General features: G+C 37.7%; 53 protein-coding genes and 1 tRNA gene (1 of these 54 only partly in view). 29 read left to right on the forward strand and 25 right to left on the reverse strand.

Going from position 1 to position 57671, the window contains the following annotated elements:
- Positions 1-17: 17 nt before the first annotated feature.
- Together DK857_RS09470 and DK857_RS09475 are read right to left on the reverse strand one after the other, a co-directional pair.
- The gene (locus tag DK857_RS09470; RefSeq protein ID WP_109402048.1) at positions 18-1340 is read right to left on the reverse strand and encodes a 6-phospho-alpha-glucosidase; all 1323 of its coding nucleotides are present in this window, start codon (positions 1338-1340) and stop codon (positions 18-20) included.
- Complete coding sequence (locus DK857_RS09475; protein ID WP_109394106.1) at positions 1340-2968, reverse strand: alpha-glucoside-specific PTS transporter subunit IIBC; 1629 nt, start codon at positions 2966-2968, stop codon at positions 1340-1342. The genes DK857_RS09470 and DK857_RS09475 overlap by 1 nt, the downstream gene beginning before the upstream one ends.
- Positions 2969-3269: 301 nt before the next feature.
- Here DK857_RS09475 and DK857_RS09480 point away from each other — a divergent pair, with 301 nt between their 5' ends.
- Positions 3270-3974 (forward strand): GntR family transcriptional regulator, encoded by a 705-nt coding sequence (locus tag DK857_RS09480; protein WP_109394107.1) that lies wholly within the window; start codon positions 3270-3272, stop codon positions 3972-3974.
- A 95-nt stretch (positions 3975-4069) separates the two neighbouring features.
- On the opposite strand, the gene hldE is transcribed toward DK857_RS09480, so the two are convergent.
- From hldE to DK857_RS09495, 3 genes are all read right to left on the reverse strand, one after another.
- Positions 4070-5494: a bifunctional D-glycero-beta-D-manno-heptose-7-phosphate kinase/D-glycero-beta-D-manno-heptose 1-phosphate adenylyltransferase HldE gene (gene hldE, locus DK857_RS09485; RefSeq protein WP_109402049.1), complete on the reverse strand. Its 1425-nt coding sequence runs from the start codon at positions 5492-5494 to the stop codon at positions 4070-4072.
- 95 nt (positions 5495-5589) lie between these two features.
- Positions 5590-8430, reverse strand: a complete 2841-nt coding sequence (gene glnE / locus DK857_RS09490; protein WP_109402050.1) for a bifunctional [glutamate--ammonia ligase]-adenylyl-L-tyrosine phosphorylase/[glutamate--ammonia-ligase] adenylyltransferase — start codon at positions 8428-8430, stop codon at positions 5590-5592.
- A gap of 26 nt (positions 8431-8456) precedes the next feature.
- Entirely contained in the window at positions 8457-9380 is a 924-nt protein-coding gene (locus DK857_RS09495; protein WP_109394110.1) for a CYTH domain-containing protein, read from the reverse strand.
- A gap of 219 nt (positions 9381-9599) precedes the next feature.
- Between DK857_RS09495 and DK857_RS09500 the strand changes: the two genes are divergently transcribed.
- Positions 9600-10220 carry a TIGR04211 family SH3 domain-containing protein gene (locus DK857_RS09500; protein WP_109394111.1) on the forward strand — a complete coding sequence of 207 codons (621 nt, stop codon included), beginning with the start codon at positions 9600-9602 and terminating at the stop codon, positions 10218-10220.
- Positions 10221-10246: 26 nt separating this feature from the next.
- Entirely contained in the window at positions 10247-11485 is a 1239-nt protein-coding gene (locus DK857_RS09505) for a multifunctional CCA addition/repair protein (RefSeq protein ID WP_109394112.1), read from the forward strand.
- Here DK857_RS09505 and folB read toward each other — a convergent pair whose 3' ends face one another.
- Positions 11486-11836 carry a bifunctional dihydroneopterin aldolase/7,8-dihydroneopterin epimerase gene (gene folB / locus DK857_RS09510; protein ID WP_075672896.1) on the reverse strand — a complete coding sequence of 117 codons (351 nt, stop codon included), beginning with the start codon at positions 11834-11836 and terminating at the stop codon, positions 11486-11488.
- Positions 11837-11940: 104 nt separating this feature from the next.
- On the opposite strand from folB, the gene plsY reads away from it, so the two are divergent.
- Complete coding sequence (gene plsY / locus DK857_RS09515; RefSeq protein ID WP_075672895.1) at positions 11941-12597, forward strand: glycerol-3-phosphate 1-O-acyltransferase PlsY; 657 nt, start codon at positions 11941-11943, stop codon at positions 12595-12597.
- A gap of 106 nt (positions 12598-12703) precedes the next feature.
- Here plsY and tsaD read toward each other — a convergent pair whose 3' ends face one another.
- Positions 12704-13726, reverse strand: coding sequence for a tRNA (adenosine(37)-N6)-threonylcarbamoyltransferase complex transferase subunit TsaD (gene tsaD, locus DK857_RS09520; protein ID WP_109394113.1), 1023 nt, complete (start codon positions 13724-13726; stop codon positions 12704-12706).
- Between the two features lie 341 nt (positions 13727-14067).
- On the opposite strand from tsaD, the gene rpsU reads away from it, so the two are divergent.
- The 4 genes from rpsU to DK857_RS09540 all read left to right on the forward strand — a co-directional run bounded on the left by rpsU (position 14068) and on the right by DK857_RS09540 (position 18577).
- Positions 14068-14283 (forward strand): 30S ribosomal protein S21, encoded by a 216-nt coding sequence (rpsU, locus tag DK857_RS09525; protein ID WP_001144069.1) that lies wholly within the window; start codon positions 14068-14070, stop codon positions 14281-14283.
- Between the two features lie 112 nt (positions 14284-14395).
- Positions 14396-16144 carry a DNA primase gene (dnaG, locus tag DK857_RS09530; RefSeq protein ID WP_109394194.1) on the forward strand — a complete coding sequence of 583 codons (1749 nt, stop codon included), beginning with the start codon at positions 14396-14398 and terminating at the stop codon, positions 16142-16144.
- A gap of 186 nt (positions 16145-16330) precedes the next feature.
- On the forward strand, positions 16331-18187 hold the full coding sequence (gene rpoD / locus DK857_RS09535; protein WP_109394114.1) for an RNA polymerase sigma factor RpoD: 1857 nt from the start codon (positions 16331-16333) through the stop codon (positions 18185-18187).
- A 313-nt stretch (positions 18188-18500) separates the two neighbouring features.
- Positions 18501-18577 (forward strand) — tRNA-Ile (locus tag DK857_RS09540).
- 62 nt (positions 18578-18639) lie between these two features.
- Here DK857_RS09540 and DK857_RS09545 read toward each other — a convergent pair.
- The 9 genes from DK857_RS09545 to DK857_RS09585 form a co-directional block, all read right to left on the reverse strand.
- Positions 18640-19488, reverse strand: a complete 849-nt coding sequence (locus DK857_RS09545; RefSeq protein ID WP_109394115.1) for an MrpH family fimbial adhesin — start codon at positions 19486-19488, stop codon at positions 18640-18642.
- A 28-nt stretch (positions 19489-19516) separates the two neighbouring features.
- A complete protein-coding gene (locus DK857_RS09550; RefSeq protein ID WP_109402051.1) occupies positions 19517-19846 on the reverse strand; it encodes a fimbrial protein in 330 nt (109 codons plus the stop codon).
- Positions 19847-19858: 12 nt separating this feature from the next.
- Positions 19859-20053, reverse strand: a complete 195-nt coding sequence (locus DK857_RS09555; protein WP_109402052.1) for a type 1 fimbrial protein — start codon at positions 20051-20053, stop codon at positions 19859-19861.
- Positions 20054-20059: 6 nt separating this feature from the next.
- Positions 20060-20584, reverse strand: a complete 525-nt coding sequence (locus tag DK857_RS09560) for a fimbrial protein (RefSeq protein ID WP_157957602.1) — start codon at positions 20582-20584, stop codon at positions 20060-20062.
- A gap of 9 nt (positions 20585-20593) precedes the next feature.
- A complete protein-coding gene (locus DK857_RS09565) occupies positions 20594-21091 on the reverse strand; it encodes a fimbrial protein (RefSeq protein ID WP_109394118.1) in 498 nt (165 codons plus the stop codon).
- Between the two features lie 26 nt (positions 21092-21117).
- Positions 21118-21873: a fimbrial biogenesis chaperone gene (locus DK857_RS09570; protein WP_109394119.1), complete on the reverse strand. Its 756-nt coding sequence runs from the start codon at positions 21871-21873 to the stop codon at positions 21118-21120.
- A 31-nt stretch (positions 21874-21904) separates the two neighbouring features.
- Positions 21905-24403, reverse strand: a complete 2499-nt coding sequence (locus DK857_RS09575; RefSeq protein ID WP_109402053.1) for a fimbria/pilus outer membrane usher protein — start codon at positions 24401-24403, stop codon at positions 21905-21907.
- Positions 24404-24490: 87 nt separating this feature from the next.
- On the reverse strand, positions 24491-25036 hold the full coding sequence (locus tag DK857_RS09580; RefSeq protein ID WP_109394121.1) for a fimbrial protein: 546 nt from the start codon (positions 25034-25036) through the stop codon (positions 24491-24493).
- 835 nt (positions 25037-25871) lie between these two features.
- Complete coding sequence (locus DK857_RS09585) at positions 25872-27401, reverse strand: methyl-accepting chemotaxis protein (protein ID WP_109394122.1); 1530 nt, start codon at positions 27399-27401, stop codon at positions 25872-25874.
- A 1130-nt stretch (positions 27402-28531) separates the two neighbouring features.
- Here DK857_RS09585 and DK857_RS09590 point away from each other — a divergent pair.
- The 6 genes from DK857_RS09590 to DK857_RS09615 all read left to right on the forward strand — a co-directional run bounded on the left by DK857_RS09590 (position 28532) and on the right by DK857_RS09615 (position 35244).
- Positions 28532-28831: a helix-turn-helix domain-containing protein gene (locus DK857_RS09590; RefSeq protein WP_109394123.1), complete on the forward strand. Its 300-nt coding sequence runs from the start codon at positions 28532-28534 to the stop codon at positions 28829-28831.
- 321 nt (positions 28832-29152) lie between these two features.
- Positions 29153-29716 carry a fimbrial protein gene (locus tag DK857_RS09595; protein ID WP_109394124.1) on the forward strand — a complete coding sequence of 188 codons (564 nt, stop codon included), beginning with the start codon at positions 29153-29155 and terminating at the stop codon, positions 29714-29716.
- A 64-nt stretch (positions 29717-29780) separates the two neighbouring features.
- Positions 29781-30500, forward strand: coding sequence for a fimbrial biogenesis chaperone (locus DK857_RS09600; protein WP_109402054.1), 720 nt, complete (start codon positions 29781-29783; stop codon positions 30498-30500).
- A 38-nt stretch (positions 30501-30538) separates the two neighbouring features.
- Entirely contained in the window at positions 30539-33184 is a 2646-nt protein-coding gene (locus DK857_RS09605) for a fimbria/pilus outer membrane usher protein (protein WP_109402055.1), read from the forward strand.
- A 3-nt stretch (positions 33185-33187) separates the two neighbouring features.
- Complete coding sequence (locus DK857_RS09610) at positions 33188-34348, forward strand: fimbrial protein (protein WP_109402056.1); 1161 nt, start codon at positions 33188-33190, stop codon at positions 34346-34348.
- A gap of 215 nt (positions 34349-34563) precedes the next feature.
- Positions 34564-35244, forward strand: a complete 681-nt coding sequence (locus DK857_RS09615) for an HAD family hydrolase (RefSeq protein WP_109394127.1) — start codon at positions 34564-34566, stop codon at positions 35242-35244.
- A gap of 65 nt (positions 35245-35309) precedes the next feature.
- On the opposite strand, the gene DK857_RS09620 is transcribed toward DK857_RS09615, so the two are convergent.
- From DK857_RS09620 to DK857_RS09645, 6 genes are all read right to left on the reverse strand, one after another.
- Positions 35310-35885: a TerD family protein gene (locus DK857_RS09620; protein WP_109394128.1), complete on the reverse strand. Its 576-nt coding sequence runs from the start codon at positions 35883-35885 to the stop codon at positions 35310-35312.
- A 79-nt stretch (positions 35886-35964) separates the two neighbouring features.
- The gene (locus DK857_RS09625; protein ID WP_072070083.1) at positions 35965-36543 is read right to left on the reverse strand and encodes a TerD family protein; all 579 of its coding nucleotides are present in this window, start codon (positions 36541-36543) and stop codon (positions 35965-35967) included.
- A 53-nt stretch (positions 36544-36596) separates the two neighbouring features.
- Positions 36597-37637, reverse strand: a complete 1041-nt coding sequence (locus DK857_RS09630; RefSeq protein ID WP_098941941.1) for a TerC/Alx family metal homeostasis membrane protein — start codon at positions 37635-37637, stop codon at positions 36597-36599.
- 31 nt (positions 37638-37668) lie between these two features.
- A complete protein-coding gene (locus DK857_RS09635) occupies positions 37669-38124 on the reverse strand; it encodes a tellurite resistance TerB family protein (RefSeq protein ID WP_075672880.1) in 456 nt (151 codons plus the stop codon).
- Positions 38125-38149: 25 nt separating this feature from the next.
- Positions 38150-39316 (reverse strand): TerD family protein, encoded by a 1167-nt coding sequence (locus DK857_RS09640; protein ID WP_109402057.1) that lies wholly within the window; start codon positions 39314-39316, stop codon positions 38150-38152.
- Positions 39317-39901: a TerD family protein gene (locus tag DK857_RS09645; RefSeq protein WP_072064329.1), complete on the reverse strand. Its 585-nt coding sequence runs from the start codon at positions 39899-39901 to the stop codon at positions 39317-39319.
- A 324-nt stretch (positions 39902-40225) separates the two neighbouring features.
- On the opposite strand from DK857_RS09645, the gene DK857_RS09650 reads away from it, so the two are divergent.
- From DK857_RS09650 to DK857_RS09705, 12 genes are all read left to right on the forward strand, one after another.
- Positions 40226-41293 carry an ATP-grasp domain-containing protein gene (locus DK857_RS09650; protein ID WP_109402058.1) on the forward strand — a complete coding sequence of 356 codons (1068 nt, stop codon included), beginning with the start codon at positions 40226-40228 and terminating at the stop codon, positions 41291-41293.
- A gap of 14 nt (positions 41294-41307) precedes the next feature.
- Positions 41308-42444, forward strand: coding sequence for a phosphoribosyltransferase domain-containing protein (locus DK857_RS09655; protein ID WP_193528594.1), 1137 nt, complete (start codon positions 41308-41310; stop codon positions 42442-42444).
- Positions 42437-43207, forward strand: a complete 771-nt coding sequence (locus DK857_RS09660; RefSeq protein ID WP_109402060.1) for an HAD family hydrolase — start codon at positions 42437-42439, stop codon at positions 43205-43207. The genes DK857_RS09655 and DK857_RS09660 overlap by 8 nt, the downstream gene beginning before the upstream one ends.
- A gap of 2 nt (positions 43208-43209) precedes the next feature.
- Positions 43210-44286, forward strand: coding sequence for a cysteine protease StiP family protein (locus DK857_RS09665; RefSeq protein ID WP_109402061.1), 1077 nt, complete (start codon positions 43210-43212; stop codon positions 44284-44286).
- Positions 44286-45230, forward strand: a complete 945-nt coding sequence (locus tag DK857_RS09670) for an HpcH/HpaI aldolase/citrate lyase family protein (protein WP_109402062.1) — start codon at positions 44286-44288, stop codon at positions 45228-45230. The genes DK857_RS09665 and DK857_RS09670 overlap by 1 nt, the downstream gene beginning before the upstream one ends.
- A 283-nt stretch (positions 45231-45513) precedes the next feature.
- Positions 45514-46005, forward strand: a complete 492-nt coding sequence (locus DK857_RS09675) for a hypothetical protein (RefSeq protein ID WP_023582799.1) — start codon at positions 45514-45516, stop codon at positions 46003-46005.
- A gap of 523 nt (positions 46006-46528) precedes the next feature.
- Positions 46529-47167: a vWA domain-containing protein gene (locus DK857_RS09680; RefSeq protein ID WP_100271047.1), complete on the forward strand. Its 639-nt coding sequence runs from the start codon at positions 46529-46531 to the stop codon at positions 47165-47167.
- Positions 47168-47184: 17 nt separating this feature from the next.
- Positions 47185-47826 carry a TerD family protein gene (locus DK857_RS09685; protein WP_100271048.1) on the forward strand — a complete coding sequence of 214 codons (642 nt, stop codon included), beginning with the start codon at positions 47185-47187 and terminating at the stop codon, positions 47824-47826.
- Positions 47826-48464: a vWA domain-containing protein gene (locus DK857_RS09690; RefSeq protein WP_075672662.1), complete on the forward strand. Its 639-nt coding sequence runs from the start codon at positions 47826-47828 to the stop codon at positions 48462-48464. Before DK857_RS09685 ends, DK857_RS09690 begins: the two co-directional genes overlap by 1 nt.
- Positions 48465-48569: 105 nt before the next feature.
- Positions 48570-49610: a TerY-C metal binding domain-containing protein gene (locus DK857_RS09695; protein WP_100271049.1), complete on the forward strand. Its 1041-nt coding sequence runs from the start codon at positions 48570-48572 to the stop codon at positions 49608-49610.
- Positions 49610-51106, forward strand: a complete 1497-nt coding sequence (locus DK857_RS09700) for a PP2C family serine/threonine-protein phosphatase (protein WP_100271050.1) — start codon at positions 49610-49612, stop codon at positions 51104-51106. The genes DK857_RS09695 and DK857_RS09700 overlap by 1 nt, the downstream gene beginning before the upstream one ends.
- 27 nt (positions 51107-51133) lie before the next feature.
- Positions 51134-52633: a helix-hairpin-helix domain-containing protein gene (locus DK857_RS09705; protein WP_100271051.1), complete on the forward strand. Its 1500-nt coding sequence runs from the start codon at positions 51134-51136 to the stop codon at positions 52631-52633.
- A 63-nt stretch (positions 52634-52696) separates the two neighbouring features.
- Here the strand turns inward: DK857_RS09705 and DK857_RS09710 are convergent, their stop codons facing one another.
- The gene (locus DK857_RS09710) at positions 52697-53134 is read right to left on the reverse strand and encodes a TonB family protein (protein ID WP_100271052.1); all 438 of its coding nucleotides are present in this window, start codon (positions 53132-53134) and stop codon (positions 52697-52699) included.
- 258 nt (positions 53135-53392) lie between these two features.
- On the opposite strand from DK857_RS09710, the gene aes reads away from it, so the two are divergent.
- Positions 53393-54361, forward strand: a complete 969-nt coding sequence (gene aes, locus DK857_RS09715) for an acetyl esterase (protein ID WP_032056455.1) — start codon at positions 53393-53395, stop codon at positions 54359-54361.
- 12 nt (positions 54362-54373) lie between these two features.
- Here aes and DK857_RS09720 read toward each other — a convergent pair whose 3' ends face one another.
- Positions 54374-55087: an NUDIX hydrolase gene (locus tag DK857_RS09720; RefSeq protein WP_100271053.1), complete on the reverse strand. Its 714-nt coding sequence runs from the start codon at positions 55085-55087 to the stop codon at positions 54374-54376.
- A 153-nt stretch (positions 55088-55240) separates the two neighbouring features.
- On the opposite strand from DK857_RS09720, the gene DK857_RS09725 reads away from it, so the two are divergent.
- Together DK857_RS09725 and DK857_RS09730 are read left to right on the forward strand one after the other, a co-directional pair.
- A complete protein-coding gene (locus DK857_RS09725; protein WP_109402063.1) occupies positions 55241-56260 on the forward strand; it encodes an SPFH domain-containing protein in 1020 nt (339 codons plus the stop codon).
- Positions 56260-57204, forward strand: a complete 945-nt coding sequence (locus tag DK857_RS09730; protein ID WP_109402064.1) for a diacylglycerol kinase catalytic domain-containing protein — start codon at positions 56260-56262, stop codon at positions 57202-57204. The genes DK857_RS09725 and DK857_RS09730 overlap by 1 nt, the downstream gene beginning before the upstream one ends.
- Positions 57205-57206: 2 nt before the next feature.
- On the opposite strand, the gene tetR(H) is transcribed toward DK857_RS09730, so the two are convergent.
- Positions 57207-57671, reverse strand: partial view of a tetracycline resistance transcriptional repressor TetR(H) gene (tetR(H), locus tag DK857_RS09735; RefSeq protein WP_109402065.1) — the 3' portion only. Its footprint extends 159 nt past the window's final position; the window shows 465 of its 624 coding nt (coding positions 160-624); the start codon falls outside the window, past its right edge — the gene reads right to left on this strand; it ends in the stop codon at positions 57207-57209.

A 57671-nucleotide genomic window follows, 5' to 3' on the forward strand; every position in this document is an offset into this window, starting at 1 on the left:
AAAATATCTATCAATAGCTATTTTAACGCTGGCCAATAGTCTTTATTTGCTTCAATTAAATCATCTAAAATTGCTTTTGCAACAGTCGCACTTGGCACTGTTTTAGACATCGTAATCGCCTGCCAAAGTTTCAAATATGATTTTTCAATCCAGGCTTCTACCACTAATTTTTCAACTGCAACTTGTTGGCTCATCATCCCTTTTTGGAATAATGGAATTTTACCCATAACTAAAGGCTCTGGCCCATGACTTCCAACAATGCAAGGGATCTCAACCATTGCCTCTGGATCAAAATTAATAATTGAGCCGTTATTAGGAACAATCAGTAGCATTCTTTCTTGAGTATTAAACGCAATAGCTGTTGCTAGATCGACGATGTAAGAAGCATGTTCATCAATCTCAAGATGCCCTGCTGATGATTTACCTGCACTCGTAATGGCACGACAAGCGCTAAATACATTCTTCTCTCTGTGCTCCATCACTTCATTTGCACGAGTATGATGAGGATCAGAATGCGCAACAACATAATCTGGAAATAAATAATATTTCAAGTAAGTATTCGGCATAGTTGTCGGATCTAGTGCCCACACATCTTTTGCTTTCCCGAATGTATCATTCCAACTAGCTTCAACTGGCTCACCTGCCACTTTGGGAATATACCCATGTTCCGCAACATGTTTACGAATAACTGGCAGTAAATCATTACCTTGTAAATCTTCAACCTGAGTCCACCAGCCAAAGTGATTTAAACCGTAATAACGGACACGCATCTCTTTGCGTGATTTTAATCCTGCAATTTGTGCCATACGTGATTCAATGCCAATTGGCATATCGCAGATATTTAAGATCTTCGCATTCGGTTTTAAACGACGAGTAGCTTCAGCGACAATGGCAGCTGGGTTAGAATAATTTAGCATCCAGGCATTTGGCGAATATTTTTCCATATATTCAACCAACTCTAAGACGCCACCGATAGAACGCATACCATAAGCGATACCACCAGGACCACAAGTTTCTTGTCCTAATACACCATGGCGCAAAGGAATTTTTTCATCTTTTTCGCGCATTGGATATTTACCAACACGGATATGTGCCATCACAAAATCAACATCTGTAAAGGCCGTTTTGGGATCCGTGGTATAGCAAAACTCAATTTCAGGTGCTTTTTCAGTAAGAATGATTTCACAAGCTTTAGCAATGATTTCTTGCCGCTCAGCATCATTGTCATAAAACTTGATGGCTCTTAATGGAAAACGTTTTAAGTTTTCCAGTAGCATCAAAATAATACCGGGTGTAAATGTACTACCGCCACCTGCAATTACGACTGAGAACTTCTTCATTATATAGCCTCCGACAAGGTGTTATTTTGCCTATCTTCTTTCATAAGTTGTTCAATTTTGTCTCTCACTTGAGAAACGTGTAGCCCGATAATAATTTGCAATGCATGACCTTTACGCACTACACCATGTACACCGAGCCCTTTAAAATAGGCATCTGTTTCAATTATCTCGTTATCTATCACTTCGATACGTAAACGTGTTGCACAGTTATTTAAGGATTTGATATTTCCACTTCCCCCTAAGCCTTCAAGGATGCCTTTAGGAAGTGCGAGTTTGCGATCTTCTTTTGCTGTTTTTGAACTATCCGAATCTTGTGACTTTTTATTTTTATAATCTTGTTTGCTATAGAGCTTGATCTCTTCATCATCCTCTTCACGACCGGGTGTTTTTAAATTAAGTTTGATAATTAATGTTCTAAACACCACAAACCAAATCATTGTAAAAATAAGGCCTATGACTATTTGCGTAATAATCATCCCGTAATGGTTATGAAACATTGGGATCCAATTCATAGGTAGGAAATTATCGATGATCCCTCCGCCCATATTTCCGACAACCCCAAAGTGATAAAGTGTTGTCGCTAATGTGGCAGCTAATACGGCATGAATGGCAAACAATAACGGAGAGATAAATAAGAATGTGAACTCTAAAGGTTCTGTTATTCCCACGAATACAGCGGTCAATGCAGAGGGTATAAGCAAACCTGCAATTTTGGCTCTATTTTTAGGTGCAGCAGTAAAATAAAGAGCAAGTGCGATACCAATAGAACCAAAGACTTTGCTATTACCATGCAATGCAAAGCCACCTTCTGGAAATAACGCTTTTAAAGATTCAGTACTTTGACTGAAATATTGCATATTTTGAGCCCAATCAACTTGAATTCCATGTTCAGTGACTGCAGGGCCAAAAATAAATGGACCATAAATAAAGTGATGTAGGCCTGTAGGAATTAAAATACGTTCAAGAAAGGTATATATCCAAACACCTAAAGAGCCGGATTCAACCATAAATACTTGCAAAGATTGAATACCAATTTGCACTTTTGGCCAGAAAAATAATGTTATCCACGCTAACGGTAACATAACAAAGAAACTAATTAATACAACATACGAAGTTCCTTGAAATATACCTAAAAAGACAGGAAGCTGTTTATCAAAATAACGATTATGAATACCTGTAACTATACCCGCAATAATAATCGCCCCAATAATACTGGTATCTAATGTTTTAATTCCAGCTATCATTGTTAAGCCACTATTTCCGCCGATTTCATTTGTAAAATCTACGCCGAAATAACTTCCCCAAACGATTCCCATTGCATTAATAAAATAATTCCAAGTGAGAAAACTCACCATTACAGCAAGGCAAGCTCTTGCTTGTGCAGTTTTAGCTAAACCGATTGGTAAGCCAATTGCAAAAATAAGAGGCATATTACGAAAAACCGTCCATCCCCCCTCTTCAATAATATGAACAATTTGGGCAAATAAACTATCGGGTCTTAATAAATCTTCACTAATAAATAATGGATTCTGTAATAAAATGGCAATGCCTACAACAATACCTGCAAAAGGAAATAGCAGGACAGGGGTAAACATGGCTCCACCAAATCGTTGTATTTGACTGAGCATAAAAATATCCTCTTATTTACTGCTACTGAAACGGTATGCTATTTAATTCATTTTTTTTCTGTAAATTCAGATTAGATTCTTTTCTCTTTATTCTCTCATCTAAAATGAATTATTCGTGATCTGATTCATACTAATCTTTCAGGCAAAGTGATCTCATTTTTAGTCAAAAAGCAGATCACTTTTTATTTTTTGATAACGTTCACATTTTAGAGGTATAAATAATTATCCTATATATCAAAAGATTATATTCATATAAATTAAATAAAGAGAGCTGGTTTTAAGAATAAAAAGAGGTATAAAAGTGATCTATAAAGACATTGCAAAAAGCCTAAGAATTCAAATAAATTCGGCTGGATACCAAATTGGTGACCCTTTGCCAGCAGAAAAATCATTAGCACAACAATACAATGTATCGAGAATGACAATACGTAAAGCGGTGGATTTATTAGTGACCGCAGGATTATTAGAACGAAAACATGGTTCAGGAACTTATATTAAAGAAAAAGATGTTCATCATGAAAATGCAAGCTTAAAAGGCTTTGTCGAATTAATGGCAAATACAGGTCACAATGTAAGAAGTGAAGTTATAGAATTTCGTGTTATTCCTTGTCCTTTATCTATCGCCAGTAAATTACGTATCAACTCAAATGAACGTATTTTTTATTCAAGGCGAATACGTTACGTCGATAATAAACCTCTTATTGTTGAAGACAGTTACATGCCTGTTAAATATTTTCGTAATTTAACCTTAACGCATTTAGAAGGCTCTAAATTTGATTTTATTGAAAATATTTGTCAAATAAAAATATCAGGGAGTTATGAAACTTTTCACCCTATTATGCCTGATAACAATATTTGTCAATTATTAAAAATAGAAACTAACATTCCAATATTAAGACTTAGTACATTATCATATAGTACTCAGGGTGATTATATTAATTATTCAATTATGTATAGAAACACTCAAGATTATATTGTTGAGTATCATTTAAAAAGAGAACAATAACCATTAATAAAAATATCATTAAAAATGATAATAGCTAGATCCTTTATTATAAAAAAAGCACTCCAAAGAGTGCCTTTCGTCGTTAATTTATGCCATTATTTCTTTTTAATCGCATTAATAATGTTCGTTGTAGAAATGCCATCTTCAAAATTCAGCACTTTTACTTCACCGCCAGCAGCCCAAACTTCTTTGCTACCTGCGATATCTTCAGGCTTATAATCACCACCTTTAACTAAGATATCTGGTAATACAGAGGCAATTAAGCGCTGTGGTGTATCTTCTTCAAATGCAACAACCCAATCGACTGCACCTAAAGCGCCTAGCACTGTCATACGCTGCTCTAATGGATTAACAGGACGACTTTCACCTTTTAAGCGCTTAGTAGACGCATCACTATTTACAGCAACAATAAGGCGATCACCGAGTTTGCGTGCATTTGCTAAATAGCTAACATGCCCTGCATGAAGAATATCAAAACAACCATTCGTCATAACAATACGCTCACCGCGTTGACGCGCTAATTCGACAGCTTGTTTTAATTGCTCTTCTTCCATCATGCCGAAGCCGTTGTCAGCACGACCGCGAATAGCATTTTCAAGTTCAATAGGTGATACAGTGGATGTTCCTAGTTTACCCACAACAACACCCGCTGCTGCGTTAGCAAGGAAACAGGCTTCGCCTAAAGGTTTGCCAGCAGCTAAAGAGGTCGCCAATACACCAATTACCGTATCACCAGCCCCCGTCACATCATAAACTTCTTGTGCTTGAGTTGGTAAATGCAGTGGAGCTTCATTAGCACGGAGCAAGCTCATTCCGCGCTCTGAGCGAGTGATAAGCAGCGCTTCAAGTTCTAAATCTCTAACTAATTTTGTGCCTTTCTCCACCAGCTCATCATCCGTTTTACAAACACCAACGACTTGTTCAAATTCAGACATATTTGGTGTTAGTAGTGTCGCACCGCGATAACGTTCAAAATCAGATCCCTTAGGATCAATTAATACCGGGACACCCGCTTTTTTCGCCAGTTGGATCATCTCTTGAACATGAGAAAGCGCCCCTTTGGCATAGTCTGATAAAACCAATGCGCCAATAGAAGGTAATGCTTGCTGAATACGCTCATAAATAGGTTGAGGATCAACATTGTTAAATCCTTCTTCAAAATCAAGACGGATTAATTGCTGATTACGAGAAAGAACACGTAATTTTGTGATCGTTGGATGTGTCGCAACAGAGACAAAATCACAACGCACATTGACCTGATTTAATGTATTGCTCAATGCTTTTGCGGCTTCATCAATACCGGTTAAACCCACTAAACGCGAATTAGCACCAAGAGACGCAATATTCATTGCAACGTTTGCAGCACCGCCTGGTCGCTCTTCTGTGGTATCTACTTTGACCACTGGCACTGGGGCTTCTGGTGAAATTCGACTTGTTGGGCCATACCAATAGCGGTCTAACATGACGTCACCGACAACCAACACATTGGCCTTATTAAAATCCGGCAGCGTTACTTTCATCCCATACTCCACATTTATTTTCAAAATAAGCCGAAATAATACCATAACTTGTTAGGCAAAAAGAGATACACATAAGACTTCATGCCAACAAATCATTACTCTTGTTCACCGAGCCACTTCAGTTTGCTTTTTAATACGCACTCGCGCTCTGCGATAAAACAATGATTATCCACAATAGCAGGTAATGCTTGTAGCGCCAGATGATGCAATTCATTGCGTAAGGTGACATAAGCATGTGTTAAAGCGAGAGCTTCATCTTCATCCATCACTTGATGTTTTGCCATTAACTCAAAAATACGCACATTATCCGACCAACGAGTTAAAGCCGGGTATTGGTGAGAAAAACGCAATACTAAATATTGCGCGATAAATTCAATATCGGTAATACCGCCAGATGAAGTTTTTAAATCAAATTTGTCTGCTTGTGTTGGTGCAAGATGTTGCACCATTTTTTTACGCATATCGCGCACTTCATTTTGTAACACATCAGCATCACGAGAAAGACATAACGTTTCATGACGAATACGTGAAAACATCTGTTGTAATTCATCATCACCATAAATCATTCTGGCACGAATTAGCGCCTGATGTTCCCAAGTCCAAGCCTCATTTTTCTGATATTCATCAAAAGCTTGAATAGTACTAACCAACATACCGGATTCACCTGAAGGGCGTAAGCGTGCATCAACTTCATACAACACGCCAGAAGATGTTCTGGTACTAAATAAATGGATAATGCGCTGTGCTAAACGCAGATAAAATTGGCGAGCATCAATCTGTTTTGCTCCCGTTGTCGCCGTATTTATTGGACAATCTAATAAAAAGACCAAATCTAAATCTGAGCTATATCCTAGTTCCCATCCTCCTAATTTGCCGTACCCAATCACCGCAAAACCCAGTCCATCACGATGAGCTAAATGTTCAGGCTCACCATAACGTTTCACCATATATGACCAAGCTTGATGAACAACTGCATGAATAATAGCTTCCGCTAAATAGGTTAAGTGATCGCTAACCTTCATGACTGGTAATACACCTGTAATATCTTCAGCGGCGATACGTAGTAATTGAGCTTGCTTAAACTGACGTAATGCTTCTAATCGTTGCTCTTCGTCTTCTTCTGGCACTCGTAATAAATATTGTCGTAATTCATCACGATACGCATCTAAAGGCAGGGGTTGATAAAGAGAGTTGGGATCAAGTAATTCATCTAGCAATAAAGGGTGAATCGCTAATTGTTCAGCGATCATCGGAGATGCCGCACAGAGCCGTATAACATGCGTTAAAACCTCATCCGATTCTTGCATCAACTCTAAATACGTTGTGCGACTCACAATGCTTAATAACAAAGGCGTCACGCGTTGTAGTGTCACTAAAGTTTGAGGTTGTTGGCAAATTTTAGCTAATAGTTTTGGCATTAAGGCATCAAGAACATCACGTCCTCTCGGGCCAATCGTTCGCTTGCCAATATCTTGTCGAAAATTCTGCAACGTCTGATTTATCGCATCAAGAGCTTCGATGGTTAATGTTTCATGAAATAATGACGATGTTTCAGGCAAACGCCCCAGTAACCAAAGGCGTTTAAATTCAGAGATATCATCTTCATCATCATTCTCGTCTTCTTCGCCAATTAATTGCGTAAAAATTACGGAAACAGCCTGCATCTTGTGGCTAATTTCTTGATAAAGCGTTTCCCAATCATCAAATCCCATTGCAAAAGTTAACCGTGCTTTATCTTCTTCACTTTCTGGTAAGGTTTGGGTTTGTTGATCACCAATAGATTGCAGTAAATTTTCTAATCGACGAAGGAAAAGATAACTTTCAGTTAGTTGCGCGGTTTCTTGTGATGTTAACAGCTCAAGTTTAGTGATGACATTAAGCACTGTTAATAATGAATTGCTTTGTAACTCCGGCTCTCTTCCCCCTCGAATTAGCTGGAAAACCTGAGTAATAAATTCAATTTCACGGATCCCTCCAGAGCCCAATTTTATGTTATCAATCATGCCACGACGACGAACTTCACGACTAATCATGGATTTCATATTTCTAAGTGATTGAATCACACTAAAATCAATATAACGACGATAAACAAAAGGACGTAACATTTGCCGTAAAACTTGGCAATATTCTTTCTTTTCAGCACCTAAAACACGCGCTTTGATCATCGCATAGCGTTCCCAATCCCGCCCTTGTTCTTGATAATAATCTTCCAGTGCTGCAAAACTCATTACCAAAGGACCACTTTCACCAAAAGGACGTAATCGCATATCAACACGATAGACAAAGCCATCAATGGTATGTTGATCCAAAGCCTTAATAAGCTTTTGACCTAAGCGAGTAAAAAACTGTGCATTATCTAATTCTCTGCGTCCACCTTGCGTAAATCCATTTTCAGGATAGGCAAAAATTAAGTCGATATCAGAAGAAAAATTAAGTTCAAACCCACCTAGTTTTCCCATTCCTAAAATCAGTAATGGCTGAGGTTTTCCCTCATGATCACAAGGTGTTCCCCATTGTTGACAACATTGCTGATAAAGCGTATCTCTCGCAACACAAATTAAAGTTTCAGCCAATACGCTCAAATGTTTTAGTGCACAAGGAATATCGCCTAATTGAAAAAATTGTAGCCATGCAATACGCACTAATTGTTGATGACGAAATTGGCGTAAGATCCGCATCACATCATCTTCATTATCAACATTGACTAATTTTTCTGTTAATTGAGACTCATAACTCAGCCATTCCACACTAGTTGGTGGATTTTGCCTGATATCAGTCAACCATTGAGGATTAACGCGTAAATGCTCTGTTGCAAAAGGGCTAAAAGCAAAAAACTGTTGTTCGAGCTCACTAAAAGGTGCTAACGCGTTTAATTGAGAAGAGAACCCACACTGTGCTTTATTCCACAATTGTTGAAATACACCGATAACAGACATAAATAGACTCTCAAGTTGTCAGAAAATTAAGCAATAGATAGTAACCACGCCATAGAAGATAACTTAAAGTTCAACCATAAAACATGATAATAGTCGGTTGCGGTTGTAAATGTTAACGGTGAAATACCATTGAGCGACTGTTGCATAGATTCAGGCAGATCAGACCGTTTTTTACACCAATCTGAAAATAACGCCAACATTGCTGGCATAGTAATTGTCGGTGGTGTTGGGTTAGCAAAAATGGCTTCTTCTAATGCTTGTATTGCACTTAACCATTTTGTAAGTTGCTGAGCGGTTGTATCACTAGGAGAAAGGTTCACCACACTCAACGATAAGGCTGGTTTATCTTTCGCTAAATAATAACCTCGAGCCGCTTTACTGCGAGAAGCTAGGCGCAATCCACCCTTTTCACCTAAATAAGTTGCTAATGCGATAACATCTGACACATCACCTTTTTTAAGCTCTAACTCGAACTCTTCAATCGGCAACTCATATTGATGAGTACGAATAGCACCTTTATCTAATACCACTTCAATTTGGCTATTTTGAAAATCCACCAGCCAGATTTCGCGATAAAAATCGGTATTAAACAGCACATTGAGTTGTGTTTCTAATAGGGTTAAATCTGTATTTTCAGGCCAGATTTCTGCTGGAAAGCGAGCTAAATCTAATTTAGGTTGCTCTAATTTCACGTTATATTCTGGACGTTGATGCAAACCTGCAACCACTTTACCAGCTGTTTTAATTGTCATTTCATAACTTTCATCAACACCACGAATACGCAACCCCATATCCCAACGACGAATTTGATTATCTGTCGTCTCAAAGTAAAGATTAGTCAGCTTTTTGGGATCAGAGTGCTGATGAGGTAGAGTCAGAATGCGCTGAATAATGTGAGGAATAGCGGCAGGTATGGCACTCATTTTGAGTTCAGTTTCTAATTGGCTCATTCTATTTCCCTTAAGTAAATCAATTAATTAGTAAAATATTTGACGCATTTTCATTTTGCAAGTGATAGCCTAATAACAATAATGAATAAAAGGCAGATTATCCCTATATTCTACCAGTTAAGAGTGTTCTCATTCTGGTTTACTATTTGCTTACGCAAACTTTACTCTTTAGTATCAGTAAAAATATTCTCTTGTATAGATAAAAAAGTTGAAAACATAATGCGAAAATTACCCTTACTTTTTCTTTCATTACTTAGCTTAGGCGTTTCTCTGAGCTCACACGCAGAAACTCGTTATGTTTCCGATGAACTATCCACTTATGTACACAGTGGACCAGGGAATCAGTATCGAATTGTTGGCTCTTTAAATTCGGGCTCAACCGTTACTGTCATTTCTCGTAACGCAGCAACGGGTTATGTACAGGTTAAAGACGATAAAGATCGTACCGTTTGGCTACCAGAAAACCAACTCAGTACTCAACCAAGTATGCGTACTCGTATTCCTGCTATGGAAAAAGAGATCCAAACACTGCGTGATAAACTGGCGAATATCGATCAAAGCTGGAAACAACGTACCACTGATATGCAAAATAAAGTTTCAAACAGCGATGACATCATCAATGGCTTGAAAAAAGAAAATGAACAAATGAGAACAAAGCTCGCTGTCGCAGAGAAAAAACTCGATTTTGCTAATCAACAATTAGATGACAGACAACGCGATATCATCTTACAGTGGTTTATGTATGGTGGTGGTGTTGCAGGCGCAGGTCTTGTTTTTGGTCTGATCCTTCCACATATTATCCCGCGCCGTCGTAAACGTAATGATCGTTGGATGAACTAACATCCAGCCAAAGGAACAGTGATCCCGTGAATATATACCTTGTTGGTGGCGCTGTGCGCGACCAACTATTACAGATGCCAGTAAAAGACAGAGATTGGGTTGTTGTTGGTGCAACACCTCAAATGCTATTACAACAAGGCTATCAACAAGTAGGCAAAGATTTTCCTGTCTTTCTTCATCCAGATACTCATGAAGAGTATGCCCTTGCGCGTACAGAACGAAAATCAGGCTCAGGTTACACGGGTTTCACTTGTTATGCAGCGCCGGATGTCACATTAGAAGACGATCTCGCTCGTCGTGATCTCACCATTAATGCCATTGCTTATTCTGCTGATGGTGAATATGTCGATCCTTACCATGGCATAAATGATATCCATGCGAGGCAACTTCGCCATGTCTCTGAGGCATTTTCAGAAGATCCTTTAAGAGTTTTGCGAGTTGCACGTTTTGCTGCACGATTTGCGCCTTTAGGATTTAGTGTTGCACCTGAAACACTGCAATTAATGAAAACAATGGCACAAAGTGGCGAGCTAAACGCGCTGACTGCTGAACGTGTTTGGAAAGAAACAGAAAAAGCCCTTGAGAGCCCCGCGCCTCAAGTCTATTTTGAAGTTCTACGTCAATGTGGTGCTTTAAGTGTTCTTTTTCCTGAAATTGATGCTTTGTTTGGTGTTCCTGCGCCTGAAAAATGGCACCCAGAAATCGATACAGGCATTCATGCCATGATGGTACTCAATATCGCTAGCCAATTAACCGATGATATTGCGGTACGCTTTAGCGCCTTATGCCATGATTTGGGAAAAGGATTAACACCTCCAGAAAATTGGCCTCATCACCATGGACATGGCCCTGCTGGTGTTCCTTTAGTTGAAGCCTTATGCCAACGTTATCGTATTCCTAATCATATTCGTGATTTGGCACGCTTAACGGCAAGATTTCATGATCATATCCATCGTATTGATAGAATGCGCCCTTCAAAAATAATCCGCTTATTTGATGCTATTGATGCATGGCGAAAACCTGAACGTGTTGAGCAATTAGCAATGGTGAGTGAAGCCGACGCCAGAGGACGCAAAGGATTAGAAAATCTTGTTTATCCACAACGCGCGTTTCTTTGCCAAGCTTTCGCAATTGCAAATAATGTGGATATTAAGCCAATTATTGAAAGTGGATTAAAAGGTAGTGCAATACGAGATGCGCTAACCAAGCAACGAGAAGTCGCGATTATAAAATGGAAATCGCGACTTAATCAGGATCAGTTTTAATTAAGCTTTACGCTCAATAATTACACCCACATTTTTGGCTTGTGCAACAGCCCCGGGTTTCGCTAATTTAATTTTTACTCTAGGTACAGCAAATTGAGTTATCAACAACTGTGCCACTTCTTCTGCTACGCGTTCAACTAATTCAAAACGTCGAGTCTCAACATAATCAATGATTGCGTTACTCACACTGGCATAATCTAAACAATGAACCACATCATCGGTTTGGGATGCGCGTTTGTTATCCCATTCCATTTCGATATCGAACACTAATTTTTGTTTTATGGTTTTTTCCCAATCATAAACACCGATTGTGGTTATTACTGATAATTGCTCAATAAATACGATATCCATCACGTCATCTCTTATTTTTTCTGCTCATCGGATACCACTTCCGATGAAATATGCGTATTATCCATACATGCCTAACGAACTTACATAAACATTGGAGAATACAAATGAGTGCTAACGCACTTGGAATGATCATCTTCGCCTACTTGTGCGGCTCAATCTCCAGCGCGATATTGATTTGCCGACTGGCAAGACTACCTGATCCAAGAAAATTTGGCTCTGGCAATCCCGGAGCGACCAACGTCCTACGTATTGGTGGAAAAGCGGCCGCAGCGGCGGTACTTATCTGTGACGTCCTAAAAGGGATGCTCCCTGTTTGGCTCGCCTACTACTTAAATGTGCCTCCTTTTTACCTCGGCATTGTGGCAATCGCAGCTTGCCTTGGGCATATCTACCCTGTTTTCTTCCACTTTAAAGGCGGAAAAGGCGTCGCCACTGCATTTGGTGCTATCGCTGCCATTGGTTGGGATTTAAGTGGTCTTATCGCAGGAACATGGTTACTCACCGTCTTATTGAGTGGCTATTCATCACTTGGCGCGATCATCAGCGCACTACTTGCCCCTTTTTACGTTTGGTGGTTTAAACCAGAATTCACTTATCCCGTCGCGTTATTATCATGTCTTGTACTTTACCGTCATCATGACAATATTCAACGTTTATGGCGTGGCCAAGAGAGCCGGATCTGGCACAAATTGAAAAAGAAAACCGAAAAAACGGAAAAAGAGATCATTCAAGAAGCGAAAGAGCAAGAAAAAGAAGATTAATTAACGTCCGTTTAAAATTTGAATTTAAAACAGAAAAGCCACTTATAAAGTGGCTTTCTTCTGCAGATATCGAGTGTCAAATTAGAAATAGACACTTTACAATACATTATTTATTTTCAAGGGCAGGCAACTCAGCTAAAGGCCAGCGTGGTCTTACAGTCACACTTAATGGGCCTTCTGTACCGCCTTTAAAGCGGATCATCCCCGCTAATGCAATCATTGCACCATTATCAGTACACAGCTCAGGACGCGCATAAAAAACTTCGCCGCCTAATTGCTTCATCACGGTTTCCATTTTTGCACGTAATGTCCGGTTAGCACTTACACCACCCGCCATCACTAAACGTTTAAAGCCCGTTTGTTCTAAAGCTCTACGACATTTTATCGCTAGTGTATCAACAACAGCATCTTCAAACGCCCGTGCAATATCAGCGCGAGTTTGGTCTGAATCGTCATTTTGGCGAATAGTATTAGCTGCAAAGGTTTTTAAACCAGAGAAACTAAAATCAAGCCCCGGTCTGTCTGTCATTGGACGAGGAAAAACAAATCGACCTTCTGTGCCTTGTTGCGCCATTTTCGATAATACAGGACCGCCAGGATAATCTAATCCTAACAATTTTGCTGTTTTATCAAAAGCTTCACCGGCAGCATCATCGATAGATTCACCTAATAAGGTGTATTCACCAATTCCTGTCACACTGATTAATTGTGTATGACCACCAGAAACCAAAAGTGCCACAAACGGAAACTCAGGTGTTTTCTCTTCAAGCATTGGTGCCAATAAATGGCCTTCCATATGATGAACAGGAATAGCTGGAACATTCCATGCAAAAGCTAATGAGCGCCCAATTGTTGCTCCTACAAGCAAAGCACCAACAAGACCGGGGCCCGCAGTATAAGCAACAGCATCAATATCTTTTGCCATAAGATTAGCTTCTTTCAGTGCCGCTTGAATAAGAGGTACTGTTTTACGGATATGATCCCGTGAAGCAAGTTCAGGAACTACACCACCATAATCGGCGTGCAGTTTAATTTGGCTATAAAGTTGATTCGCTAATAGACCGGCTTTATCATCGTAAATTGCGATACCGGTTTCATCGCAAGATGTTTCAATACCTAAAACTCGCATGACGCTTCCAAATTCTTCTTCGCGGACTCGCGTAATAAATCGATTGTACCATTATTTCGGTGATTTTATACGCCTTCGGCACATCTTTTACATACCAGCATGTGACAAATTCCTTTTTCTGTTCTATAATTACCCACCTATTTTAAGTGATTTAAATGTGTGGTTAGCGACTTTCGCTTTTCGTGTTATCCAAAAAAGACACAAAAGTGAGAGTTTGCGTTTCAATTTTGTGCATCTCTTTACAAAGTGCCCTGCTTTGAAGTAAAATTCCGCACCATTTTAAATGTCGGCTGGCTTAAATAATGCCAGCGCAAACCGATTTCTATTGAGGTGAGAGGCACATGCCGGTAATCAAAGTACGTGAAAACGAGCCATTTGACGTTGCTCTTCGTCGTTTCAAACGCTCTTGTGAAAAAGCAGGCGTATTAGCAGAAGTTCGTCGTCGTGAGTTTTATGAAAAACCAACGACTGAGCGTAAACGCGCTAAAGCATCAGCAGTAAAACGTCACGCTAAAAAATTAGCTCGCGAAAACGCACGTCGTACTCGTCTGTACTAATATTTTGCGGCTTATACCGCAACATATGCAGACACTGTAGTCGCAGTTAAAGGCCGTGCTTTCTTCTGAGAGCGCGGCTTATTCTCGTTCAACAACAGGCGTAAAAGGGCTTATGGCTGGACGAATTCCACGTTCATTTATCAATGATTTGCTAGCTCGAACCGATATCATCGATCTTATCGACGCTCGCGTGCCGTTAAAAAAACAAGGCAAAAATCATTCAGCGTGTTGTCCGTTTCATAATGAAAAAACGCCCTCTTTCACAGTAAATAGCGACAAACAGTTTTACCACTGTTTTGGTTGCGGCGCGCATGGCAATGCTATTGATTTTTTAATGAATTATGACAGGCTCGATTTTGTCGAAACCATTGAAGAGTTAGCAGCAATGCATGGGTTAGAAGTTCCTTATGAAACAGGAACAGGCAGTAGCCCTATTGAACGACATATAAGACAAAACCTCTATCAAGTGATGGAGAAGTTGAATCAGTATTATAGTAGTGCTCTCAATAAACCTGATGCACAGGAAGCAAGAAACTATCTCGCGCATCGAGGTCTTAGTGAAGATATTATTACCCGTTTTTCTATTGGATTTGTACCAACAGGTTGGGATAACGCCCTAAAACGTTTTGGTCAAAGTGCCGATAATAAAGCCTTACTTCTTGAAGCGGGTATGGTAATAACTAACGATAATGGTCGCACTTATGATCGTTTTCGCCAACGAGTCATGTTTCCTATCCGAGATAGACGTGGTCGTGTTATTGCCTTCGGTGGGCGAGTGTTAGGTGATGATTTACCTAAATACTTGAACTCACCAGAAACAGAGATATTCCATAAAGGTCGCCAACTTTACGGACTTTATGAAGCGCAACAATCTAATAATAACGTCACAAAGCTATTAGTTGTTGAAGGTTATATGGATGTTGTGGCATTAGCGCAGTTTGGTATTGATTATGCCGTTGCCTCATTAGGAACCTCCACTACAGCAGAACATATCCAGTTGCTCTTTCGGACAACGGATAACATTATTTGCTGCTATGATGGAGATAGAGCTGGTCGTGATGCCGCATGGCGAGCATTAGAAACCGCCCTTCCTTTTTTAAATGATGGTCGCTCTTTACGTTTTATGTTTTTACCCGAAGGTGATGATCCTGATTCATTGGTTCGTCGTGAAGGTAAAGAAGCTTTTGAAAAACGTATGGAACAAGCACATTCATTATCAGAATTTTTATTTGATTCACTCGTTCCTCAAGTGGATCTGAGTACTCAAGAAGGCAATGGTAAGCTATATAGTTTAGCCAGACCATTAATAGATAAGATCCCAAGTGAAACTTTACGTCTATATTTATTAAGAGAGCTTGGAAGCTTAACGGGAAATCCCGATATTGAGCAAATGGATCGTTTATTTGGTAGAACGCCGGTTAATCACGAGTTGTCGTATCAACCGACAAAATTACGTACTACACCAATGCGTATATTGATTGCCTTATTGATACAAAACCCAGAATTCTCTAAATTAGTGCCCCCTCTCGAGGGATTAAGTACAGAAAAAATTGCAGGTCTATCGCTTTTTATTGAGTTAGTTTCCGTTTGCCAAGCACAACCGGGCCTAAATACAGGACAAATTATCGAACTCTATAGAGAGAATAAATTCGGTAAACAGCTTGAAAAATTGGCAATGTGGAACGATATAGATATAGATGAGATTGCAGAAAAAACCTTTACAGACACGTTAGATCATCTTTTTTTAACGGCAATGGACGAACGTTTAAACACGCTTATTGCGAAAGAGAGAACAGAAGGCCTAACGCAAAATGAACGCGAAGAAGTCCAATTGATAATACAGGCACGCGTTAAAAAGTAAACACAGAATTAAGATTAAAAACACGGCTTAATTGCCGCTATCGGTAGGTACTAAAAACCTACATTTGCTACGCTGAGGGGACCGTAGCAATCGACAATGAAAATGCCCCTCCGTAGTTATTGTTGGCTGAACAGTTATCGCCGACCGACACCAACCCAAATTACTTTGAAGTGTGGATACCGTCTTATGGAGCAAAACCCGCAGTCACAGCTGAAGCTACTTGTTACTAAAGGTAAGGAGCAAGGCTACCTGACCTATGCTGAGGTCAATGACCATCTGCCGGAAGATATCGTCGATTCAGATCAAATCGAAGACATCATCCAGATGATTAACGACATGGGCATTCAGGTTATGGAAGAAGCACCTGACGCCGATGATCTGATGCTGGCAGAAAATTCAAATGATACTGATGATGATGCTGCAGAAGCCGCAGCTCAGGTACTTTCTAGTGTAGAATCTGAGATTGGCCGTACAACCGACCCTGTCCGTATGTATATGCGCGAAATGGGTACAGTTGAACTGCTCACCCGGGAAGGTGAAATTGATATCGCAAAACGCATTGAAGATGGTATTAACCAAGTTCAATGTTCCGTTGCAGAATATCCTGAAGCAATTACTTATCTTCTTGAACAGTATGATCGCGTTGAAGCTGGCGAAGCACGTCTTTCAGACTTAATTACTGCGTTTATTGACCCTAATGCCGAAGAAATGGCAGAAAGTGAAGATGTCAATTTAGGCAAAGATGATGATGAAGTTGACAACAGCGCTGAAGACGAAGATGAAGACGAAGATGAAGATGGCGACAATGACAGCGATAGCGATGATGATAACAGCATCGATCCTGAATTAGCGCGTCAGAAATTTACTGAGCTTCGTGAGCAATACGAAAAAACTCGCCAAACTATCAAGGCGAAAGGTCGTAACCACAAAGATACAGAGCTTGAAATCTTATTGTTATCTGAAATTTTCAAACAGTTCCGTTTAGTACCAAAACAGTTTGATTATCTGGTTAACAATATGCGTGAAATGATGGACAGAGTTCGTGCTCAAGAACGTCACATCATGCGTCTTTGTGTTGATCAAGTTAAGATGCCAAAGAAAAACTTCATTACTTTGTTTACAGGTAACGAAACCAATGACACATGGTTCACTGCAGCTCGAGCAATGAATAAGCCTTGGTCTGAAAAACTGGCAGGTATTGAAGAAGAAGTACAACGCAGTTTACAAAAACTGCAACAAATTGAAGTTGAAACTGGACTGACAATCGAACAGGTTAAAGATATTAACCGTCGTATGTCTATCGGTGAAGCCAAAGCACGTCGTGCGAAAAAAGAGATGGTCGAAGCGAACTTACGTCTTGTTATCTCTATCGCGAAAAAATATACCAACCGTGGGCTACAGTTCCTTGACCTGATCCAGGAAGGGAATATTGGTCTGATGAAAGCGGTTGATAAATTTGAATACCGTCGTGGTTATAAGTTCTCAACTTATGCAACATGGTGGATCCGTCAGGCAATTACTCGTTCAATCGCTGATCAGGCGCGTACAATCCGTATTCCTGTTCACATGATCGAAACGATTAATAAACTGAACCGTATCTCTCGTCAAATGTTGCAAGAGATGGGACGTGAGCCTTCACCAGAAGAGCTTGCAGAACGCATGCTGATGCCTGAAGACAAGATCCGTAAGGTACTGAAAATCGCTAAAGAACCAATCTCCATGGAAACCCCAATCGGTGACGATGAAGATTCACATTTAGGCGATTTTATCGAGGATACAACCCTCGAATTACCACTGGATTCTGCAACATCAGAAAGCTTACGTTCAGCAACTCACGAAGTGTTAGCTGGCTTAACATTACGTGAAGCGAAAGTCCTACGTATGCGTTTCGGTATCGATATGAATACCGACCATACCTTGGAAGAAGTGGGTAAACAGTTTGATGTTACCCGTGAACGTATTCGTCAGATTGAAGCGAAGGCACTGCGTAAATTACGCCACCCAAGCCGTTCTGAAGTACTACGTAGCTTCCTTGACGAGTAATCAACTTACTTAATAAAAGTTATAATAAACGCCTGTGATATCACAGGCGTTTTTTTATGGAATTGTGAAACAGTATCTACACACGATTTAAGCTGCGATAGACTTCATCTACATATATTTATAAAAAATAGCCTTATTATTTATATTATTGTACCTATATGTAAGCTCACCCGTTAATTATTACACTATGTTATTGATATCACAGTTATTCTCTGTTTTATTTTTTTATTGTTTAGATTGAACAGAAATTGCGCATACAGTCATTCAAAGGCTAGACCTAGTGCCAAATGGCACGTATAATCTCACTTCATTAGGCCCCTTAGCTCAGTTGGTTAGAGCAGGCGACTCATAATCGCTTGGTCACTGGTTCAAGTCCAGTAGGGGCCACCAAATTTTAAAGCCCCAGATAAGCAATTATCTGGGGCTTTTTTTGTAGCTTAATATTATAAAAATCAAAGAACAACAATAACAATCACCGCAGAACCACGAAAAGGCCCTGATTTAGGTTTTCCTACACTTTTAATTTCTGAACTTAATGTAAATGAGTTGGTATAACGGGAGGCTGTTTCTTTATTTGCAATAGGTAATTCAAACAATTCATTAGCAGGTTTATTATTTATTTTTAAAAAAGACTGTAATGTATTTTCTTGATTAAGCCAAATTGCCCCCTCATCATTAGTTGTAGCAGAAATAATAACTTTGGAATTATAGTTACATTGAATTTTTACACTTTTTGTTTGCTTAGTAACATCCGTATTATTATTTAGCACATCATTATATGCCAATTGATTATAGTTAAAGTCAATATTTTCGACATTAAAATCACAAACCAAATCTGCTGATGGCGCAGCACCACAAATAGAACCCGGCAATAAAGGATCTGATGCACTCCTTCTTTGACCATAAAATATTCCTACACATTCAGATGTAACAATCGTTCCTGAATGAACAACCCTAAAAGTGTAAGGTAATGGTGTTATTTTAAGAAATGCCTCTCTTAATTCATCCATTGTTTTATATTTAGAAGCATCGGCTATTTTTGGATCCCGGCTTGAATAGGTTCCAGCTGTACCATTAGAATAATGACGATGAGCGACATAGACCTCACAGCCTGCCACATTATAACAAGGATTGGCTACACCAGGCATCAGAGTCCAGCGTTCAATCTGTCCTATATAAGCTAACCCAGGGATACCTCCGCTTATATTTTCAACTTTAGAAATATAAGAAAAAATATTCGCCTGAGCAGGAAATGAAGATATCATAGATAATATCAATAATGCTTTAAAGTAACCTTTCACTTTAACTCCATTTTGTCGTATTCATAAATTATGGATATGTGATATGAAATGTGGCAATACTACTAAATTTTCCTAATTCGATTTTTTTACTCATAACCACACTGGGTTCTGCTTTCAAAAAGGCATAAAATAGAAATTGATTTTCATTTTTATTTAATGAAAATTGGCTATTATCTTTATTAATTGCGATAAACTTCTTATTTTTATCTTCTATACCTATGCCAATTCCTGAAGGTTTGCCGTTAATATTAATGCCCAAATATCCTTTATGTGAATCCGATTCAAATCCTTTAAACAAAAAATTAATATTTTTAGCGACACTGTTATCACAATTTGAAACGGTAATAATAAAAGGGATATCTTCTGTTTTTTACCCATCACGTAATGCTTTTACATCAACCGTATTAAACCTCACCGTTAATGTTTTATTATCAGATAAAACAGTACAAGGCTCTTTCACTAAGTTGCCTTCAAAAAAGAGATTATCTGCTGCCTTTACACTCATTAGTGATAAGGTAAGAAAAGAGAAAATGAGTGAATTAAAATATAACTTTTTAAGTTTCATTAGCCTCTACTCATATTCAAATATAACAGATGCTGATGAACGAAATTTACCTTCAGCCAAATTAGCCCCCTGTTTTTTAACAAGTAATGCACTAAATTCCGGTAATTTACTACGTTCCACTTTTACTTTTTTATTTACAGGTAATAATTCTGTGTTATTCAATACTATTTTTATAGCTAAGTCAGTAACGCTAGTTGCTAATAATTGATTATCAAATACAGCAGGATCACCTTTAACTGAAACTTTAAAAGAGAACTCTTTACTATCCCCTGTACACGATAAATCATAATTAAACTTTTGCTGATAGTTATCTTGTTCTATTTTAGAGATAACCACATTATTTCCAAAATTCACATAAATAGGATCATTATTATTAAATGTACAGATTGGAGGAGGGTTTAATATTTTACCTTTTAGCTCTATATTTGCAGTTGCTAAAGAGGTTTTAGCCTCTGCTGAATAAACAGAAACACTAGGCAACAAGCCGATTATCAATAATAAAAAAGAGAACAAAAATATATTTCTATTCATCATTTCCTCCTAAAGATAATCGACATTTAGAAATGCGGTTGCTGTAAAATCACCAGAAATGAGCTTTTCATTTGGATTTTTAAGCAGAAGTGCCTCAATTTTAATTGTATTTGTATATGTAAAATTGTATTCCGATTTAAGCGTAACTTCTTTATCTAGATAAAAAAACTTAACACCAATATCACTGCGTCCGGCTGTAACTGCATTATTATCAAAAGAAGAAGGAGATCCAGTGATAAAAAACTTCATATTATTCGTTGGTCGTTCATTACAAGATAAAGGAATAATTAGCTCAATTTTATTTTTTTTACCATCAAAATCAGCAGGATACAACTCCCCAAAATCACCTTTAATCGTGTTTTTATTATTAATAATACAAGCGACTGGAGGTAATATTTCTCCATATACATTCACTTGCAAGTTTTTTTGAGCAACACTTTCTCTTACGATAAAAAATGACGTAATAAAAAATAAAAAAATAAAGAGAACGCCCCTTCTTCTTGTCATATCAGCAACCTAATCATTTATATTTATTAGCTTTGGTTTAATTTACTTACCGTACATTGAGTACTTTTACAGTCAAATTCAATATCTATTTGAGCACCATAATCATTAATGTAGGTTAGTATTGGTTTTTTATTAAACTGGCTCACACCGATATTAATTTTTTCTTTTCCATTGGGTTCAATCATAAAAGATTTAAATTCTTCAATGGTATTATCTGAAAAATCTTTTTTAGCACTTACAAAGGTAATATTGTAAGGAGTTGGATTATTCATCACATAGTTATTACCTTGTTTTTCTAAGGTTAATTTATTCTGTGGTGCAAGTTCCAACTTATCAGAGGCAAGTATTAATGAAGCTGGTCTATAAAAAATTTTTACTCGTGTTTGCAATGCAATTTGTAAAACATTATCTGAATCACTTCTAGGAGGGATCTCTCTTAAATTAAAATAGAATACACTTTCTCTATCTTGAGGAAGAGAAGTAACAACATCAAGAGGTTGAACCTTTATTTGGCTTTGTTCATTTTTTTCTAATCGTTGTATCGGTGGAAGTGCAAGAATAGGCTCTTCTATTTTCTTACCTGCAAGATCTTCTATCCATGCTTGCGCTAAATAAGGCTGATCAGGACTATTATTTGTAATATTTAAGCTGACCGAGCCTTTCCCTTCATTTAAAATGATCCGTGTTCTATCTAAAGAAACCGCAGCATTTGCTGTTTCAATAAAAAATAAAGAAAATAATGGAAAAGCTAACATTGATATTTTTTTTACTGATAGACGCATATCTTAAACCTTAATTTTTAATTTTTAAAATTCAATTACATACTAATAAAACTGATGTGTAGTTTTCATTAGACGATAAATCTGGCAACTCTATTTTACATACGTTATTTTCAGATAACTGGATGAATAATATTTCATGAGACTTAACACCACCTAAATATGCTGAGCCATTATCACTCACCATACCCATATCCTGATTTGATTCATTTAATATCGTTGAACCAAATGGTGCAAAAGAGCCATCTTTTAGCATAATTTTTGCAATAATTTTAGCGCCTTCAGACACATTAAACTTGCGATAACCTATTGCCCCTTCGGTTAACGTAAATTGCTGTATTGAGCCTTTTGCTTCAATATTACTAGGTAAATCATCAATATTTACGGATACACGGCTACGCATATAATCACTGCCTAATGGTAAAATTGCTTTACCAAAATAGTTAGTGGTTGTATTCGGGCCATTCCCACTAATTGGAACGTTTTGAACCCCATTAGTATCCAATAATATACGTGAACTTCCTGGAATATTAATACGATGAAGCGCCCCACCTTTAGGTGTTAATGTCGCACCACCGTCAATAGATAATGTAGCAACACTGCTAACAGAATCAGTATATGAAGCACTACCAGAAACAACTGCAGAGTCAGCATAATGGCGATAATAACCACTTACGTTTGCTCGACCTCTCGCTGTCGTACCACCTGTAATATTATAGTTATTTCTATCATCAACTGTTTTGTTATAGCTAACCGTATTGGCGATATCTCCACTGTTAATATAACTATTCATGCTGATTGTTGTTTTTGTATCTAACGGAACGCTTAAGTTAATAAAAAAGCCATTATCGCTTCTTCCGTAACTATTATTTCTGTAAGCATTGATATTGATAGAATTATTTTTAAAGTTTGCTACATTAAAATATTTCGATAATGAAAAACTAAAGTAATCGCTCTTTTCACTATTCCAATAAGTACGATGGCTATAAGAAAGGTAAGCATTAAGACCAAAATCAGGGAAACTTTGGCTAAATGTTAATAAATAGAGAGCCTTATCTTTATTCACTTCTCTATTGTAATATTTACTATCAATGTATTGGTTTAATGTCAAAAAATCTTGCTCAGCAAAACGATATCCAGCTAATGTAACTTGATTATTATACTCTTCAAATCTTTTTGAGTAGTTAATACGATAAGCATTTCCTTGCTTATCATCATTTTGATTATTAACATCTTTTGCAAATGATGTCGTCATATCAACAGAAATAGCACCAAGCATTAATAAATCACGCCCAATTCCCGCAGAAAAAGAATTATATTCATCACTAACAATTGCTCCACCAAATAGAGACCAACCATTATTTATTCCCCATGAAAATTCTCCCATGCCAAACATTGGACCTTTTCGATCCCTATCAACATCTGAAGGTTTTCCTATCAAGGTTTTATAGCGAATTTGTCCTGGTCTCGTTAAATAAGGAACACTTGATGTATTCACTTGAAATTCTTGGGTTTTACCATTATCTTCTTCTACTCTAACATCAAGTACCCCTGAAATACTTTCGTTGATATCTTGAATTGCAAAAGGCCCCTGACTTACCGTTGTTTCATAAATAACTCGACCTTGCTGGCTAATAATCACTTTAGCGTTAGATGACGCAACGCCACTAATTTGTGGTGCATATCCCCTAAGATTAGGTGGCAACATATTATCTTCAGATGATAATGCCATACCCAAATATCGAATATTTTCGAACAAATCAGATGAACTATAATTTTCACCTAGCATAAGCTTAGCACTTAAGGACTTAATAGAGCGGTAAGCATAAACTTGAGCCCACTTCCAATCGAAGTTTTTATCTTCTGGATCTTTATTATCATAAACACTTTGCCAATCAGCGCGTAAACGCCATGCACCCAAATTTAGCCCCATAGTTCCTTGTCCATTAAGACTAAATTGATGGCTACTTTCTGATTTTCTTTTTATATCTTGTGCAGTTAGATGATAATCAAATAATGCCCCTGAAATTCCTTCATCCCATCTAGATGGGGGATCCCATCCTTGAGCAGTGTAATTTAGGTAAGCTTGGGGTACGGTGATAAACAGTTTACTTTTCTTTAATTGTGGTTTTACTGTCATGCTTGGTAATGAATTTATATTCAAACACTGTTCATTACCCCACCATGTTAGATCCTTAAAATAAGGCTCTTGCAATGAAAATTTTTCGACAATTTCATGAGGAATACAAACTAGAGTTTCATCATCGTTATTTGATGATTTTATAAATTTAATCTTATAATTATGCTCGATTAAATCTTCATTAAGCAATATAGAAACTTCATAAACACCTGGATAAATATAATCTTCTTTAGAGAATCGGGATAAGTCAATATTATTTCTATCCTCTAAATTTAAAATATCAGTATTAAACTCAACGGGTTCATCTGCATATAATAAGGAACTATGAACAAGCGATATGCTTAATATCACATAGAATATACATTGCCATACTTTAAAGTTGAAATGTAACATAGTTCCCCTATCTATTGCGTGTAATGCTCTCACCTGTAACCAAATAAATAGTCCCTAAGCCAAAACTGGCTCAGGGAACTAATAATCTTATTTATAGGTTAATGCAAAAGTAGCAATAGATGAGAAAGTACCTGGAGTCACATCAACGCCTTGCTTCCCTTGTAAATAAGCAGAGAAACGTAATTCATTAGGGCCTTCAGATAATATTTGTGCAGGTGATGTTGCTTCACCTAATTTAACGATGTTACCACCGTATTGAGAAATAATAACGCCCGCACCTTTTGCTGTACCATCAATAGCAATAGCGTTATCAATACCTGTCGCACCTAAACCAGAGAAAGTTGCTTCTACTGTTTTATAAGTTTTGGTTGAACAGTTTTCTAATTTGATAGTAAACGCTTCAGAGGTGCTACGACCACCTTCTTTCAATAATGAAGATGATACTTGTCCTAATTGGACAGTTTGTTTGTCATTATTTGGAGCGATTGAACAAGGTGCATCGATAATTTCACCTTCAAAAGTAATTTGTCCATGACCACCAGTAATCGGAGCAACAGGATCTTCTGCAAATGCAGAGCCAGCAATCATTAAACAACTAAAACCCAATACAGCTGCTAATTTAGTTAATTTCATTTTCCACCATCTCTATTTGATTGTAAAAAGGCAAATTAAAAATAATTAATCTGCATTAATCTTAACCATAAAAATGAAATCTTTAGTTTTCTAAAAAATAAACATCAAATTTATTAGATACAGTTATCCCGTCAAACTATTTAAAGTTCTAAAAGATAGATTTCATTATTTATGTTTCGCAAACATTACCACAAAGAAAAAAACAATGATATTTTATGAAAAATAAAACAAAAAACAAAAAACACGCACAAAAAAATCATATAAATCAAAACATTAAAAAAAATAATTTTTTTTGATATTATTTAAAAATCAAATGAATCTAGAAATAGAGCATCATTTAAAGAAACCACGTTTTTATACTTAATTTTAAAAACTAAAAAAGCAAAAAAAATAATACAAATAAAACATATAGTTACGTATTTTAAATATATTTTTCATTTCTATTTTTTTTAAAAAAATAAAGTATTTAATTTAAGATTATTCTTATCTGGATAATTAATCAGATAATTTTAAAAATAACTTACTATTCAATCAATAAACTTTTAACAGGTAATTATTTTTCAAAAAAACGAAAAAAAATCTTACAAAAAAATAATTAAAATAGAAAAAACTTGATTTTAAAAATAAAAAATAGTATCGATGCTATTTATTTTTGCAAAAATACTCTCTATTTATAAAAAGTGTGAGTGGAGAAATTTCATCAACATATTAGCTTAGAATTGAATTTTCTATTAATAATAGATAGAAAATAATAGCTAAATAAACAAACTCACTCTCGTTTTGCATTTAGAGTGAGCTTGTTTTAAATGCGAAATTAACTGGCTAATTCAACTTATTAGTATTGTTCTTTAATTTGAAAGACTGAAACTTTATCTGTTAAGTTTTGTGCTTTCTCATCTAAAATCATTGTTGACGTCGCGCCCTGTTCAACTAAAGCTGCATTTTGCTGAACAACAGAATCCATTTGGTTAATGGCGACTGCAATCTGTTCAATGCCCACTTTTTGCTCTTCTGATGCGATACTAATGCCCTGCATGATATCGCTAACTTTCGTAATAGAAGAAACAATGTCCTGCATATGCTCGCCCGTTCTATTCACTAATTCTCGACCATGAGCCACGTCAGCAACGGATTCTCTGATAATTTGGTTAATTTCACGCGCAGCATCCGCACTTCTTGCCGCTAAATTTCTTACTTCTGTTGCAACAACCGTAAATCCACGGCCTTGTTCACCTGCTCGAGCAGCTTCAACAGCAGCATTTAATGCCAGAATATTAGTTTGGCTTGCAATGTTATTAACTACATCATTGATTTCAGCAACTTTTAATGTACCTACCTCGATTTTTTTCATCGAGTTAATAGCATCATTCATGATATTAGAGCCATCAATTGCTAAATCGCGGGTTTCTGCGGTAATAGAGTTGGCTAAAATCGCATTATCAGTATTATTCACTACTGCTATTTTAATCTCTTCCATACTTGCAGCTGTCTGTTGCAGAGCACTCGCTTGCTCTTCGGTACGAGAAGAGAGATCTTGGTTACCAGAAGCAATTTCTGCTGAGCCTTTTTTGATCTCTAGTGCTTCTTCTTTAACTAATTGAATAGTCGATGTTAGCGAAGTTTGCATCTCTCCCACATTAGAGAACAAGGTTCCAAACTCATCATTTCGTTTCTTAGGTAGAGTGAAACTTAAATCACCCTCTCCCACTTTTTGCAAAATGGCTGATAGCGTATTCAAGTTAAAGATAAACGTTTTATTTACCCAACGAATAACGATATAAAGAAGAACAAGAATGATCCCGAGGGCAATAATGGTTGTATAAAGTGACAACTGCACCATCCAAGCTTGCTGTGCTTTAATATCATCATTCACACCTTTCGTGATCATAAGGTATTCATCGAAAAGTTCAGATAGGCGAGTAAAGTCGTTAGAGAGATTTGATTCTGTGTAATCTAGCGTATCAATAGGTGCAATAAGTTCATCTAGAAGATAATAGAATAACACTGAGAGCTGCTCTGAATTACGTTGAGCATCAGGGCTTATTTTCTTCACTCCTACCCAATGAGTAATAGTTGCTTTTGATTTTGTCGCCAGCTCTTTCGCTTCAGCAACAAGTGATTTAATAGTTTCTTGCTTATTCTCATCCGTCATCGTTTTCAACAACATGAGATAGTTGACGTGAGAACGAATGGTCGCTAACTCATATCTTGCTTCTTGAACATTATTCAATCTGGTATTCAAGGAATCCAATGACGCAAAGTTTTCTTGCATTCTATAAATAAAAAATGACGACAAAACTGATGATAATAAGAAAATAGTTAATAGTATAATGGAACCTACTTTCGCTGATCTTTCAATACTCATGAAATAATCTTCCCCGATAATAAAATGATACAAATGTATTCATTTATCGGCACGAAATAGATTTTATTTACTTATTAATCAGAATTCTCGATATAAACACTTAATATAGTTCTCAATCAATGATGCCAATCAGTCTTTTATTCTACTTCCATATCATTAACAAAGATCATATACCGCAATGAAATAATATTTTAGTGTTATTAATTGGTTAGCAATTTGGGATTAATTTTAATGAAAACTAAAAATAGATAAAAAATTTTAATTTCACAAAAATAGGAGTCATTACTTATAGATTAACTAACCTTAAGTGTTTTTACGATATCGCTCATACATTTGAGATAAGTAGCTTCTGAATACCCCTCAAATAGCGTATATACACTTAGGATGTTGTTAATAAAAAATTATCGTCACTTTAAACGAAAAAAGAGAGAGATAAACACACAAATTGTTTGTAACCTCATATAGAGAGATAAATAAGACATTCGAGAAAATAAATCAAACATCATTGCAATTAATATTTTCAAAAAAAGCCATCTACTTAGCACCAAACAATAAATCCTTCTTTATATGAATATATCCCACAATAATTATTGAGTTAGATCAATTCTTACTTTTCATTCTTTTAAATAAAAAAGTTATTTTCACAATTTTATATTTAAACACATAACTCATTTTCATCATACACCCCAATTTTTGATTTTATTCAGAGAATTCTTACGCTCTACAATTTTCACAAATACCCATAATACGCGTAAAATATATTTCCTTACAATATCTAACCTTTTCATACAATTCATCTTATAAAGATGAAAAATGAAACATAAATTAATATCTAACTTCTCAAACCAGATTTTCCACCCAATAAAAACTCACAAAACGAATATCAAAATTAGTTTGCACTTACATTAAATATCTTAACATATTGATATATCTATCACTTGCTAAAACTTAAGTATAACCTTACAACAATTACTCTCTTGATAGGTATTGCCTATTACATAATGATATCGCATAGGGTAAACCATTTTTACGCACTTATTTATGTGTAATATAGTTATTCAAACCGAAATGGCTAATTTTAATATGTGATAACTTCTAAATATTAGACCTCATGTTATTGGAATTAATTTATGAACGATCTAGACACAAAAGTAGGCTTTTTTTTTAAGAAAGCTAGAAAAGAGAAGAAATTATCAGGTCGTGAGCTGGCAAAAATAATTTCTGTTAGCCAACAACAAATATCTCGTTATGAAAATGGCAAAAATAGTATGTCACTTAGTTTAATAAATAAGCTACTTATTATTTTTGATAAATCATGGGATGATTTGAATCGTGAAGTAATAAGTACCTATAACGAAAAGGTGCCAAATACACAATCAAAAAAAAGAGACTATAAATTTAGTGACACTACTATTAGCCAGCTAAATTAAAAACAAACATTTAACAAAATTATGTAACATCACTATAAGCAATTAACCATGAAAATAAAATATTTAATTATGTTTTATTTTCATGAGCTATTAGCTTTATGAAGTTAGGGATGTTAACAACCGACAAAACTATTATTTCGCATTAATAGATAATTATTAGGAAAATAAAAAGCGCTTATTAAGCGTTTTTATTCGCCATGGATGGCTTTTATTTATTTTTACACTAATAGCTAGTCAAAAAAATAAATTACTAAATATTATTTATAATGTTTAGCTATTTATTAAAACGTAGTCATCTAATATAAAACGAAGGAATTTAGAATGAAAAAATCTATCATTGGTGCATCTTTAGCAATGGCATTTGGTCTAATGGCTGGTAATGCAATTGCTGCTGATAATACTGGTACGATTACTTTTAATGGTGAATTAACTGATACTACTTGTAAAGTTGACATTGAAGGTCAAGGCCCTGATGCAACCATTACTCTACCAACAGTTAGTACTAACGTTTTACAAAATGCAGGTGAAGTGACTGGCCGTACTGCATTTAATATGAACCTTTCTGATTGTAAAATAGGTGTGGCAGGTCATAACACTGTTTCTGCATTCTTTGAAACTGGTGCAACAGTGGACCAAGCGACTGGTCGTTTGAAAAATATGGATGTTGCTGCAACTGGTGCAAAATTAGTCCAGTTACAACTGTTAGATGGAGCTAACTTTAACGCAATTAAAGTAGGTAACACATCTCAAGTAAATGATACTACTTATTATACAATTACTAATGATAAAGCCACCTTACCATACGCTGTAGAATACTACGCAATTGGTAAAACAGAGGCTGGTAAAGTAACAAGTAGCGTTGTTTATACTCTGCAATATAAATAATCGAAATAAACAGAGGGGAGTTTCTCCTCTCTGTTTGCTTTTTATTAATGGAATAAAGATAAATATGATAGCCCCTAAATTAATTAAAAGCTTTTTTTTTAGTTTATTATTAATCATTTCCACATGGGTAAACGCTGGTGTTGTTATTAGCGGAACTCGTGTTATTTATAATGAAAATGAAAAAGAAGTCACAGTCAAAATTAGTAATGAAGGGAAAGTTCCTGTTTTAATTCAAAACTGGATTGATACTGGTGACGTTGATGCAAAACCTGAAAATATTCAAGTCCCTTTTGTATTAACTCCCCCTATATTTCGCATTGAGCCAGAAAAATCACAATCATTAAGAATTAGTTTTACGGGCGCTACAACATTACCTAAAGATAAAGAATCTATTTATTGGTTAAATGTATTAGAAATACCACCTAACGCAAATACGGAAATAGATAATAAATTACAAATTGCTTATCGTTCAAGAATAAAACTATTTTATCGCCCTGATGTACTAAAAGATAAAATAGGGGCAATTAATGCTGCGGAAGGTCTTCAATTTTCAGTTTCAGGTAATACTTTAAAAGTCATCAATAATGCCCCTTATTATGTTTCTTTAGTTTCTATTTCTCTTAATGGAAATGATAAACAACCTATTGATGGTGAATTAGTTCCTCCATTAGGTAGCCATGACTTTGCTATACCCAATGGGATATCTGCAAATACGGGAAATAAAATCGTTTATCGATATGTAAACGATTGGGGCGCAATGAAGATAGTTGAATCAAAAATTTAATTCTCCAGTGACTTCATAAAATATACGGGAATACTCAAATGAGCAGTTATATTTTAAAAACTATTATAATATCTGCTGGTGCGACTTTTTTTCTAATCGCACCCTATACCTATGCAGAAAATATAACAGAGATCGAAAATAATAAATGGTTACCTAATGGCACTCCTGTATTATCGACCAATACGTCACCTTTATTACAAAATAATACTGCCTCATCAACAGAGAATAGTGAGTCTTCTCATACAAATGGAAATAACTCACTCTCATTTAATCCTATTTTTATGAATACATCTCAAGGTGAGATTGATATCAGTCGCTTTGATAAAGAAAATACTTTCTTGCCGGGTACATGGAATGTTGAAATCTATGTCAACAGCCAATTTATGACAAGAACACCAGTCACCTTTAAAGATATGGCAAATGGCCAAGTATCGCCTTGTTTAACTAAAGATATCATTGGATTAATAGGGTTTAAAAGTGACAAAATAACACCGCTATTAAAAAGTGCGTTAGAGCTACATGAATGCATTGCACTAACCGATTTTGTGCCCTCAACTGACGTAAGCTATGACCACTCAGTTCAACGTTTAACGATCAACACACCACAAGCTCTTGTTGGTTATAAGCCCCGTGGGTATGTAAGTCCTTCACTCTGGGAACGAGGTATAAATGCGTTGTTAGTAAGCTATAACGCAAACTATTTTATGTCTCGTAACAACGGAACAAATTACAAATCAGCATTCGTTGGTGTTAATAGTAACCTAAATTTAGGTACATGGAGTTTCCATCACACTGGTAATTATTCATGGAATGAACAAAATGGCCATGACTACACATCAACTTATAATTATCTACAACGTATTATCACTACAATAAAAGGTGTCGTTCAAGTTGGTGATGTTCTTACGACAGGACAACTATTTGATTCTCAACCATTAAGAGGTATCCAACTCTTTAGTGATGAGAAAATGTTACCTGACTCACAGCGTGGCTTTGCGCCGACTATTCGTGGTGTCGCAAAATCCAATGCCCGAGTCATTATTCGCCAAGATGGGCGAGTGATCCATGAAATTGCCGTACCGCCAGGTCCATTTGAAATTGATGACCTTTATCCATCAGGATATGGTGGTAACTTAGATGTCACCATTCAAGAATCGGATGGGTCACAACAAAACTTTAAAGTCTATTACGCTTCTGTTGTGCAGTTATTACGTCCTGGGCAACATAACTATACGGTAGCCGCTGGCCATTTAAACTCATCGTCTGTTGACTATGACCCAACGTTATATCAAGCCACTTATCGTCGCGGATTAACTAATCTGATAACGGGTTATGCGGGTATACAGAGTACCGGTGCAGATTATTACGCACTTCAAGCTGGTTTTGCATTAAGCACGCCATTAGGCGCATTTTCTGCTGACATCACTCAAGCACGTTTGCACTTAAATACAACATCGTCAAAAGTGAATAGCGGACAAAGTTATCAAATCAGTTATAGCAAATTTATTCAAGATACTAATAGTAACCTGACGATTGCTGCCTATAAATTTAATACCGAAAAATTCTATGATTATAGCTCTGCCGTTCAAGCTATTAATGAAGAACGCTATGGGCGCAGTATCAACAATATTTGGCGTCCCAAAAGCCGCTTTAATGTCACGATTGATCAAGGTTTACCCGAAGGTTGGGGAACATTCTATGTCAGTGGATTTACACAAAACTACTGGAATAATGACACAACCGACTTGCAATACCAAATGGGTTACAACAACCGCTGGAAACGTCTCTCTTATGGCTTAAATGTCGGTCAAGCACGTAATGCCGATGGTAAAAAGGAGACATCGTTTGAATTGAACTTTATTTTACCACTCTATGATTTAAGTGTTGATCATATGCCGACCTTAACCGCTGCCTTAACACGTAATGGTCGAGGAGATGTAGGTGAGCGTATCGGGATCTCTGGATCTGCTGGTGAAAATAATCGTTATAACTACGGTATAACAGCAATGAACACAAACCATGGTGTTGGATCTAGCATGACCTTGAATGGTAGTGCAAAAACTAATTATACCAACTTAACAGCTAACTATGGTTTAGGTGAGCATTATCAAAATGGTTCGATCGGTGCTAGTGGTTCATTAATTGGTTGGTCTGGTGGCGTGGTTGCAACCCCTTATCAAGGCAATACCTTTGCCGTGGTTGAAGCAGATGGTGCTAAAGGTGCTAAAGTCAGTGGCTATCCAGGCATTGAAATAGATGGATTTGGTCATGCTGCTGTGCCTTATTTAACCCCATATCAAATGAATGACATCACGATTAACCCGAAAGGAATGTCAAATAATATCGAGCTACAAAATACGCAAGCGCGCGTTGCACCGTTTGAAGGTGCGATCACTAAAGTGGAGTTTAAAACTAATGCAGGTATCCCTCTATTAATTACAATCCAACGTAATAATGGTGCTATTCCATTTGGTAGTGTCGCTTACGATGAACAGAACAATGAAGTGGGTAGTATAGGTCAGGGAGGACTTCTCTACGCCCGAGTTGAAAAAACGTCAGGTCGCTTAACCGTGAAATGGGGACCAGGTGAAATACAGCAATGTACTATTAATTATAGTGCCCCAGCACCAGATAAAGATAATCAAAGTAGTTTTGTTCAACTTACTAGTGTATGTGGAGAATAAAGTATGAAGCCGATTATTAAAAATTCATTAGCCTTAATGCTTCTACTTTTTCCTGTTGCGGAAGTAATGGCTAAATCAGATGTGACATGTACAATGATTGGCTCTCAATTTACTCGGTCAATGACAATAAATGGAGCTATTTTTGTCGGACCTAATATGCCAATAGGTTCTGTTGTTTATCAGGGACAAATAGATTATAACGACAGACCAACAAATTATCAGTGTGTTAGCGATTTTTCAAAGGATCCAAATAAAGTAATCCATTTTATGGAAAGACAGGAGTTGAAATTACTAAGCACTTCTGGAACACCGGTAATAAGTGCAGGTATTCCCTCTAATGTTTTTAGAACAAATAATCCAGGATTAGGTATTGTATTTTATGCAAACCAAAATAAAGAAAATACATTACCACTCGGTATTCCTAAGTTATCTTGGGAAGGGCAGCGAGTACTTGATAAAAATACGATATCGGTTCGGTATTTTGCCACACCAATATTACATTATTCAATAATAAAAATTGGCCCGATTCAACCGGGTAGTTTTGATCTAACCAATATTGCACACATGCAACTTGATGTGAATTTTCCTGATAAAGATAAAATTGATGCACCAGAATTTCCTATGGTAAATTCATATATAGATGTGACGGGCTCTATCACTGTGACATCTTCAAGTTGTAAGACTCAAGATTACACCGTAGAACTTGGTTCGCATGAAACAGCCACTCTTCCCGCCAAAGGCAGTTCAACTAAATGGATAAACTCCGATATTATATTAACCAATTGTCCTGCATTTAGGGGTTATTATTCAGGAGGTAAGGGAAATGTATACACAAGTGAAGTGGGCCAAACATTCCCTGAACGCGATCCAAACGAGATCAAAGTCACCATAAAACCGGTTAACCCAACTATTCCTGAATATCCGGGTACTTTTAAAGTAAATGATGTACCGGGTGCGGCTAAAGGCGTAGGGATCCAACTTGCTTTTGGAGCAACTGGTGAAGATTTTGTTAAATTTAATACGCCAGCTACCTTTGCACAACCTGTTACTGAAAAAGCAGGAACAGTTAGTATCCCAATGCGCGCACGTTATATTCGTGTTGATGACCGCTTATCCGCAGGTTCCGCCAATGGTGCTGCAACCTTTATGATTGAATATTATTAATCCCTTATTCTGTTTGCCAACAGCCTAAAATCACACCTCTTAGCCTAAATCACTAAGAGGTATTTTTTATGGCTCATTACTCTACTTCTCGTTATAAATGAGAAAAATCATTATTTATCAATAAATAAGGCTACCTCTATCTCATTTTTAGAACAATGATATAATAAGTAAAATATATTTTTCAAACTCTGATGATTTACGGAGCCTTACCCTGTATGCAACCCCAATTTGAAAACGCGAAAAACACCGTAAAAACGTTATCAGTGTTTGATTTTGATGGCACATTAACCTATCACGACAGTTTTATTCCTTTTCTAAAATTCGCCTTTGGTAAACGTAAATTCTCACGCCGTTTAATTAAAATGGTATTACCGACATTACGTTGCTTTAGACGCAAGCTCACGCGTGATGAACTAAAAGAAGTGCTTATCAAAACCTTTCTAACCAATATTGATGAACAATGGTTAAAAGAAAAAGCAGAAGAATTTTGCAAACTTTACTGGACTAAATTGATGCGCCCTGCTGGCTTATTCGCTGTTGCAGAAGAAGTGAATAGCAATGCTGAAGTGACCATTTGTTCTGCATCACCTGCTATGGTATTACAACCTTTTGCCAAGCGCTTAGGCATTAAACTAATAGGAACAACGCTTGAAGTTGTTGATGGAAAGTTGACTGGTAAAATTATTGGTAATAACTGTCGTTGTGGTGAAAAAATAAAACGATTAGAAGCAGTATATGGGGACTTAACACAATACCATTTAAGGGCGTGGGGAGATTCTCGTGGTGATCATGAATTGCTTTTTGCAGCGCAAGATCCTCATTGGCGTCACTTTCATACTGGTCGTCGTAAATCTAAAAATTCACCGATTAAAGTGACCGTAAAAAAAGAGTCTTAATCGCTGACTCTTTGTTTATCGATACAAACAAATAGCCCCCGCTAAAGCGAGGGCTAAATAAAGCATTAGATATTTACGCCGTGTTGTGCTGCTAACGCACCTAAACCACCCGCAAAACCTTGACCAACTGCTTTGAATTTCCACTCTGCACCGTGGCGATATAACTCACCAAAGATCATTGCGGTTTCTGTTGATGCATCTTCAGAAAGATCAAAACGTGCAATTTCAGTATTATTGTCGTTGTTATAAACGCGCATAAAACTGTTGCTGACCATACCAAAGTTTTGTTTACGGTTTTCTGCATCATAAATAGTAACTGCGAATACCAGTTTTTTCACTTCAGCAGGGACTTTTGATAGGGTGATTTTTACTTGCTCATCATCACCATCGCCTTCCCCAGTACGGTTATCTCCTTGGTGTTCAACGCTTCCGCATTGACTCAATTTGTTATTAAAGAAGATAAAACTTGCGTCTGAAAGTACTTTTCCATCTTCACCTACCATGAACACTGACGCATCTAAATCGAACTCTGCGCCATCAGTCACGCGGGCATCCCATCCTAGACCAACCATAGCAACCGACATTGTTGGTGCTTCTTTAGTCAGAGAAACATTACCACCTTTAACGAGGGAAACTGCCATATCAAAGCTCCTACTTTATTGAATAAACTGGCAATCACATCTTATGACTGCCAGCGTTTAGTGTCTTACAAATCGGCTATCAAGAGGCATTAATACCGTATTGAGCACAAACTGAACCCAAACCACCTGCATAACCTTGACCAACAGCACGGAATTTCCACTCCGCGTTATGGCGATATAGTTCACCAAATAACATTGCGGTTTCTGTTGATGCATCTTCAGTTAAGTCATAACGAGCAACTTCAATTTGGTTGTCATCATTAACTAAACGAATAAATGCACCTGATACTTGGCCAAAGCTTTGGCGACGAGCTTGCGCATCATGGATAGTCACAACGAAGATAACCTTATCGACATCATTCGGGATCATGTCTAATTTGATTTTCAGCGCTTCATCATCACCATCGCCTTCACCGGTACGGTTGTCACCAGTGTGAACAACAGAACCATCAGCAGATCTTAAGTTATTATAAAAAATGAAATCGGCATCGCTACGCACTTTTCCATTTGCAGCTAACAGAAATACAGACGCATCTAAGTCAAAATCTTGACCATCTGTAGAACGGGCATCCCAACCAAGTCCGACAAGGACGTTTTTCATCGTTGGGGCTGCTTTGCTCAGAGAGACATTACCACCTTTAGAAAGAGAAACGCTCATTTTATAACCTCTTTAGTTTTGTTTTTAATATTCTGATTTCTCAAGAATATTTATTAATTTGTCTTACCTTCATCATCTTTTTTCTCTGGGAATACAAAACTTGCGATAATACCCAGAGCAAGAACACCTAGCACAACAAATAGGCTAGTTGTCGCGGAGATGCTGTATCCATGTTGCCAGATATGATCTGTTGCATTTAAACCCAGTTTTGCAGCAATAAAGAACAACAACACAATAACCGCTTTTTCAAGGTAAACCAGATACTGTTTTAACGCTTCTAACACGAAGTAAAGCGTACGTAAGCCTAAGATTGCGAACATCATTGCACTATAAACAATAAGGGGTTCACGGCTTACTGCGATAATAGCGGGAACCGAGTCGAAAGCAAACATCACATCGGAAAGCTCTACAACCGCCACACACAGCATAAGTGGTGTTGCATATAACGCCGCTTTTGTACCACGACCGATAGTAATTTCTTTGTTTTCTGGTTTTGCTAGTTCAGCATCGACTTCTTTTTGTGTTAATACGAAAGCGTGCCCTGTGATTTTTGGCCATATAGGGAAAAATCGTTTAACTAAGCGATAAGCAAGATGTTGTGAATAGTCTTCAATCTCTTCACTATCATCACCGCTTTTCAGCATCATAACTGCCGTCCAAGCAACGATTAAGGCAAATACAATCTCAACATATGGTCCTAAACTTAACAGTCCTGTACCGATGGCAACAAAGATCCCACGGAAAACGATAGCCCCGATGATACCCCAATAAAGAACGCGGTGACGGAAGCGGTCAGGTACAGCAAACCAAGAGAAAATCGCCATCATGACAAACAAGTTATCAACGGAAAGCACTTTCTCTAAGGCATAACCTGTTACGAATAAGCTCGCAACTTCTGCACCATGATGAATATAAAGGAATCCTGCAAATGCCATTGCAATGGCAACCCAGAATATAGACCAAAATATGGCATTCTTTAACGTTATCGGCTTATCTGCACGATGCATAAATAAGTCGATAAAAATAGCGCCAATCGCAAGTACTACAAAGACAATGACAGTTTCTGTCGGAAAACCAATATGTGTGGATACCATAATAATTCCTAAACGGTTCCCTATAAATTAATTACAAACCAAATTCTGCGGGCTCAAAGCCTAATGCAATGGCAATAGCACGCACCGCTTCTTTTTCATCATTGTCAAAATCACCATCACTTTTCGCAACAGCAATACCGACACGAATAGCTAATTGCGCAGCTTCTGGCTGATCTTTCATTGCCAGAATATACTTCATGGTTTCGCCTTTACCGACTTCGGTATCAAACTCGAAACTCAGGATTAGCTTATTAAAGAATTCGATAACTTCAGAAGTATCAAATACTTTAAGTTCATCCGATGCTTTTAAAAAACCAAGCATCTTCTGTTTTTCTTCAGAACTTACACCGTCACTAGCAATGGCGATACGTGCACAAATCGCAACAGTACCTTGCATAAATTTTTTATTTTTAAAGCGACCAACTTGCTTGGCTAACTCAGAACGGCCTGTATTAAAACCTTCTTTTAATTTGTTAAAAAAACTCATGTTATTTTTCCTTATATCAACTTGATCACTTAGAGCCCGCTGTCCAGCGAAATCCCCACCCGTACGCATTATCCATATCACGGTGGCCTTTAAAAAACTCATTGAGACGTTCAACTTTTATTGATCCGTTCTCATTAACAAGTCGGGCAATAGCACACATGCCGCGACCATTATTACCATCAGTTAAGCGTGTTTCGATAGGTGGTTGATCTGGCACATGAATAGTAACCACGCCATCCGTCTTGCTCCAATTCGGCACACCTTCATAAATAAACGCGAAAATCAGCACTTGCTTGATATTTTTCCATTCACGTCCATTCACAAAGATCCATTCACCACCAGCAACATCGCCTGTGCGATCATCGCCTTGTAATTCAACATAAGGAATACGATTAAAATCGCCAAATCCGTTTCCTAATGCCTGAATAACAGACTTATGCCCTTGTTGAAGTTCAACGAATGCACCGATATCTAAGTCGATACCTTTATTACCACCAAACAATCCACCTAATAACCCAGAACCCCCACTTTTGCTTTCACGATGCCAATCAAGGTTGATTCGAATTTTACCGAAGTCATCTTTCTTCGTGAGGCTGATTGCCGGTTTCTCTTTGGTTAAAGAGACCTTACTTAAGTTCACCGAACTTGGCGCTGGAGCTGGTTTCGGTGCTGGCGTTGGCGTTGGCGTTGGCGCAGGATCTGCAATATCAACACCAAAATGTTCAGCGAGTGGTTTTAAGCCGCCGTTAAATCCTTGAGCAATAAAACGGAACTTCCAACTACCATTACGACGATACAATTCACCTAAAATTAATGCCGCTTCTGGACGACCGTTAATATCAACATTACCGTTCGCTACAACTTCGTTATTAGCGTCAACTTGAATCGACAATCTTTGTAAATTTGCAATTGTTTGCTGACCATCACAGGTTGCCGTAAACGCAATTCTTTCAACATCTGGACGTAAACGGGTTAAATCTACGGTAAATGATGTGCTGTTACCTGCCGTGGCATAAATAACAGTACGATCATCACTCGCAGTTTGCCCATAAAACACCATATCGGTGTCGCCATTCACTTTACCTGACGCATAAAGTCTAAAAGCAGAAACATCAACAGGCGCACCTGATTGAATTCTAACGATTAATGTTTGATTAGGAACAGGTAAGTTCCCACCTGGAGTCATATTCATTTATCGCACCACCGTAGCCACAATATCAGGCATCATGTCGTTGATAACACGGCCTTTACAAGGCGCACCAAACGCAGTGAAATCCCATTGACCATGATTACGTTGCAAAGAAGCAATCACGATACCTGTATGAGAACCTTGCTCTGTTAAGGTATAACGCACCAACTCTTTGTTAGTTGTTTTATCAACAACACGGCAGAATGCGTTTTCAACTTCATTAAATGTTTGTCCACGGAAACTGTTTACTGTGAATACCAAATATTCAACATTTGTCGGTAAACGATCTAAATCAACGAAAATTGTTTCATCATCGCCATCACCATCACCTGTTAAGTTATCACCAGAGTGAATAACTGACTGACAACTTGATTTTAATTTTCTAAACCAAATGGTATCGATTTGATTGCCACTTGCGTCAAGCAATACGCAACTTGCATCTAAATCAATAGAACCACCACCACCAAAAAGACCACCTAATAATCCTTTTTTCTTAATCGGATCCCAGCCCAAACCAAACATTAAATGGCTCAGTGTAGGTGCTTGTTTACTGAGAGAAACTGTTTGATTCTTGCTTAATGAAACCATAATTAAATTCCTTCAGAGGTAGAGTGAAACAATAACGCCATTTGTGATTAAATCCATATCATGAAAATCATCATATCATGATTAAGTACATGAGCAAGACTATTTTTCTTATTCAAACTTAAAGTTTTGTCAATTTATTGATATTAATGATATTTTTATTGTAATTAAATGTTAAAAACACAAGAAAATCATAATAATAACGTAATCAATCACTCGATTTTAAAATTAACTCAAATAAATCATATTATGATTGACACAGTTCTTCGAAATCTTCATGATTATAGGCATCGAACCCTACACTTTTATTTCACGGTATACAGAGTAATGAATAACACAATTTGGTTCATGGAAGGTTTATCATCACAACGCGATATAATTCAAAGTGTTAAAGACTTTGCAAAACAGCAACGCCAAGAGATCTTTGTGCTTGCGTCTCATCGTCATACTCGAAATGAGATTTTATCGCTTGCTGATGGGGCTTTTTATGAACCTCTTGAAGAGACATTACGCTTAAAATTTATCGCTGATGTTGTAAAACAGTACCAAGTCAGTGTCATTCACACGGGTCGCAATAGCGCATGGTTTGAATTACACCGCCAAGAAATTGAGTCGTTAGGGGTAAAATTAACAACCGGAGCCACACAACTTGAACAGCTTCAGTTAGCTGATAATAAAGTCGCCTTTGCACAAGCAATGGAACAATGTGGACTTCCCGCAGTACCTTCTATTTATATTGAATCGATCAATGAATTAGAAGCGCATATCAAAGAGCCTCCTTTTGGTGAAATTCCTTTATGCATCAAACCCGTAAAAGGGATTTATGGCATGGGTTTTTGGCGTTTTGAGAATCAAGTTTCGCCGATGACACTGTTTAATCACCCAGAAAATCGCCAAGTCAATCCTCAACAATATCTTGATGCATTAAAAGCGGTTGAGTGTTTTGAACCTTTAGTCTTAATGCCTTATTTACCGGGTCCAGAATACTCTGTGGATATGGTGGTTGAGCAAGGTAATGTTATTGCCGCTGTTGCTCGACGCAAAGAGGGTGCAATACAGCATTTAGAAATTTCAGGCGAGGCTTATGAATTAGGTAAAGCATGCGCAACAGCGATGAAAGCCGATGGACTTGTGAATGTACAGACTCGAAATAATCATCAAGGTCGCCCGCTCTTACTTGAAATTAATATGCGCCCTTCTGGTGGTATTGGTTATACCCAACATTGTGGAATTAACCTTGCAGGTATTTTTGCTTTACGCCAATTAGGATTAATGAGTATTGAAGAGGCTCAAGCCCAAAATAACCATTTTACACCAACAAAAATACGCTCAATCACCGATTCTATTGTTTTCAATTCAACGTTAACAAACTTAATCAGTACGGATAATAATTAATAATGAAAAATAGTATGAGTGACTCATCCGTTTATCGTCGGCCTCTTTCTTGTGGCACATTAAGTGTGACGCCAAATTGCCCTATTGAGTTACTTGATGAATTATTTGATATTGCAGAAAGACGCAATCCTAAGCGTGCATTTTTATTTGTCAGTAAAGTATTGGGGCGTCATATTCCTGTTTCACCGAAAAAAATGCGTGAAATCTATCAAAAACTTGCCTGCCAATTTCCTGACTCACTTGAAGGCCCCGTCCTGTTTATTGGTATGGCAGAAACCGCAGTCGGTTTAGGTGCTGGCGTTTTTGATGAAGTGAGAAATCGCTATCAACAAGCTATTTATTTAACATCAACACGCCATCCTGTTGCTCAGGGTGAATTACTGTGTGAGTTTAAAGAAAATCACAGCCACGCGACAGATCACTTACTCTATTTGCCTAAAACAGCAGAGCAACGCCAGTGGGTACAACAAGCAAAAACTGTTGTATTAATTGATGATGAAGCCACTACGGGTAATACCTTTATTAACCTGCTTTCAGCACTGCGTGAAGAAGGTGGATTAACCCATATTGAGCAGGTTATCGCTGTAACCTTAACTGATTGGAGTGGTGATTCTATTGCTGAGCGCTCCCCATTACCGATAAAGACTCTCGCTTTAGTTCAAGGGAAATGGCAATGGGATGCTGATCCAAACGCGCCTTTACCTGTTATGCCTAATGTTAATATTACTGCATCAGGGCAAGTTGCGATCACCGGTAAACAGAGCTGGGGTCGATTAGGAATGACAACGCCGGCAAGTGATCTAGGCTTATCCATCAATTCTTCTTTGGGTGAAAAGATCCTTGTTTTAGGATCAGGAGAATTTGTCTGGGAACCGTTCTTACTCGCTGAACGTCTTGAAAAACAAGGTGCTATCGTAAAATATAGCTCGACAACCCGTTCACCTATTTCAACCAATTTTGCCATTCAATCAGCGATTACATTTACTGATAATTATGGTTTAGGTATTCCTAACTTCGTCTATAACGTGGCTCATCAACAATTTGATCGTATTTTGCTTTGTTGTGAAACACCAGCCGAAAGTATTGATCAGCAACTGATTGAAGCTCTCAATAAAGTTGCCCCTATTGTTGAGGTAATCAGTTATGACTAAGCCTGTTATTTTAACTGATCTCGACGACACCTTATTTCAAACACGTCGTAAAATGATCGATGAGTTAGCGCTAGAACCCTATAAAACTGGTGCACTCGACAGAAGCTTAGAACCTCGTAGCTTTATGACTCAAGAGCAAGCCATGCTTGTCGATTGGATGTTAGAGCACGCAGATTTAATCCCAGTTACTGCGCGCGGAACGGAAGAAATTAGCCGAGTCACCATTGCGTTTCATTCTTGGGCGATCACCACACATGGTGCGGTGATCTTAACGCCTGAAGGTAATGCAGATGCACAATGGCAAAATCATATCACTCAAAGCTTAGCGCCCTATACACAGCGTTTGTTGACGCTACAACAATCAATCACGCAATTAATGGCGCAGCGAAATATTGATGGTTGGGCACGTATTAACTATGAATATAATGATTTGCCTATTTATTTAGTCATGAAGCATAACGATAGCACTCGCTTAGACGAGCTATACGCCATAGGTGATGAAATAGAAAAAACATTTTCAACCGACGGTTTTTATATTCATCGCAACAGTAACAATATTGCTTGGTTACCAGAGCCTATCGAAAAAGGTAAAGCTGTCACCTATTTGCTCAATAAATTAAAAGCTGAGCGAGGTGTTTTCCCAGTGATTGGACTTGGCGACAGCCTTAGTGATCATCGCTTTATGAAATTATGCAGTTGGTATGGGCTTCCTCGTCAAAGCCAATTTGCAGATGCGATTAACACAAAAATTTTTGGAGAATAAACATGATGGATCATAAGCCATTTTCTGGCTCTTATGTATCAGGAGATGTCGATTTCCTACTTCAACCGGTGAATATCGAAATGACGCCCGTTGAGTTAAAAGAAGAGCTGATACAGTCGGGTAAACGCCACTATTCTGACATGCTAAGTCAAGAGCCTGAGCCAACAACATGGCATTTAGACCTCTTTGAAAAAGCGCTAGAAACAGGTTCTACACGCTTAGCAACTGAAGTCATAATGTTGGCTAAATCACTGATTGAACGCTTTGGTGATACCCCAATAATCCTAACAAGCCTGGTTCGTGCAGGTGTTCCTTTAGGCGTCATGTTGCAACAAACATTGCGTAAAATGGGAAAAACCTCTTATCACTACGGTATTAGTATTATTCGAGATAGAGGCATTGATAGCGAAGCACTTTCATGGATAGAACAACGCCACGGTACAGAAGGTATTGTTTTTGTTGATGGATGGACAGGAAAAGGCGCTATTACAGGTGAACTTATTCGTTCATTATCAGGACGAAAAGATTATCCAGCTCAACCTCGCCTTGTCGTCCTTGCTGATCCTTGTGGCTGTGCATGGTTAAGTGCCAGCGATGAAGATTGGCTTATCCCCTTTGGGATCATGGGAGCCCCTGTTTCAGGATTAATTTCACGTTCAATTTGGACTGAAAAAGGCTTTCACGGTTTTGTGGATTGCCAACATTTAAAACAGTATGAATGCAGTCGTTACCTTGTTGATACTGTTGGAAAAGTCGTTGATACATTAATTGACAACGATATCCCACTCGCCACATTTAAAGAACAACAATCAGACTTAAAAAAGCTGAGCGAAAACGTCGTTAGTTCACTTGCAAACAAATATGATATTTCAAATATCAATCGTATAAAACCCGGTATTGCTGAAGCCACACGCGCTGTTTTACGCCGTGTACCTGACCATGTTCTTGTAAGAGAAATAACCGATCCTGATGTTGCGTTACTGGTTTATCTTGCGCAGGAAAAAAATATTGCTGTTATTGAAGCGGGGCAAGCGCTTGGTCAATATCGTGCAGTGACTATCATTAAAAAGGTGAAATAATGATTGAACGATTATCCCCGTGGAATTTAGGGGCAACGCTTTATATGCCTGCAACACGAACAGATATCGCAACAACGATTATCAACCAGAAAATTGAAGGGTTACGCTCTTTAATTATTTGTTTAGAAGATGCCGTGAGTGATGCCGATATTCCTGTTGCGTTAGAAAATTTGGCTGCGTTATTAAATACCTTAGCAGAACACAAAAAAAACAGTGATTGTAGCCATTGGCCACTACTGTTTATTCGCCCTCGCCACACTGAAATGGGTCAATGGATCACTGAAAACCTTGATGTCAGTGCCATCGATGGTCTTGTTTTGCCTAAGTTCACGCAAGCTTCTCTGCCAGTTTGGTGGAATATTATTGAAAATACGCATTTATGCATGATGCCAACACTTGAAACAGAAGAAGTGTTTGATGTTATTCAAATGACAGAGCTTGCAAACTACCTATTAACTCACCCTTGCCATAACAGAATTATTGCATTACGTATTGGTGGTAATGACTTAATGAATGTCATTTCTCTTAGACGTAATCGTCAATTAACACTTTATGATGGCCCAATGGGTTACGTGATAAAAATGTTGGTTGCTGTCTTTGGTGCTCGCCAGTTCGCCCTTACTGCGCCTGTTTGTGAGCATATTGATGATCACCACATTATGGATAAAGAACTGGCGCTTGATATTGCCAATGGCCTTGTTGGTAAAACGGCAATCCATCCAAAGCAAATTCATAAAATTGAACAAGCGCTCATGGTGTCTCAATCTGATCATTCAGATGCGTTGCGTATTTTAAATTCAACACAAGCCGTCTTTAAATCACAAGGTGCAATGTGTGAACCTGCAACACATCGTCGTTGGGCATTGAGTATTTTAACTCGAGCTAAAATTTATGGCATTATTCCTAACCAACAAAATAATGCTCAACGTTTTAACGCAACATAAAATACTCTATAACCGACGGCAATCTCTATGAGATAAAATAATTATCTTATATTGATTTCGATTTATAAGTTTCTAGTTAAAGCATGTTATCTTTAACTAGAACTTATAAAAATAACGCGAATTTTTTATTTAAAAAAGTGTATTTTTTTTATTTCAATTATTAATTTATACTACATTTAATAGGAAGCTTATTTTATTTATCCTTGTAAATACAGAACAAGAATAATAGAAATTATTGCTAAATATTTTAACACACGAATGACAGAATAAGTGGTAACTAAGCATGCAATTAAGCACTCGTCAGGTCAGAGTCTTTACACTGGCAACCCTTTTAAGCTCTGGAAAAAAGGTTCCAACCATTAAGATTATTTCTGCTCTTGAATGCTCAGAGCCTACGTTAACGCGCGTTTTAAAAGAGATAAGAGATTCTTATGGCGCTGAAATAAAGTACAGCAAAGCTTCTCGCGCATATCAAATGACTGAACGAGGTCAACTCGATAGCAAAGCATTACGCCGTATGCGTGAGGCATTATCTGCCAGTGAAGATCTTCGTCATAATGGAATGACAAGTCGAGTTTATCTCGATAAAGATAAGAAAAAATCAGTTTCACTTTCATTAAAAATGTCGGCATTACGTAAGATTGATAGATTATCTTATTTAAATAATTCCACGCGTAGTGAAGCTGTTGAATTATTAGTTGATCACTATATTGAAAATTTAATTCAATCAACACTTGCTGAAATAGCAGAGAAAGAAAAAGAAAAAAAGAATTAAAAATAGATAATAAAAAGTAACTTGATACTTCGGTATCAAGTTATTTTTTATAAAATGATAAAAATAAAAAAATATATATAAAACTTATTTAACAAATTTAGTTTATATATTAATTCTTACTCTTCTTCTATTTTAGAACACGTTAAAAATAGAAATTACCAATATACCAACAGATTGAATTAGTTAATTTTTCATAATTTTCATTATTTTTAATTAAAAAAGTACTTATACTTAGTCATTATAAGTCAATCATTTAGAGCCGTTCTTATTGTGATAGCACAATAAAAAACATTCTCTTTAATAAAATTAAATCACTCAACCACTCAATTTAAGTGTGAAAAACAGCTTAATTACTATTTTATTTTACTTTTCATGCTATCTTTATTCAGATTAATAATATTGGACAATCATCACTGCGTTTTTTCCCTAATTTAATTAAACTAAGCATTATCTCAATTGAACACCTTCATGAGTCGGTTAGTATATTAATCGCTTATTTCTATCTCACTCACAGGATAAATGCATGAGAAGATTGCCAGTTTACCTTTTACTTGATACATCAGGTTCTATGTATGGAGAACCTATTGCAGCAGTAAAAAATGGCGTTGAAATGCTCTTATCAACACTACGCCAGGATCCTTACGCATTAGAAACCGCTTATATTTCTATCATCACCTTTGATTCAACCGCACAACAGATTGTACCGCTCACTGATTTAATTAATTTTAAAGTACCTGATTTAGTCGCAAGTGGAACAACTGCATTAGGTTCAGCACTTACTTTAGTTTCCAGTCGTATTGAAAAAGAAGTACAAAAAACCACGGCTGAAACAAAAGGCGATTGGCGCCCATTAGTTTTTGTGATGACAGATGGAGCCCCAACAGACGATTGGAAAAAAGGCGTTGAGAAATTTAAAGCGGCACGCACGGGTGTTGTTATTGCGTGTGCGGCAGGACGAGCAGCACAAACTGATGTGCTAAAAAATATCACCGAAATTGTCTTACAGCTAGATACTGCGGACTCCAACACCATTAAGTCATTCTTTAAGTGGGTTTCAGCCAGTATTTCTGTCGGTAGTCAAAAGGTCGATTTAACTAAGAAAGATATTAATGATCTTGATGACTTACCACCGCCACCTCCTGAGGTTAACGTTGTACTTTAAATAAAAAAGGAATGAATATGTCTGTTAGTTTAAAAAAAGGACAAGGTGTTAGTTTAAAGAAAAATGAATATGACCTTTCCTCTGTCACTATCGGTTTAGGCTGGGATATCAACGAAGAAAAACGCGGATTTCTTGGTGGGCTTTTTGGTAAAAAAAGCGAAGAATACGATTTAGATGTTATCGCCTTCTTATGTGGCGAAAATGGTAAAGTTAACGATTTGGGACAAATTGAAGGCGGGCAACCTTCTCTCGTCAATGGCGATATTATTTTCTTTAATAGCTTACAACACAAATCTGGACAGATTTGGTTAACGGGTGATAACCGAACTGGTGCTGGCGATGGAGACGATGAGCAGATCATCGTGAAATTAAACACACTTGATCCTAAATTTACCAAAATTGTCTTTATTGTTCAGATTTACAATGGTCGAGAGCTACAACAACACTTCGGTAAAGTACAAAACGCCTTTATCCGCGCTGTTGATGCCAAAAATGTAGAAATGGCTCGTTTTGATTTATCTGGAGGCGAAGCCTTCAACAACCAACGTTCAATGCTGTTTGCTGAATTAGTCAGAGAAGAAAATGGCTGGAAACTTATCGCCATTGGCGAGCCTTCAAGTTCAGATAGCTTCATTTCTTACTTAAAGGACTTCACCTAATGAGAAGACTCCCTGTTTACCTATTAATCGATACTTCTGGATCAATGAGGGGTGAATCTATTCATGCGGTTAACGTTGGCATACAAACAATGCTTAATGCATTGAGACAAGATCCTTACGCATTAGAAAGTGTGCATATCTCCATCATTACCTATGATAATGAAGCACGTGAATTTATCCCATTAACCGCATTAGAGGATTTCCAATTCTCTGATATCACTGTACCTAGCTCTGGCGGTACTTTTACGGGGGCAGCACTGGAGTGTCTAATCAAGTGTGTCGATCGTGATATTAAACGCTCTGATGGTGACCAAAAAGGTGACTGGCGCCCTCTCGTTTTTTTAATGACCGATGGCACACCTTCTGATGCTTACGCCTATGGTGAAGCGATTAAAGAAGTGAAAAAACGTTCATTTGGTTCGATCATCGCTTGTGCTGTTGGCCCGAAAGCCAAACACGATCACCTTAAAGAACTCACATCTCAAGTAGTGGCTTTAGAAACGCTAGACTCCAATGCCTTCTCTGGCTTCTTTAAATGGGTTTCTGCCAGTGTTGCATCCGGCAGCTCAAGTGCAGGCGTGAATACGGATAAAGATACCCTACCGCCACCACCTCCTGAAATCCAACTGGTACTGTGATCTGCAAAAGCAAAGCGCTTCAAAAGGCTTTGCTTTTATTTTATTCAGGCTTTGGTTTATTCATCACAATACATAACAGCCACAATAAAGTGATAAGGTACAACAATGAGAAGGCTACCCATTTTCTTTGTTTTAGATTGTTCAGAATCGATGATTGGTGAAAACCTAAAAAAGATGAATGACGGTCTGACAACTATTATTAGCGATCTAAGGCGTGATCCACACGCCCTTGAAACTGCTTATGTTTCTATTATCGCCTTTGCTGGCGTTGCAAAAACGATTGTTCCACTCACTGAAGTCGTCTCTTTTTACCCACCTCAACTTCCATTAGGAGGAGGCACTTCATTAGGCAGTGCATTACGAGAACTTTCTCACCAAATCGACACTCAAGTAAGAAAAACCACGCTTGAGCAAAAAGGCGATTGGAAGCCTGTCGTTTACCTTTTAACAGATGGCAGGCCTACCGATGATTACGCACAAGAGATCAAGCGCTGGAAAGATCACTACGCCAACAAAGTTAACTTAATTGCGATTGGATTAGGCTTAAGTGCAGACTTACATGTGCTGTCGCAATTAACTGAAAATGTACTGTTATTTACCGAAACACAAGAAGGCGATTTTACTCGTTTTATTAAATGGATAACGATGTCAGTGGTTTCTCATAGCCGAAGTGTGGGCGAAGAGCCACCACCACTTTTAAGTCAAACAGAGCATATTGTTCGCCTTGCAAAAGATGATGTCGCGCGTGCTTATGATGAATCTTGTGTCACTTTTGTCGGCCGTTGTAGCCACACACGCTCACCTTATTTAATGAAATATGAACGCCCTCCCATGAAAGCTTCAGGGCTGGATTTTAATCTTAACCTTAATGGCTTTAACTTAACGGGTTGCTACACCTTAAATGAAGATTACTTTGCATGGAGTGATCTCAGCGCCACCGCATATCAAGTTAATACCAGTGAACTTCATGGCACTCCAGGTTGCCCTTATTGTGGTAATGCGACTGCTTTTGCCGTTTGCCAATGTGGCAAATTGCTCTGTGTAAATGGCCCTGAAACCGTTATTTGCCCTTGGTGTGATAACAACATCACCTTTGGGGATAACAGCAATCAATCTGACTTTGATGTTACACGAGGTAAAGGCTAATGGATAAAAAAGCCCTACTCACAAAACTGATTATTGATGACACACTGACACAACAGCGTATTCCGGTACATGAAGAGTTGGTTATTGCGCTGTATGAAGATACGAAAATCGCTCAACATATTGATTTTATTATTGATAGAATCAAAGCAAAAACAGCAGAAAAAATAACAACGCAAGACAAAGCACAACCTATTCTTCTGTTATTGCCACCAGCCCGCGATTTAGCCTCTGAAGAAATATCATTACCAGAAGAGAGCCTATTAAAACCGGGACAAATTCCAACACACTCATCGCCAATGCCAATAGAAAAACCGATTATTCAACGCCCTACAGCAAAAATTACTCTTTCTAATGCCAAAGTAGGTACCGCGTTTAACTCTATGCTCAATATCGAGCTAGATACTCTCGAAGTTGCTGAAATTGAAGCGGTTAATTTTCCTGAAGCACTTGGAATAAGTTTTGATCCTGAAAGTCGTTGCTTAGTAGGTATGCCAACAAAAAGTGGCAATTTCACATTGGTTGTCCATTGGTCTGTTAATAACACTCGCTATCACAATGACGTCTTATTAATAATCAATCCTGATCCTCGTAGCTTATGGCAAATCAACGAGCCTCCCGCAGACAGCCCTTATCCTAAAGCGCATATAGATAGCAAACTTATTCTTGAAGAAGATATTCGTATTGCAGGCGCCAGCCGTCGCGGTCGCTCTCATGAACATGCAGGTACATTCCGTGATGATGATTTTTATATTCACCACGATGAGCAAAGCCAGTGGAATATTTTAATTGTCGCAGACGGTGCGGGTAGTGCACGCTATTCTCGTGAAGGCTCACGCATTGCTATCAATACCGTAAGCCACTATTTAAAATCACAGTTAAGCAAGGGAAATGAAACGTTTAAACCTCATCTTGAAGCCATCCATCAATGGAATGACAATAATGCCATTAATCAAGTAGGAAGTTTCTTTGCCCAACTCTTTCGTAATGCAGCGCAATTAGCGATTAATAACCTCAAAAATGAAGCCATTCATATTAATGAACCGGTAAAATCTTTTTCGACTACGTTATTAGCCACGGTTTCTTTGCGTATCAATGATGAGTTATTTGCTGCCTCATTTTGGATGGGAGATGGTGCTATTGCGGCTTATGGCCCAGCAGGAAAAGTGCGCATTTTAGGTACTCCTGATAGTGGTGAATATGCAGGACAAACCCGTTTTCTTGATGACAGTGCACTCAACGATGCTGAGTTTAATCGACGCATTATTATTGGTAAGTGGAAAGAAATTTCACATCTTATTTTAATGACTGACGGGGTATCTGATCCGGTATTTGAAACAGATAATGGCTTACAAGATCCCAATAAATGGGCTGCACTCATTGATGAAATATCGCCTTGTTTAGCCTCTCCTGAAAATGCAGATAAAGCATTGGCTGAATGGCTGAATTTCTTTTCAGCAGGCAATCACGATGACCGCACTCTGGTTGTGGCTTGGTAATCATAAAAGAGAGAATGGGTGAGTTTCATGGCAGAGATCATTACCTGTACAACGCAAAGTGGAAAAACAGTTCAGTACGTCAATGAAATTATTGGCTCTGGCTCAATGAAAGATGTCTATTTTTCCCCTGACCGAACCTATGTTGTTGCCTTCTATAAAACAGAACAGAATGCACAAGCTAAAGATAGGATCGATATGATAACAGGCTCTTATCGACATAATATCTTTGAGCAAAGTGGCGGAGAATATTGGAAAAACCTCTTTTGCTGGCCAACAGATGTTGTCGAACATCAAGGCAAAATTGGTATTGTTATTCCGACTTATCAATCCCACTTTTTCTTTAAATATGGTTCTAAAAACAACGACTTTCTGGCAATAAAAGGCCGAGAAAAAGAAGGTAAATGGTTTGCAAGTGCCAACAACCAAAATAAATTTCTCGATCCTCGCGAAAGAGGTAATCTATTAAATTATCTGAAAGTCTGTTTACTGCTCTCTCGTGCCGTGCGCCGAATGCATGCCGCAGGCTTATGCCATAGTGATTTAAGCTATAAAAACGTCCTTATCGATCCTGAGCAAGGTCATGCCTGTGTTATTGATATTGACGGTTTAGTGGTTCCCGGCAAATACCCACCTGATGTTGTGGGAACTCCTGACTTTATTGCGCCAGAAGTGGTAAAAACTAGTCATTTACCGAAAGAAGATCCTAATCGTATTTTACCAAGCATTACGACCGATAGACACGCACTTGCGGTATTAATCTATATGTATCTATTTTATCGTCATCCATTACGTGGCGGTAAAATTCACGATCTTGACGATGAAATGCGTGATGAAACACTGTCTATGGGTGAAAAAGCACTGTTTATTGAGCACCCAACCGATCGTAGCAATGCGGTCAAATTGAATCAGGTAAAACCGTCATCTCTTCCTTGGGCGGATCCTGAAAAAATCCCATACACGATTATGGGGCCATACCTAACGCCTCTTTTTGAAAGAGCTTTTATTACAGGGTTACACAATCCTTCGCAACGCCCTACCGCAGATGAATGGGAAACCGCTTTAGTCAAAACGGTAGATTTAGTTCAGCCTTGTCAAAATAAAGACTGTGAACAGCAATGGTATGTTTTCTCAGGAAAAACACAGCCCGTTTGTCCTTATTGTCACACCCCATATAAAGGGCAATTGCCGATTTTAAATCTCTACTCATCACGTAAAGCCGGTAGCTTCAGACCCGACGATCACCGCTTAATGGTTTGGAGTAATCAATCACTGTTTCCTTGGCATGTTAATCGCCTTATTGCGCCTAATGAACGCACCACCGATGAACAGAAAAAGCGTGTAGGTTATTTTGTTTATCACAATTCAATATGGTGGCTTGTTAATGAGCGTATTGATGGATTAATGGTATTGCCAGAGAAAAAGCAGATAGCGATTGGCGATAAAATTGCCCTAACTGATGGGTTGCAATTTGTATTATCGACAGAAGAAGGCGGGCGACTTGTTGTGGTGCAATTAGTGTCTAATTAATAAAGTAAAAGAATAATCCGTTTAATTTATCGCGGGTTATTCTCTTTTTTCATGATATTAAATTTAATCTTGAGCTCCAAGCTTAAATTCCATAACAAAATTTAAATCTTTTGCTGGTTTTCCTGTTTCATAGCGCCATTGTTCCATAGCGTGAATAAGTGACAAACCAAAAACATCCACTAAAGGGGAATCTAACACCCTAATATTTTGTACATACCCATTTTCGTCAACATCAAATTTAACCTTTAATTCTCCTTCCATTCTATTAAAAGCCGCTTTTACAGGATAATTAGGTAATACTCGTAATAAATTCTTAGGATAACCTTTAACCGTAAGATTTAACTCTTTTATTTCACTTTGAGTCATTTTCTCTGGTTCATCGGCTAATTTTGGTTTCAATAACAAATTAGATTGAGCATCCGGCTGTATTGATTGAATAGCACATCCATTTAGTAAAATAGTGCCGCAAAATAAACTTAAAATAGCTAATTTTATTTTCATTTTTCTTTTCTAAAATAAGATTAAGTATAAAAAACACAATAGCACATATCATAATCATTTCTATTCTCACCTCTATATTTAGTTAAGAAAAACTGTGCAATTAATCCTATTTTTGCCATTTTATTTAAATCAAAGTCAGATCACATATTTACCACTCCCACTTCCCATTTAGCGCTAACGTTCAATATTGGATATCAAGATCCCAGTTTATTAAGCCTCATTATTTACAATACCCTACAGTGATAATTGGAGGCATGAATGAAAACTAAAAATAAAATCAATGTGCTAGAACTTATTTCGCCAGAAATGAAGCAAGTTATGCAATTTTATGCAGATAATCCTCAACCTACGCCAGAAAATGATGGTTATCCATCAATGCGTCTTGCTTATAATCAAGATAGGCGTTATTGGAATGCGGATGCGCCAGAGATGTTTAGCATACAAGATATTTCAGTAAGTACTTCTTATGGAAATGTATTAACGCGTCTTTATAAACCCAAACAAAAAACACCCGCAACACTCTATTATCTGCATGGCGGTGGTTTTATTTTAGGGAACTTAGATACTCACGATCGCATTATGCGACTACTTGCCTGCTATACCGGTTGTGCAGTTATTGGTATTGACTATTCATTATCTCCCGAAGCTCGCTATCCCCAAGCCATCGATGAATCAGCGCAGGTTTGTCAGTATTATCATCAAAATGCAAAATACTATGATATTAATACGCAACATATCGGTTTTGCGGGTGATTCTGCGGGTGCAATGCTGTCTCTTGCTACCGTATTGTGGCTACGCGACAAACAAATTCACTGCGGCAATATCAGTGCAGTTTTGCTTTGGTATGGATTATATGGATTACGCGATTCCACCAGCCGTCGCCTTTATGGAGGGGAATGGGATGGATTGCGCCAGCAAGATCTAGAAGAATATGATAATGCATATCTAACCGCACTTGGCAGTCGCGATGCTCCTTATTATTGCTTATTTAATAATGATTTAACGCAAGATATTCCGCCTTGCTTTATCGCCAGCGCACAATATGACCCACTTATTGATGATAGTGTGACGCTATTTAAAACCTTAGAAGCCCATCAATTAGCTTGTGAATATAAAATGTATCCAGGCACATTACATGCCTTTTTACACTACTCACGTATGATGAAAGTGGCTGATGACGCCATTCGAGATGGTGCTCACTACTTTGTCAAACAACTCACTTTGTAAAATGTCAGCCTATTAAAACTCAAGATTTCGAATAAAACGATAATCCGCGGACGCCTCTTTAAGTCGATACAGACTTGCGGGGCGTCCTCTTTCTGCACGCTTTTCTCCAGTATCAATTAATAAATCGGCTTGTTCGATGCGTCGCCTAAATGATTTTTTCTGGATCTCTTTACCAATCAGAATTTCATGAACATGTTGCAATTCTGGCAAGGTAAATACTTCTGGTAATGCAAATCCGGGAACAATCGAATAAAGTGATTTTTGCTTTAATCGCTCTCTCGCTTGGACAATTAATTTATGGTGATCAAACGCTAAGCTTTGTTGTGCAATCTCATCAATAGGACACCACATCACCGAATCTACGGTATCTATATGCGCTTCACAGGCTTGATGTGCAATTAACGCGGTATAACAAACCGTCACCGACCAACCTCTTACATCACGCTGGCTATTTCCCACTGAACAGAGTTGCTCTATATAAGGGGGGATCACGCCCGTTTTCTCTTTTAATTTTCTTAGCACCGTATCTTCAAGGCATTTGTCTTGCACTTCATCGATAAATCCACCTGGTAAGCCCCATTTTCCTTTTTCAGGATGCTCCCCTCTTTTCACCAACAACACTTTTAACTGCTCTTCATGATAAGTAAACAGTACGGCATCAATGGTGATCAGTGGAGATAGGAAATCACGACGGTTATAACTGGCTAAAAAATCTTGTTCATTCATGGCGTAAGCTTTATTAAAAAACGATGAAACTATTTTAAGCCTAAACAGCAAAAAATCAAATTTTGTCATAAAGACACTAAATCAGTTGACAAAGATAGTGTCGATAGGACACAATCCAGTTAATGTCACAAGGACACTAACTAGAGAGACACTATGTTTAATTTAAATTACTTTAAAGCTGATTCATCAACATTCATTATCAAATCCGTCAATGGTCGCGTTCGCCAACAAGGTAAAGGCTTGAGTTTTTGGTATAACTCCGCCACAACCTCTATTGCGGCATTACCTTTAAACGCGCAAGAAGCACCATTTATTTTTAACTTCCAAACCTCAGACTTTCAGGGTTTACGCATTCAAGGGCAAATTTCATTTCAGGTTAAAACACCTGAAAAAGCCGCAGAAGTACTCAACTTTAACTTGAGCAAAAACGGCAAATCGTATGCCTCTGAAGATCCACTCAAACTCAGTGATAGAGTTGTACGTATTGCACAAACCTTAATTCAAGCAAAGATCCAAAGTACACCACTTAGAGAAGCGTTATTACTTAGTCAATCATTAGTGACTTTGGTAATGGAGCAATTAATTGAACATCCCTCATTAGAGGCATTAGGTATTGCGATTTTAGATGTCTCTATAGCGGCAATCACACCATCACCAGAAACCTTAAAAGCGCTAGAAGCCGAAGCGAGAGAATCCTTACTGAAAGAAGCCGATGATGCCATTTATGCTCGTCGTAAATTCTCAGTAGAACAAGAGCGCACCATTAAAGAGGCTGAATTAGAAACCGATTTATCTGTTCAACGTAAACGCCAAGAGATTGAAGAAGCACGTTTAGAAAACGAACGTACATTACTACGCGAACAAGCTGAGATTGAAAAAGAGCGCCTTGAAGCAAAAGTTAATGCGGAAGCAAAACGTAAAGAACTAGTCGCATTAAGTGCTGAAAATCAGCGAACACAATCAGAAGCGGATGCTTATGCGATTGAAGCTACCATGCGCGCTTATCGTGAATTACCCGTTGAGAACCTAAAAGCAATGGCTCTAGCAAAAATGGACTCACAACAATTAATGGCAATGGCATTCGAAACCTTAGCTCTGAATTCAGGAAAAATCGGCGAGTTGAATATCACACCTGATTTATTTAGCCAATTTATGAAAAAGGGCAGCAAATAATGCAACGTAACGAAGATTTTCGCTTTGTGCTGGTGATGAGAAAAAGCCGCTTACAGGAATTAATTGAGCGCTTTAATACCTGGTCACAAGCTAAATTCTATTTAGAACACAACAATGTTGAGGTAAAGGATTACCTCAATGAACACAATTTATATCAAAAGCAACTCACAGAAGCTGAGTTGATTTTAAAATCATTAGGACGATTTCAACTTTTAGAAAGAGGTTTATTACCTAGCTATCAATTCTCATCTCACGATATTGTGGTGGTGATTGGTCAAGATGGGCTTGTTGCCAATACGCTGAAATACCTTAATGGACAGCCCATTATTGCTATAAATCCTGATCCATCAAGGTGGGATGGTAAATTATTACCCTTTGAAATAGGGCAATTAAAAGAGACAGTTATTAACACCATTAATAAAAAAATGCCCTTTAAAACAGTCACTTTCGCACAAGCGACAACTAATGATGGTCAATCTTTATTAGCGGTTAATGACTTATTTATTGGTCCTAAAAGCCACACTTCCGCACGGTATATTTTGCAATGGAATGGCACTGAAGAAGTGCAATCTTCATCAGGTATTATTGTATCAACAGGACTGGGATCAACAGGATGGTTTCAATCTATTCTTGCGGGTGCAATGGCAATTACAGGAGAAGCTTCGCACCCTCTGTTACAAGGTTTTAGTTGGAGTGAACGAAAACTACAATTTAGTGTAAGAGAGCCGTTTCCAAGTAGAACAACAGGTGTTGCACTAACTTTTGGCACTATTGAGCCTAATTCACCACTGCAACTAGGATCTTTGATGCCAGAGAATGGCGTAATTTTCTCTGATGGCATCGAAGATGACTATTTACAATTTAATGCAGGTTGCATTGCCCACATTGGTATCGCTGACATACAAGGACAACTAATTAGTCAAAAAGGACGTCAGCGAATTTAGATTTATTGAGTGCTCTTTAATACCGTTTCAAGTCCAGAGATCATTACATCAAGGACAAACAAAAATGCAGCATCACCATTATCACTATCCATAATTGCAACGGCTTGGGTTAATAATGGCGGATAGGCAACAGTATCCGTCTCTACTTTTTCACGCTCTTTTTGGCTTTCTTGATGCTCTTGAGTTTCAAGTACAGAGCCTAATGTGAAATGCGCAATAGAGCTCAATGCATATACAGCTTGGGATAGACTAAACCCGGCATCACACAAAAACTGTAGTTGCTGTTCTGATGTCTCAAATTGACTTTCAGAGGGGCGTGTTCCTGCATGAATTTTGCCACCATCACGATACATTAATAAGGCTTGGCGGAAGCTTTTCGCGTTATTTCGCAAAAAGTCCTGCCATGTTTCATTCGGCAATGGCAAAACATGATGATGATGCTTTTGCAAAATAGTTTCTGCTAATGC

The organism is Proteus terrae, assembly GCF_003144325.1.
Lineage (GTDB): Bacteria > Pseudomonadota > Gammaproteobacteria > Enterobacterales > Enterobacteriaceae > Proteus > Proteus terrae.

Bases quoted from the DNA above. Each gene is read 5' to 3' on its own strand.
- DK857_RS09605 (WP_109402055.1), top strand. From the start codon at position 30,539: ATGAGCAGTTATATTTTAAAAACTATTATAATATCTGCTGGTGCGACT.
- DK857_RS09575 (WP_109402053.1), bottom strand. From the start codon at position 24,403: ATGTTACATTTCAACTTTAAAGTATGGCAATGTATATTCTATGTGATA.
- DK857_RS09615 (WP_109394127.1), top strand. From the start codon at position 34,564: ATGCAACCCCAATTTGAAAACGCGAAAAACACCGTAAAAACGTTATCA.
- DK857_RS09695 (WP_100271049.1), top strand. From the start codon at position 48,570: ATGAGAAGGCTACCCATTTTCTTTGTTTTAGATTGTTCAGAATCGATG.
- DK857_RS09470 (WP_109402048.1), bottom strand. From the start codon at position 1,340: ATGAAGAAGTTCTCAGTCGTAATTGCAGGTGGCGGTAGTACATTTACA.
- DK857_RS09635 (WP_075672880.1), bottom strand. From the start codon at position 38,124: ATGAGTTTTTTTAACAAATTAAAAGAAGGTTTTAATACAGGCCGTTCT.
- DK857_RS09675 (WP_023582799.1), top strand. From the start codon at position 45,514: ATGCAATTAAGCACTCGTCAGGTCAGAGTCTTTACACTGGCAACCCTT.
- DK857_RS09620 (WP_109394128.1), bottom strand. From the start codon at position 35,885: ATGGCAGTTTCCCTCGTTAAAGGTGGTAATGTTTCTCTGACTAAAGAA.
- folB (WP_075672896.1), bottom strand. From the start codon at position 11,836: ATGGATATCGTATTTATTGAGCAATTATCAGTAATAACCACAATCGGT.
- rpsU (WP_001144069.1), top strand. From the start codon at position 14,068: ATGCCGGTAATCAAAGTACGTGAAAACGAGCCATTTGACGTTGCTCTT.
- DK857_RS09610 (WP_109402056.1), top strand. From the start codon at position 33,188: ATGAAGCCGATTATTAAAAATTCATTAGCCTTAATGCTTCTACTTTTT.
- DK857_RS09555 (WP_109402052.1), bottom strand. From the start codon at position 20,053: ATGAAACTTAAAAAGTTATATTTTAATTCACTCATTTTCTCTTTTCTT.
- DK857_RS09720 (WP_100271053.1), bottom strand. From the start codon at position 55,087: ATGAATGAACAAGATTTTTTAGCCAGTTATAACCGTCGTGATTTCCTA.
- DK857_RS09685 (WP_100271048.1), top strand. From the start codon at position 47,185: ATGTCTGTTAGTTTAAAAAAAGGACAAGGTGTTAGTTTAAAGAAAAAT.
- DK857_RS09700 (WP_100271050.1), top strand. From the start codon at position 49,610: ATGGATAAAAAAGCCCTACTCACAAAACTGATTATTGATGACACACTG.
- DK857_RS09495 (WP_109394110.1), bottom strand. From the start codon at position 9,380: ATGAGCCAATTAGAAACTGAACTCAAAATGAGTGCCATACCTGCCGCT.
- DK857_RS09570 (WP_109394119.1), bottom strand. From the start codon at position 21,873: ATGCGTCTATCAGTAAAAAAAATATCAATGTTAGCTTTTCCATTATTT.
- hldE (WP_109402049.1), bottom strand. From the start codon at position 5,494: ATGAAAGTAACGCTGCCGGATTTTAATAAGGCCAATGTGTTGGTTGTC.
- plsY (WP_075672895.1), top strand. From the start codon at position 11,941: ATGAGTGCTAACGCACTTGGAATGATCATCTTCGCCTACTTGTGCGGC.
- DK857_RS09680 (WP_100271047.1), top strand. From the start codon at position 46,529: ATGAGAAGATTGCCAGTTTACCTTTTACTTGATACATCAGGTTCTATG.
- DK857_RS09625 (WP_072070083.1), bottom strand. From the start codon at position 36,543: ATGAGCGTTTCTCTTTCTAAAGGTGGTAATGTCTCTCTGAGCAAAGCA.
- DK857_RS09475 (WP_109394106.1), bottom strand. From the start codon at position 2,968: ATGCTCAGTCAAATACAACGATTTGGTGGAGCCATGTTTACCCCTGTC.
- DK857_RS09565 (WP_109394118.1), bottom strand. From the start codon at position 21,091: ATGACAAGAAGAAGGGGCGTTCTCTTTATTTTTTTATTTTTTATTACG.
- DK857_RS09665 (WP_109402061.1), top strand. From the start codon at position 43,210: ATGATGGATCATAAGCCATTTTCTGGCTCTTATGTATCAGGAGATGTC.
- DK857_RS09725 (WP_109402063.1), top strand. From the start codon at position 55,241: ATGTTTAATTTAAATTACTTTAAAGCTGATTCATCAACATTCATTATC.
- DK857_RS09660 (WP_109402060.1), top strand. From the start codon at position 42,437: ATGACTAAGCCTGTTATTTTAACTGATCTCGACGACACCTTATTTCAA.
- DK857_RS09580 (WP_109394121.1), bottom strand. From the start codon at position 25,036: ATGAAATTAACTAAATTAGCAGCTGTATTGGGTTTTAGTTGTTTAATG.
- glnE (WP_109402050.1), bottom strand. From the start codon at position 8,430: ATGTCTGTTATCGGTGTATTTCAACAATTGTGGAATAAAGCACAGTGT.
- DK857_RS09670 (WP_109402062.1), top strand. From the start codon at position 44,286: ATGATTGAACGATTATCCCCGTGGAATTTAGGGGCAACGCTTTATATG.
- DK857_RS09730 (WP_109402064.1), top strand. From the start codon at position 56,260: ATGCAACGTAACGAAGATTTTCGCTTTGTGCTGGTGATGAGAAAAAGC.
- DK857_RS09655 (WP_193528594.1), top strand. From the start codon at position 41,308: ATGAGTGACTCATCCGTTTATCGTCGGCCTCTTTCTTGTGGCACATTA.
- DK857_RS09710 (WP_100271052.1), bottom strand. From the start codon at position 53,134: ATGAAAATAAAATTAGCTATTTTAAGTTTATTTTGCGGCACTATTTTA.
- DK857_RS09645 (WP_072064329.1), bottom strand. From the start codon at position 39,901: ATGGTTTCATTAAGCAAGAATCAAACAGTTTCTCTCAGTAAACAAGCA.
- DK857_RS09500 (WP_109394111.1), top strand. From the start codon at position 9,600: ATGCGAAAATTACCCTTACTTTTTCTTTCATTACTTAGCTTAGGCGTT.
- tsaD (WP_109394113.1), bottom strand. From the start codon at position 13,726: ATGCGAGTTTTAGGTATTGAAACATCTTGCGATGAAACCGGTATCGCA.
- DK857_RS09690 (WP_075672662.1), top strand. From the start codon at position 47,826: ATGAGAAGACTCCCTGTTTACCTATTAATCGATACTTCTGGATCAATG.
- rpoD (WP_109394114.1), top strand. From the start codon at position 16,331: ATGGAGCAAAACCCGCAGTCACAGCTGAAGCTACTTGTTACTAAAGGT.
- DK857_RS09590 (WP_109394123.1), top strand. From the start codon at position 28,532: ATGAACGATCTAGACACAAAAGTAGGCTTTTTTTTTAAGAAAGCTAGA.
- DK857_RS09705 (WP_100271051.1), top strand. From the start codon at position 51,134: ATGGCAGAGATCATTACCTGTACAACGCAAAGTGGAAAAACAGTTCAG.
- DK857_RS09630 (WP_098941941.1), bottom strand. From the start codon at position 37,637: ATGGTATCCACACATATTGGTTTTCCGACAGAAACTGTCATTGTCTTT.
- DK857_RS09595 (WP_109394124.1), top strand. From the start codon at position 29,153: ATGAAAAAATCTATCATTGGTGCATCTTTAGCAATGGCATTTGGTCTA.
- DK857_RS09640 (WP_109402057.1), bottom strand. From the start codon at position 39,316: ATGAATATGACTCCAGGTGGGAACTTACCTGTTCCTAATCAAACATTA.
- DK857_RS09585 (WP_109394122.1), bottom strand. From the start codon at position 27,401: ATGAGTATTGAAAGATCAGCGAAAGTAGGTTCCATTATACTATTAACT.
- DK857_RS09650 (WP_109402058.1), top strand. From the start codon at position 40,226: ATGAATAACACAATTTGGTTCATGGAAGGTTTATCATCACAACGCGAT.
- DK857_RS09600 (WP_109402054.1), top strand. From the start codon at position 29,781: ATGATAGCCCCTAAATTAATTAAAAGCTTTTTTTTTAGTTTATTATTA.
- aes (WP_032056455.1), top strand. From the start codon at position 53,393: ATGAAAACTAAAAATAAAATCAATGTGCTAGAACTTATTTCGCCAGAA.
- DK857_RS09560 (WP_157957602.1), bottom strand. From the start codon at position 20,584: ATGAATAGAAATATATTTTTGTTCTCTTTTTTATTATTGATAATCGGC.
- dnaG (WP_109394194.1), top strand. From the start codon at position 14,396: ATGGCTGGACGAATTCCACGTTCATTTATCAATGATTTGCTAGCTCGA.